At 72.8% G+C, this 55827-nt stretch carries 54 protein-coding genes and 1 tRNA gene (2 of these 55 cut by a window edge); 30 read left to right on the top strand and 25 right to left on the bottom strand.

What is annotated here, in order from left to right; genetic code table 11:
- The 3 genes from HNR12_RS17830 to HNR12_RS17820 form a co-directional block, all read left to right on the top strand.
- A protein-coding gene (locus tag HNR12_RS17830) for a MarR family winged helix-turn-helix transcriptional regulator (protein WP_179768689.1) crosses the window boundary here: on the top strand, positions 1 to 204 show its final stretch. Its footprint begins 258 nt before the window's first position; the window shows 204 of its 462 coding nt (coding positions 259-462); its start codon lies off the left edge, out of view; the stop codon is at positions 202 to 204.
- Positions 205 to 339: 135 nt separating this feature from the next.
- Positions 340 to 1197, top strand: a complete 858-nt coding sequence (locus HNR12_RS17825; protein WP_308118471.1) for a pentapeptide repeat-containing protein — start codon at positions 340 to 342, stop codon at positions 1195 to 1197.
- Positions 1198 to 1262: 65 nt separating this feature from the next.
- A complete protein-coding gene (locus tag HNR12_RS17820) occupies positions 1263 to 1868 on the top strand; it encodes a putative immunity protein (RefSeq protein ID WP_246425115.1) in 606 nt (201 codons plus the stop codon).
- On the opposite strand, the gene HNR12_RS17815 is transcribed toward HNR12_RS17820, so the two are convergent.
- Together HNR12_RS17815 and HNR12_RS17810 are read right to left on the bottom strand one after the other, a co-directional pair.
- Complete coding sequence (locus tag HNR12_RS17815) at positions 1838 to 2437, bottom strand: DUF488 domain-containing protein (RefSeq protein ID WP_218901970.1); 600 nt, start codon at positions 2435 to 2437, stop codon at positions 1838 to 1840. The genes HNR12_RS17820 and HNR12_RS17815 overlap by 31 nt on opposite strands.
- Positions 2438 to 2670: 233 nt before the next feature.
- Entirely contained in the window at positions 2671 to 3090 is a 420-nt protein-coding gene (locus HNR12_RS17810; protein ID WP_179768688.1) for a MerR family transcriptional regulator, read from the bottom strand.
- A 57-nt stretch (positions 3091 to 3147) separates the two neighbouring features.
- Between HNR12_RS17810 and HNR12_RS17805 the strand changes: the two genes are divergently transcribed.
- Positions 3148 to 4122, top strand: a complete 975-nt coding sequence (locus HNR12_RS17805) for an NAD(P)-dependent oxidoreductase (RefSeq protein WP_179768687.1) — start codon at positions 3148 to 3150, stop codon at positions 4120 to 4122.
- Between the two features lie 21 nt (positions 4123 to 4143).
- Here HNR12_RS17805 and HNR12_RS17800 read toward each other — a convergent pair whose 3' ends face one another.
- From HNR12_RS17800 to HNR12_RS17780, 5 genes are all read right to left on the bottom strand, one after another.
- On the bottom strand, positions 4144 to 4533 hold the full coding sequence (locus HNR12_RS17800) for a MerR family transcriptional regulator (RefSeq protein WP_179768686.1): 390 nt from the start codon (positions 4531 to 4533) through the stop codon (positions 4144 to 4146).
- Positions 4534 to 4738: 205 nt separating this feature from the next.
- Positions 4739 to 6253 carry an aldehyde dehydrogenase (NADP(+)) gene (locus tag HNR12_RS17795; RefSeq protein WP_179768685.1) on the bottom strand — a complete coding sequence of 505 codons (1515 nt, stop codon included), beginning with the start codon at positions 6251 to 6253 and terminating at the stop codon, positions 4739 to 4741.
- Positions 6254 to 6297: 44 nt separating this feature from the next.
- Entirely contained in the window at positions 6298 to 7731 is a 1434-nt protein-coding gene (locus tag HNR12_RS17790) for a GntP family permease (RefSeq protein ID WP_179768684.1), read from the bottom strand.
- A gap of 137 nt (positions 7732 to 7868) precedes the next feature.
- Positions 7869 to 9161: a glucarate dehydratase family protein gene (locus HNR12_RS17785; RefSeq protein WP_179768683.1), complete on the bottom strand. Its 1293-nt coding sequence runs from the start codon at positions 9159 to 9161 to the stop codon at positions 7869 to 7871.
- Between the two features lie 99 nt (positions 9162 to 9260).
- Positions 9261 to 10235: a 5-dehydro-4-deoxyglucarate dehydratase gene (locus HNR12_RS17780; protein WP_308118474.1), complete on the bottom strand. Its 975-nt coding sequence runs from the start codon at positions 10233 to 10235 to the stop codon at positions 9261 to 9263.
- Positions 10236 to 10550: 315 nt separating this feature from the next.
- Here HNR12_RS17780 and HNR12_RS17775 point away from each other — a divergent pair, with 315 nt between their 5' ends.
- The 3 genes from HNR12_RS17775 to HNR12_RS17765 all read left to right on the top strand — a co-directional run bounded on the left by HNR12_RS17775 (position 10551) and on the right by HNR12_RS17765 (position 13373).
- Positions 10551 to 11345, top strand: coding sequence for an IclR family transcriptional regulator (locus HNR12_RS17775; RefSeq protein WP_308118473.1), 795 nt, complete (start codon positions 10551 to 10553; stop codon positions 11343 to 11345).
- Between the two features lie 304 nt (positions 11346 to 11649).
- Positions 11650 to 12579 (top strand): alpha/beta hydrolase family protein, encoded by a 930-nt coding sequence (locus HNR12_RS17770; RefSeq protein WP_179768680.1) that lies wholly within the window; start codon positions 11650 to 11652, stop codon positions 12577 to 12579.
- Positions 12580 to 12875: 296 nt separating this feature from the next.
- The gene (locus tag HNR12_RS17765) at positions 12876 to 13373 is read left to right on the top strand and encodes a hypothetical protein (RefSeq protein WP_179768679.1); all 498 of its coding nucleotides are present in this window, start codon (positions 12876 to 12878) and stop codon (positions 13371 to 13373) included.
- A gap of 64 nt (positions 13374 to 13437) precedes the next feature.
- Here the strand turns inward: HNR12_RS17765 and HNR12_RS17760 are convergent, their stop codons facing one another.
- From HNR12_RS17760 to HNR12_RS17750, 3 genes are all read right to left on the bottom strand, one after another.
- Complete coding sequence (locus HNR12_RS17760; RefSeq protein WP_246425609.1) at positions 13438 to 14328, bottom strand: glycine betaine ABC transporter substrate-binding protein; 891 nt, start codon at positions 14326 to 14328, stop codon at positions 13438 to 13440.
- Between the two features lie 130 nt (positions 14329 to 14458).
- Positions 14459 to 15700 carry an ABC transporter permease gene (locus HNR12_RS17755; RefSeq protein WP_179768677.1) on the bottom strand — a complete coding sequence of 414 codons (1242 nt, stop codon included), beginning with the start codon at positions 15698 to 15700 and terminating at the stop codon, positions 14459 to 14461.
- Complete coding sequence (locus HNR12_RS17750; RefSeq protein WP_179770684.1) at positions 15700 to 17040, bottom strand: quaternary amine ABC transporter ATP-binding protein; 1341 nt, start codon at positions 17038 to 17040, stop codon at positions 15700 to 15702. Before HNR12_RS17750 ends, HNR12_RS17755 begins: the two co-directional genes overlap by 1 nt.
- Positions 17041 to 18065: 1025 nt before the next feature.
- On the opposite strand from HNR12_RS17750, the gene HNR12_RS17745 reads away from it, so the two are divergent.
- Positions 18066 to 18629 carry a rhomboid family intramembrane serine protease gene (locus HNR12_RS17745; protein WP_218902840.1) on the top strand — a complete coding sequence of 188 codons (564 nt, stop codon included), beginning with the start codon at positions 18066 to 18068 and terminating at the stop codon, positions 18627 to 18629.
- A gap of 3 nt (positions 18630 to 18632) precedes the next feature.
- On the opposite strand, the gene dcd is transcribed toward HNR12_RS17745, so the two are convergent.
- Positions 18633 to 19232 carry a dCTP deaminase gene (gene dcd / locus HNR12_RS17740; protein WP_179768675.1) on the bottom strand — a complete coding sequence of 200 codons (600 nt, stop codon included), beginning with the start codon at positions 19230 to 19232 and terminating at the stop codon, positions 18633 to 18635.
- 101 nt (positions 19233 to 19333) lie between these two features.
- On the opposite strand from dcd, the gene HNR12_RS17735 reads away from it, so the two are divergent.
- Together HNR12_RS17735 and HNR12_RS17730 are read left to right on the top strand one after the other, a co-directional pair.
- Positions 19334 to 19407 (top strand) — tRNA-Gly (locus HNR12_RS17735).
- A 352-nt stretch (positions 19408 to 19759) separates the two neighbouring features.
- A complete protein-coding gene (locus HNR12_RS17730; protein ID WP_179768674.1) occupies positions 19760 to 20236 on the top strand; it encodes an NUDIX hydrolase in 477 nt (158 codons plus the stop codon).
- Positions 20237 to 20291: 55 nt separating this feature from the next.
- On the opposite strand, the gene HNR12_RS17725 is transcribed toward HNR12_RS17730, so the two are convergent.
- On the bottom strand, positions 20292 to 20645 hold the full coding sequence (locus tag HNR12_RS17725; RefSeq protein ID WP_179770683.1) for a RidA family protein: 354 nt from the start codon (positions 20643 to 20645) through the stop codon (positions 20292 to 20294).
- A gap of 179 nt (positions 20646 to 20824) precedes the next feature.
- Here HNR12_RS17725 and HNR12_RS17720 point away from each other — a divergent pair, with 179 nt between their 5' ends.
- Positions 20825 to 21799, top strand: coding sequence for a helix-turn-helix transcriptional regulator (locus HNR12_RS17720; protein ID WP_179768673.1), 975 nt, complete (start codon positions 20825 to 20827; stop codon positions 21797 to 21799).
- Between the two features lie 87 nt (positions 21800 to 21886).
- On the opposite strand, the gene HNR12_RS17715 is transcribed toward HNR12_RS17720, so the two are convergent.
- From HNR12_RS17715 to HNR12_RS17700, 4 genes are read right to left on the bottom strand one after another with little or no spacing between them, the layout of a single operon-like run.
- Entirely contained in the window at positions 21887 to 22234 is a 348-nt protein-coding gene (locus HNR12_RS17715) for a TfoX/Sxy family protein (protein WP_179768672.1), read from the bottom strand.
- Positions 22235 to 22246: 12 nt separating this feature from the next.
- Positions 22247 to 22615 (bottom strand): nuclear transport factor 2 family protein, encoded by a 369-nt coding sequence (locus HNR12_RS17710; protein WP_179768671.1) that lies wholly within the window; start codon positions 22613 to 22615, stop codon positions 22247 to 22249.
- 42 nt (positions 22616 to 22657) lie between these two features.
- Positions 22658 to 23092: an SRPBCC domain-containing protein gene (locus HNR12_RS17705; RefSeq protein WP_179768670.1), complete on the bottom strand. Its 435-nt coding sequence runs from the start codon at positions 23090 to 23092 to the stop codon at positions 22658 to 22660.
- On the bottom strand, positions 23085 to 23420 hold the full coding sequence (locus tag HNR12_RS17700; RefSeq protein ID WP_179768669.1) for an ArsR/SmtB family transcription factor: 336 nt from the start codon (positions 23418 to 23420) through the stop codon (positions 23085 to 23087). The genes HNR12_RS17705 and HNR12_RS17700 overlap by 8 nt, the downstream gene beginning before the upstream one ends.
- A 158-nt stretch (positions 23421 to 23578) precedes the next feature.
- On the opposite strand from HNR12_RS17700, the gene HNR12_RS17695 reads away from it, so the two are divergent.
- Together HNR12_RS17695 and HNR12_RS17690 are read left to right on the top strand one after the other, a co-directional pair.
- On the top strand, positions 23579 to 24835 hold the full coding sequence (locus HNR12_RS17695; RefSeq protein WP_179768668.1) for an SMI1/KNR4 family protein: 1257 nt from the start codon (positions 23579 to 23581) through the stop codon (positions 24833 to 24835).
- A gap of 80 nt (positions 24836 to 24915) precedes the next feature.
- The gene (locus tag HNR12_RS17690) at positions 24916 to 25935 is read left to right on the top strand and encodes an LLM class flavin-dependent oxidoreductase (RefSeq protein WP_179768667.1); all 1020 of its coding nucleotides are present in this window, start codon (positions 24916 to 24918) and stop codon (positions 25933 to 25935) included.
- Positions 25936 to 26567: 632 nt separating this feature from the next.
- Here HNR12_RS17690 and HNR12_RS17685 read toward each other — a convergent pair.
- Together HNR12_RS17685 and HNR12_RS17680 are read right to left on the bottom strand one after the other, a co-directional pair.
- Entirely contained in the window at positions 26568 to 27116 is a 549-nt protein-coding gene (locus tag HNR12_RS17685; RefSeq protein WP_179768666.1) for a hypothetical protein, read from the bottom strand.
- Between the two features lie 140 nt (positions 27117 to 27256).
- The gene (locus HNR12_RS17680) at positions 27257 to 27874 is read right to left on the bottom strand and encodes a TetR/AcrR family transcriptional regulator (protein WP_179768665.1); all 618 of its coding nucleotides are present in this window, start codon (positions 27872 to 27874) and stop codon (positions 27257 to 27259) included.
- A 107-nt stretch (positions 27875 to 27981) separates the two neighbouring features.
- Between HNR12_RS17680 and HNR12_RS17675 the strand changes: the two genes are divergently transcribed.
- Together HNR12_RS17675 and HNR12_RS17670 are read left to right on the top strand one after the other, a co-directional pair.
- On the top strand, positions 27982 to 28569 hold the full coding sequence (locus HNR12_RS17675; RefSeq protein ID WP_179768664.1) for a TetR-like C-terminal domain-containing protein: 588 nt from the start codon (positions 27982 to 27984) through the stop codon (positions 28567 to 28569).
- Entirely contained in the window at positions 28566 to 29495 is a 930-nt protein-coding gene (locus tag HNR12_RS17670; RefSeq protein ID WP_179768663.1) for an alpha/beta fold hydrolase, read from the top strand. The genes HNR12_RS17675 and HNR12_RS17670 overlap by 4 nt, the downstream gene beginning before the upstream one ends.
- Before the next feature lie 85 nt (positions 29496 to 29580).
- On the opposite strand, the gene HNR12_RS17665 is transcribed toward HNR12_RS17670, so the two are convergent.
- Positions 29581 to 29901 carry a hypothetical protein gene (locus tag HNR12_RS17665; RefSeq protein ID WP_179768662.1) on the bottom strand — a complete coding sequence of 107 codons (321 nt, stop codon included), beginning with the start codon at positions 29899 to 29901 and terminating at the stop codon, positions 29581 to 29583.
- 850 nt (positions 29902 to 30751) lie between these two features.
- Between HNR12_RS17665 and HNR12_RS17660 the strand changes: the two genes are divergently transcribed.
- Positions 30752 to 33808 (top strand): glycosyl hydrolase, encoded by a 3057-nt coding sequence (locus HNR12_RS17660; protein ID WP_179768661.1) that lies wholly within the window; start codon positions 30752 to 30754, stop codon positions 33806 to 33808.
- A gap of 194 nt (positions 33809 to 34002) precedes the next feature.
- Here HNR12_RS17660 and HNR12_RS17655 read toward each other — a convergent pair whose 3' ends face one another.
- Positions 34003 to 34464 carry a nuclear transport factor 2 family protein gene (locus tag HNR12_RS17655; protein ID WP_179768660.1) on the bottom strand — a complete coding sequence of 154 codons (462 nt, stop codon included), beginning with the start codon at positions 34462 to 34464 and terminating at the stop codon, positions 34003 to 34005.
- 121 nt (positions 34465 to 34585) lie between these two features.
- On the opposite strand from HNR12_RS17655, the gene HNR12_RS17650 reads away from it, so the two are divergent.
- The 11 genes from HNR12_RS17650 to HNR12_RS17600 all read left to right on the top strand — a co-directional run bounded on the left by HNR12_RS17650 (position 34586) and on the right by HNR12_RS17600 (position 48614).
- Positions 34586 to 35203 (top strand): TetR/AcrR family transcriptional regulator, encoded by a 618-nt coding sequence (locus HNR12_RS17650; protein WP_179768659.1) that lies wholly within the window; start codon positions 34586 to 34588, stop codon positions 35201 to 35203.
- Positions 35204 to 35397: 194 nt separating this feature from the next.
- Positions 35398 to 35823 (top strand): nuclear transport factor 2 family protein, encoded by a 426-nt coding sequence (locus HNR12_RS17645; protein ID WP_179768658.1) that lies wholly within the window; start codon positions 35398 to 35400, stop codon positions 35821 to 35823.
- Between the two features lie 61 nt (positions 35824 to 35884).
- Entirely contained in the window at positions 35885 to 36838 is a 954-nt protein-coding gene (locus HNR12_RS17640; RefSeq protein ID WP_179768657.1) for a GlxA family transcriptional regulator, read from the top strand.
- A gap of 336 nt (positions 36839 to 37174) precedes the next feature.
- On the top strand, positions 37175 to 37507 hold the full coding sequence (locus HNR12_RS17635; protein ID WP_179768656.1) for a DUF6507 family protein: 333 nt from the start codon (positions 37175 to 37177) through the stop codon (positions 37505 to 37507).
- Positions 37508 to 37577: 70 nt separating this feature from the next.
- Positions 37578 to 39374: a hypothetical protein gene (locus tag HNR12_RS17630; RefSeq protein ID WP_179768655.1), complete on the top strand. Its 1797-nt coding sequence runs from the start codon at positions 37578 to 37580 to the stop codon at positions 39372 to 39374.
- A complete protein-coding gene (locus tag HNR12_RS17625; RefSeq protein ID WP_179768654.1) occupies positions 39365 to 40207 on the top strand; it encodes a hypothetical protein in 843 nt (280 codons plus the stop codon). The genes HNR12_RS17630 and HNR12_RS17625 overlap by 10 nt, the downstream gene beginning before the upstream one ends.
- Positions 40208 to 40223: 16 nt before the next feature.
- On the top strand, positions 40224 to 40865 hold the full coding sequence (locus tag HNR12_RS17620; RefSeq protein WP_179768653.1) for a hypothetical protein: 642 nt from the start codon (positions 40224 to 40226) through the stop codon (positions 40863 to 40865).
- Between the two features lie 353 nt (positions 40866 to 41218).
- Complete coding sequence (locus HNR12_RS17615; RefSeq protein WP_179768652.1) at positions 41219 to 41497, top strand: hypothetical protein; 279 nt, start codon at positions 41219 to 41221, stop codon at positions 41495 to 41497.
- 32 nt (positions 41498 to 41529) lie between these two features.
- Complete coding sequence (locus HNR12_RS17610) at positions 41530 to 43014, top strand: DUF6177 family protein (RefSeq protein ID WP_179768651.1); 1485 nt, start codon at positions 41530 to 41532, stop codon at positions 43012 to 43014.
- 804 nt (positions 43015 to 43818) lie between these two features.
- The gene (locus HNR12_RS17605; RefSeq protein ID WP_394353917.1) at positions 43819 to 46653 is read left to right on the top strand and encodes a glycoside hydrolase family 48 protein; all 2835 of its coding nucleotides are present in this window, start codon (positions 43819 to 43821) and stop codon (positions 46651 to 46653) included.
- A gap of 194 nt (positions 46654 to 46847) precedes the next feature.
- Positions 46848 to 48614, top strand: coding sequence for a glycoside hydrolase family 6 protein (locus tag HNR12_RS17600; RefSeq protein ID WP_179768649.1), 1767 nt, complete (start codon positions 46848 to 46850; stop codon positions 48612 to 48614).
- A gap of 142 nt (positions 48615 to 48756) precedes the next feature.
- Here the strand turns inward: HNR12_RS17600 and HNR12_RS17595 are convergent, their stop codons facing one another.
- From HNR12_RS17595 to HNR12_RS17585, 3 genes are all read right to left on the bottom strand, one after another.
- Positions 48757 to 49632 carry a DivIVA domain-containing protein gene (locus tag HNR12_RS17595; protein ID WP_179768648.1) on the bottom strand — a complete coding sequence of 292 codons (876 nt, stop codon included), beginning with the start codon at positions 49630 to 49632 and terminating at the stop codon, positions 48757 to 48759.
- Positions 49629 to 50768 carry a globin domain-containing protein gene (locus HNR12_RS17590; RefSeq protein WP_179768647.1) on the bottom strand — a complete coding sequence of 380 codons (1140 nt, stop codon included), beginning with the start codon at positions 50766 to 50768 and terminating at the stop codon, positions 49629 to 49631. The genes HNR12_RS17595 and HNR12_RS17590 overlap by 4 nt, the downstream gene beginning before the upstream one ends.
- 204 nt (positions 50769 to 50972) lie before the next feature.
- Positions 50973 to 51350, bottom strand: a complete 378-nt coding sequence (locus tag HNR12_RS17585) for a group I truncated hemoglobin (protein ID WP_308118893.1) — start codon at positions 51348 to 51350, stop codon at positions 50973 to 50975.
- 463 nt (positions 51351 to 51813) lie between these two features.
- On the opposite strand from HNR12_RS17585, the gene HNR12_RS17580 reads away from it, so the two are divergent.
- The gene (locus HNR12_RS17580) at positions 51814 to 52539 is read left to right on the top strand and encodes a gamma-glutamyl-gamma-aminobutyrate hydrolase family protein (RefSeq protein ID WP_179768645.1); all 726 of its coding nucleotides are present in this window, start codon (positions 51814 to 51816) and stop codon (positions 52537 to 52539) included.
- Between the two features lie 255 nt (positions 52540 to 52794).
- Here the strand turns inward: HNR12_RS17580 and HNR12_RS17575 are convergent, their stop codons facing one another.
- Entirely contained in the window at positions 52795 to 53358 is a 564-nt protein-coding gene (locus tag HNR12_RS17575; RefSeq protein WP_179768643.1) for an ATP-binding protein, read from the bottom strand.
- Positions 53359 to 53853: 495 nt separating this feature from the next.
- Here HNR12_RS17575 and HNR12_RS17570 point away from each other — a divergent pair, with 495 nt between their 5' ends.
- Positions 53854 to 54837 (top strand): nucleoside hydrolase, encoded by a 984-nt coding sequence (locus tag HNR12_RS17570; protein WP_179768641.1) that lies wholly within the window; start codon positions 53854 to 53856, stop codon positions 54835 to 54837.
- A 75-nt stretch (positions 54838 to 54912) separates the two neighbouring features.
- Here the strand turns inward: HNR12_RS17570 and HNR12_RS17565 are convergent, their stop codons facing one another.
- A complete protein-coding gene (locus HNR12_RS17565; RefSeq protein ID WP_179768639.1) occupies positions 54913 to 55485 on the bottom strand; it encodes a putative glycolipid-binding domain-containing protein in 573 nt (190 codons plus the stop codon).
- A gap of 205 nt (positions 55486 to 55690) precedes the next feature.
- On the opposite strand from HNR12_RS17565, the gene HNR12_RS17560 reads away from it, so the two are divergent.
- Positions 55691 to 55827, top strand: partial view of an HAD family hydrolase gene (locus tag HNR12_RS17560; RefSeq protein WP_179768637.1) — the beginning only. Its footprint extends 559 nt past the window's final position; only the first 137 of its 696 coding nucleotides appear in the window; the start codon lies at positions 55691 to 55693; its stop codon lies beyond the right edge, outside the window.

The following is a 55827-nucleotide window of genomic DNA, read 5'->3' as shown; positions in this document are numbered from 1 at the left end:
GCGGGGCTGATCACACGTCCGCCCACCACCGACCACGGCCGTGCCCTGCCCGCCCACCTCACCCCCGCCGGAAAGGACCGGCTCGACGGCGCCCGCCGTGCCGTCTACGCGGTTGAGCGGCGGATGATCCAGGCGGTCCCCGAAAACCGCCTGGCCGACCTCCTCGACGACCTCGACCGCATGGCCGCCGCCCTCGGCGGATAGCCGCTGAGGTGCGGTGCGGTGCGCGGGCGCCACCGGCGCACGGCCGCGCCCGCCCGCACCCGCGCCTAGACTCGGAGGGGCCGGCCGCCGGTGTCCGCGGCCTCATCAACTCCGCCTGCTCAGGAGCGTCCGACCGTGCCGTCCTCGCCTCGACCGCTGCCCGTCGTCCCCCTGGACGACGGCGCGCCGCAACTGCGCGGGGACTGCGCGAACTGCTTCGGGCTGTGCTGCGTGGCCCTGCCCTTCGCCGCATCGGCGGACTTCGCGGCCGACAAGGCCGCCGGCCAGCCCTGCGGCAACCTCCAGGCCGACTTCCGCTGCGGGATCCACGCCCGGCTGCGCGATCGCGGCTACTCCGGATGCACCGTCTTCGACTGCTTCGGCGCCGGGCAGCGGGTGTCGCAGGAGACGTTCGGCGGCCGGTCCTGGCGCGAGGACCCCGGCTCGGCGGGGCGGATGTTCGCCGTCTTCCCGGTGGTCCAGCGGCTGCACGAACTGCTGTGGTACCTCACCGAGGCCCTGTCCCTCCCGGCGGCCGAGCCGCTGCACGCGGACCTGCGCGGCGAACTGAAGCGCGTCGACGGCCTGGCGCGGGGCGGCCCCGAGGAGCTGGAGCGGCTGGACCTCGCGGCCCTGCGCGCCGAGGTGAACCCGCTCCTGCTGCGCGCCAGCGAACTCGCCCGCGCCGAGGTCCCCGGCCGCCCCAAGAGCCCCAAGAAGCGCAACCGGCGCAACGCCGACCTGCTCGGCGCCAACCTCAAGGGGGCCGACCTGCGCGGGGTGGACCTGCGCGGCGCCCTACTCATCGCGGCGGACCTGCGCGGGGCCGACCTCCGCCGGGCCGACCTGATCGGCGCCGACCTCCGCGACGCCAAGGTGGCGGGCGCCGACCTCACCGGCGCCCTGTTCCTCACCCAGCCCCAGGTCAACGCCGCCAAGGGCGACGCGGCGACCCGGCTCTCGCCGGGCCTGGAGCGCCCGAGCCACTGGTAGGCCGAGCGGCCCCGGCCGCCTCGCCGCCTCCGCCCTCGGCGGCCGGCCGGTGGGAGGATCGGTCCATGACCACGGTGTCCGGTGACTTCGAACTGACCATGGACGAACTGCGCGTCGTGGCGCGCTTCGTGGCGGAGACCGCTCAGGAGGTCCTCCCGCTGTTCGAGGAGGAGGTCCCGGGCGATCCCCGTCCGCGCGCGGCCGTCGACGCGGCATGGGAGTTCGTCAACGGCGCGAACCGGACCAGGCTGCAGCGCACGACGTCCTTGGACGCCCATCGGGCCGCGAAGGAGGCGGGGACCGAGGCCGCACGCCTGGCCGCCCGCTCGGCCGGGGACGCCGCATCGGCCGCCTACCTGCACCCGATCGCGAAGGCCACCCAGGTGGGCCACATCCTGCGCGCCGCCGCGAGCGCCGCCCGGATCGCCGAGTTGCACGCGGGCGGCGATCCCGCCGTGGGGGACATGATGATCGAGAAGGCCCGCGACCGCGCCACGCCGACGCTGGTCTCCGTCCTCCGCCGGTACCCGCTCGCACCGACCGCCAAAAACCGCGTCGCGCAACTCATGAGCGCGTTGGACGCATCCCTGCGCGCAACACCCTGGGGCCGGAGGAAGACCGATGGACCAGGGGCGGACGGTCACCGCTGCTCGTCGGGCTCGGTTCTTTGAGCGGTGTTGCCGGTGCTTCGCAGGGCGGCGGCGGTGTCGTCGTAGACGAGCAGGCCGTCGGCGCGCAGGCGCACGCCCGGTGTCGGCGGGTGCGGGACCAGCCGGGCGTCGTGCATCAGGTGGCGTACCTGGGCGCCACGAGCGACGGAGGCGAAGTCGGCGATCAGCCGGCGGTGGCAGCGCCACCAGACCGCCTCACTGCACATGACGGCGGTACGCGCCGAGGCGGCTTCCCGGAGCAGCCGGTCCATGGCGGCCACGAACTCCGGGGAACGCGTGTGGGCCGCGTACCCCCGAAAGGAGGCGTTCCGCCAGACGACATCGGGAGAGTCCGGCGGCACCTTGCGGAAGCCGCCGAGGTCCTGTTCCCAGCGGTAGGCGATGCCGACCTGCGGCAGCCACTCGGCGAGGCGGTCGCGGATGAGGTCGGGATCCCGGCGGCTGCCCGGCCCGATGCGCACGTCCACCACGGCTTCCACCCCGGCGCCGCGCAGCAGGGTGGCCAACCGCTCCCGCCCTGCGGTGCTGTGCCCGAAGGTAAGCAGTTCACGGCCGGCCACAGCACTCACCGCATCCGACTCCTCCCCCTGTGGCCCCCCACCTCATCCCGCCTGCCCGCCACCATCCCCGCATGTGCGGGGAGCACGCCCTGGCCGACGTGCCCGACCTCGCCGCCGAGGGACCATCCCCGCATGTGCGGGGAGCACCCTTCATCACCTGGGGCGATGGCGGGCGTTATCAAAAGTTGATACAGGTCCCGCCGCCGAGCTTAACGCCGACCCCACGGACCACCCCTTCAGCCCTACCCCGCCATCGCTCGTTCCGGCTCCTGGGTGTAGTCGTCCGCGCAGGCCTCCGCGACAGCCGACTCCGGTACGGGGGCCGAGATGATGCCGTCCAAGGCCGTCCTCGCCCTCTCCAACTCGGCGATCGCCGTGGTGATCCGCAGGCGCTCCGCCTCCAGCGCGTCGGTGATCTCCGGGCAGACCGGGGCCAGGTAACGGCCCTCCACCACCATGCACGGCAGGATCTCCGCGATCAGGGCCGTGCCCAGGCCCGCCGCCAGCAGGGTGCGGATGTTGCCGACCCGCGCCACGTCGTCCTCGCCGTACTCCCGGTAGCCGCTGGGGCTCCGGCGCGGGTGGAGCAGCCCCTGCTCCTCGTAGTAGCGCAGCGCCGGGCCGCTGACCCCCGTGCGCCGTGACAGCTCACCGATCCGCATGTGACCTCCCGCACAGGGCTTGACCTTCAGGCCGACCTGAAGCTTTAGCGTACCGGCATGGCTTCCGACATCCCTTCCGCTACCGCTTCCGCGACCGCCACCACCCCGTCCACCTCCACCGACTCCACCGGCCCTGCCTCCCCCGCCGCCTCGCCCGTCACCGTCATCGGGCTCGGGCCGATGGGCAGCGCCCTCGCCCGCGCCTTCCTGCGGGCCGGGCACCCCACCACCGTGTGGAACCGCACCGCCGCCAAGGCCGAGCCCCTGGTGGCCGAAGGCGCCGTCCGCGCCGACACCGTCGCCGAGGCCGCCGCCGCCAGCCCGCTCGTGGTCGTCTGCGTCATCGACTACGCCGCCGCCGAGCAGGTCCTTGCCCCCGCCGCCGACTCCCTCAAGGGCCGCACGGTGGTCCACCTGACCGCCGACACCCCCACCCGCGCCCGCGCGATGGCCGACTGGGCGCGCCAGAACGGCGTCGACTACATCGACGGCGCCATCATGACGCACACCGAGACCATCGGCGGCCCTTCGGCCGTCTTCCTCTACAGCGGCCCGGCCGACCTCTACGCGGAGCACCGGCCCACCCTCGACGCCCTGGGCGGCACCGCCACCCACCTGGGCGAGGACCCCGGGCGCGCCGCGTCTTTCGACGTCGCCCTGCTCGACGCCTTCTGGACCGCCATGAGCGGCTTCGCGCACGCCTTCGCCCTGGCCCGTGCCGAAGGCGTCGCGGCGGGCGAACTGGCGCCCTTCGCCGCGGGGATCTCCGAGCTGCTGGGGAGCAGCATCACCGAGATCGCGGCCCATCTCGACGCCGGGACCTCCTCGGGCGCCGAGGCGGCCATCGTCTCGGCCGCGGCGGGCATGGAGCACGTCGTGGAGGCGTCCGAGGCGCGCGGCCTGGACTCCGGGATCATGCGCGCGGCCCTGGCGGCGGCCCGCCGCGTCGTTGACAGCGGGCGCGGCGACGCCGGGTTCGAGACGATGGTGGACGCCATGGCCCTCCAGGGCGGGCAGGCCGCCGCGCGCTAGCGCGCGACCGCCGCTCAGCCGCTACCGGGACGCGGAGGCCGCCTCCGCCGCCTCCTCGGGCGCCGGGCGGGCCTCGGCGATGTAGCGCAGGACGGCCTCGCGGCTGCGGGACAGGGCCTCGATGCGGCGCTGCATGCCCTCCGCCTCGGCGCGCAGGGCGCCGATCACGCTCGGGCACGCCTCCAGCTTGGGCGCGGTGCCCTCCGCGCACGGCAGCAGCTCGCGGATGACCTCGGTGGACAGCCCGGCCGAGAGCAGCCCGCGGATCCGCGCGACGGTCTCGGGGGCGTCCTCGGGGAAGTCGCGGTAGCCGTTGGGCAGCCGCCGCGACGTGATGAGCCCCTGCTTCTCGTAGTAGCGCAGCAGCCGGGTACTCACCGACGTGCGCCGCGAAAGTTCACCGATCAGCATGCCGACCTCCACCGACGAGTCTATGCCGCCGCGCCCGCGGCGGGCCGAGGCCCCGGTCACGCTCGCAGCCCGCCCGCGCGGCGCCGCCCCGGCACGCCGCCGCCCCTCCGCCGCCGAGCCCGGCGGCGGAGGGGCGGACGAAGGGCGGACGAGAGGCGGACGAAGCGGTGCGGCCCGGCACGGCGCCCGCCCGGGCCGCCCGGCCTCACACCCGCAGCGTGCCGTCCACCCGGCGCGGCAGCGGGTGCTCGGGGGTGTCGCGCAGCTCGTCGGGCAGCAGCTCCTGCGGCGCGTTCTGCCAGGTCATCGGCCGCAGGAAGCGGCGGATCGAGGTGATGCCCACCGACGTGTGCAGCGCGCTGGTGGTCGCCGGCCACGGCCCGCCGTGGTGCTGGCCCCACGCCACCGCCACCCCCGTCGGGTAGCCGTTGTAGACGATGCGCCCGGCCCGGTCCCGCAGCACCGGCTCCAGCGCGGCGGTGAACTCCGCGTCGGCGTCGTCGGCGATCAGCGTCGCCGTCAGCGACCCCGGCACCCGCTCCAGGGCCTCCGCCAGCTCGTCCCGGTCGCGGTAGGTGACCACGAGCGTCGCCGGCCCGAAGCACTCCTCGGCGGTCTCGGCCGTGAGGTCGGCCGCCGACGTCGCCAGCAGCCGCACCGCCGCGCCCCACCCCGTGCCCTCGGGCGCGGTGCCCTCGGCCAGGCTGCGCACCGCCGCCGACCCGGCCAGCCGCCGCGTGCCCTCCTCGTAGCCGCCGCGCACCTGCTCGCTGAGCAGCACGCCCGGCGCCAGCCCGCCCACGGCCTGGGCCATGGCGTCGGCCACCGAGGTCCCGGCCTCGTCCTCGGGCAGGAACACCAGGCCCGGCTTGGTGCAGAACTGCCCCGCGCCCAGCGTGAACGACCCGGTGATGCCCTGCGCGATCTCCTCCCCGCGCGCCGAGGCCGCCGCCGGGGCCACCACCAGCGGGTTCACGCTGCCCAGCTCGCCGTAGAAGGGGATGGGGTCGGGCCGCGACGACGCGATGTCGAACAGCGCCCGCCCGCCGCGCAGCGACCCGGTGAACCCGACCGCGCGGATCGCCGGGTGCGCCACCAGGTCGGCGCCCGCGCGCACCCCGTGCACCAGGGCGAGCACGCCCTTGGGCGCGCCCTCGGCCGCCGCCGCCCGCTCCAGCGCCGCGAAGGTGCGCAGCGAGGTCGCCGGGTGCGCGGGGTGCGCCTTGATGACGACCGGGCAGCCCGCCGCCAGCGCGGCGGCGGTGTCGCCGCCGGGCACGGAGAACGCCAGCGGGAAGTTGCTCGCCCCGAACACCGCCACCGGCCCCAGCGGAAGCAGCATGCGGCGCAGGTCCGGGCGCGGGCCCATCGGGGTGTCGCCGGCGTGGTCGATCACCGCCTCGGTGTAGGAGCCCTCCTCCACCGCCTGGGCGAACAGCTCGAACTGGTAGCAGGTGCGGGTCAGCTCGCCGTTGAGGCGGGTGGGGCCCAGCGCGGTCTCGCGGTCGGCCAGCTCCACGATCGCCTCGCGGTCGGCCTCCAGTTCGGCGGCGATGCGCCGCAGCAGCCCGGCGCGCCATTGGCGCCCCGCCGCGGCGAACGGCGCGGCCGCCTCGCCGGCGGCGCGGCACAGCGCGTCCAGCTCCTGCGCACCGGTCTCCTCGGCGACCACCTCCACCGGCGTGCCGGTGCGCGGGTCGATACTGGCGATCTCGGTCATGCCATTCCCCTCGTCGGGTTCGTCTCGTGGTCGGCGGCCGGCGCTCAACCGGCCAGCGCGATCCCGGCGCTGATGGCGCAGGCGATCGCGAACATGCACACGCCCATGAGCGTCTCCATCATCGTCCAACTCTTGAGCGTGGTCTTGATGTCCAGGTCCAGGTAGCGGTTCATCAGCCAGAACCCGGAGTCGTTGACGTGGGACAGCACGGTCCCGCCGGCGGCGACGGCCACCACCACCAGCGCCACCTCGGGCTGGGACAGCCCCGCCTGATCGGCCAGCGGCGCCACGATCGGCGCCGTGGTGACGATCGCGACGGTCTTGGAGCCCAGCGCCACCCGCAGCGCCGTGGCGATGAGGAACGCCAGGGCGATGACCGGCAGCGCGGTGCGCCCGAGCAGGTCGGCCACGGCCTCGCCGGCCCGGGTGGCCTCCAGCACCTCGCCGAACACCCCGCCGGCGCCGGTCACCAGCAGCACCAGCGCGACCGGGCCCAGCGACGCGCTCGCCGCCTTCTCGATCCGCTCGCGGGTGAACCCGCCGCGCAGCCCCAGCAGCCAGAACGACAGCAGGGTCGCCACCGTCAGCGCGCTGATGGGGTGGCCGACGAACGTCATGGCCTCGCGCACCGGCCCGGCGGGGAAGAGCACCCCGGCGAAGGTGTTGAGCAGGATCAGCACCACCGGCAGCACGACGATCGTCAGCGTGAGCCCCAGCGAGGGCGCGCGGCCCTCGCCCTCGGCCGCCTCGGCGCGCGCCTCGTCGTAGAGGGCGGCGGGCACCGGCACGAACCGGCGCCGGCCCAGCCAGGTGCCGAACACGTAGGCGCCCAGGTACCAGGCGGGCAGGCCGCAGACCAGGCCCATCACCGCGATCCAGCCGAGGTCGGCGTCGAGCAGCTCGGCGGCGGCCACGGGCCCGGGGTGCGGCGGCAGCACGGCGTGCATCATCGCCAGGCCGCCGGCCACCGGCAGGGCCACGGCCAGCAGGGAGTGCCGCGAGCGCTGCGCCACGGCGTAGATCAGCGGCACCAGGATGATGAAGCCGACGTCGAAGAACACCGGGATGCCGAAGACCAGCGCGGTGACCCCCATGGCCAGGGGCGCCCGCCGCTCGCCGAACAGCGCCAGCAGCCGCTGCGACAGCAGCCGGGCGGCGCCGGTCTCCTCCATCATCCGGCCGAGCATGGCGCCCAGCGCCACGATGATCGCGATCCCGCCGAGGGTGGCGCCCATGCCGTCCTCCAGGACGGCGGGGATCTCCGAGAGGGGCAGCCCGGCGGCGAACCCCACCGCCGCGCTGACCAGCAGCAGCGCCACGAAGGCGTGCAGCTTGGCGCGGATGATGAGCAGCAGGAGCAGGCCCACGCCCAGGGCCACGGCACAGATCAGCGCCCAGGAGGGCAGGGTCCAGGCGAGTTCGGGGGAGTCGGCGGCCAGCAGCCGCGCCGCCGGGTCGGCGGTGGTGAGGGGTCGCATGCGGGGAGCCTTCGAGGGTGGTGGGCGGGCGGTCCCGGCGTGGTGGGCCGCCGGGCCGCGCGGCGCGCGGGTGCGGGGAGGCGGGGCGGGCCGGCCGCTCCCGGGCCGGGGGGCGTGCGCCCGGGAGCGGCGGCGCGCTACCAGCGCGGCAGGCGGGGTGCGGTCCAGTCGGGGTTGACGGCGCGCATGGCGGCGACGTCGTCGCGGTCGCGCACGTCGCTGTCCTTCCAGCGGCGGTGCAGGTCGGCGAGCGCGTCGGTGTCGAGCTCGACGCCCAGGCCGGGGGCGTCGGAGACCTCCACCGCGCCGCCGGTGAAGGTGTGCGGGCGGGTGATCACGTCCTCGTCCTGCCAGGGGCGGTGGGTGTCGCAGGCGTGCTCCAGGTTGGGCACGGCGGCGGCCACGTGCGTCATCGCGGCGAGGCTGATGCCCAGGTGGGTGTTGGAGTGCATGGACACCGACACCCCGTAGGTGCGGCACAGCGCGGCGAGGTCGAGGGTGGCGCGCAGGCCGCCCCAGTAGTGGTGGTCGGACAGCACGACCTGCACGGCGTTCCTGGCGAACGCGTCGGGCACCTCGTCGAACCCGGTGACGCACATGTTGGTGGCCAGCGGCATGTGTGTTTCGGCGTGGATGCGGGACATGGCGTCCACCCCGGCCGAGGGGTCCTCCAGGTACTCCAGGACCCCGGTCAGCTCGCGGGCCACGCGCAGGCCGGTCTCGACCGACCACGCGCCGTTGGGGTCCAGGCGCAGCGGCATGTCGGGGAAGGCGGCGCGCAGCGCGTGCATGGCCGCGATCTCCTGGTCGGGCTCGAACGCGCCGCCCTTGAGCTTGATGGAGCCGAACCCGTAGCGCTCGACGAACAGCCGGGCCTGCTCCACCACGCCCTGGGGGTCCAGCGCGGCGCCCCAGGAGTCGGGCTCGGCGCCGGGGTGGCCGGCCCACTTGTAGAACAGGTAGGCGCTGTAGTCGACCCGGTCGCGGACCCTGCCGCCGAGCAGGGCGTGCACGGGGACGCCGAGGTGGCGGCCCCAGGCGTCGAGGTAGGCGACCTCGAACACCGAGAACACGCTGGCCTTGAGCTTGGCGAGGTCGCGCTTGCCGCGCAGGCCCGAGGCGGGGACGTCGGCGGCGGTGGCGGCGGCGTCGTCGTGGCCCAGCACGTCGTCGATGAGGGCGCGCAGCGCGGTCGGCCGGGAGACGTCGGTGCCGGCCAGGCGCGGGGCGACCCGCTGGATCGCGGTGAGGTACTCGGTGTCGCCGTAGGTCTCGCCGAGGCCGACGTGGCCGCCCTCGGTCTCGACCTCCACGACGGTGCGCGGGGTCAGCGGCTGGTGCACGCCCGACAGGTTCAGCAGGGGCGGGTCGGTGATCAGGATCGGGGTGACGCGGACCTCGCGGACGAAGCGGTCGGTGGTGTAGGCCATGTGGGAGTCCTTAGCGGCTGCGGTGTGGGTCCTTCGCGGTGCCCGGCGCGGCGGCGGGCGGTCGTGGGCGCGGTGCCGTGGGTGCGGGGGCGGCGCGGGTCAGCGCGCGGCGAGGTCGAGGCCGGCGGCCAGCAGGCGCTCGGCCTCGGCGAGGTGGTCGGGCGCGGGCTCGGCCAGGGGCGCCCGGACCGGGCCGACGTCGGCGCCGATCACGTCGGCGCGCATGCGGGCGGCGGCCTTGACCAGCGCGACCGCGTACCCGGTGCCCTGGTCGCGCAGCCGCACCCAGGGGATGTAGAAGCCGTCGAGGAGGCGGTCGACGGCGGCGGTGTCGCCGGAGGCGTGGGCGCGGAAGAACGCGGTGGCGATCTCGGGGGCGAACGCGTGCACCGCCGAGGAGTAGGCGGGGATCCCGGTGGCGGAGTAGGCGCGGGCCTGGAGTTCGGCGGTGGGCACGCCGTTGAAGAAGAGGAAGTCCTCGGGCACGGCCCGCACCAGGCGCTGCATGCGGTCGAGGTCGCCGTGGCCGTCCTTGAGGCCGATGACGTTGGGCACGGCGGCCAGCGCGCGCAGGCTCTCGGGGGTGAAGGCGACCTGGTCGCGCTGGTAGGCGATGACCGGCAGCCGGGTGGCGGCGGCGACGGCGCGGGTGTGGGCGACCAGGCCGTCCTGGGGGCCGCGCACCAGGTAGGGCGGCAGCAGCAGCACGGCGTCGGCGCCGGCGCGCTCGGCGGTGCGGGCGTATTCGGCGGCCAGGCGGCTGCCGTAGCCGGCGCCGGCGACGACCGGCGCGCGGCCGGCCACGTGCTCGACGGTGGTGCGGACCACGGCCTCGTAGTCGGCCGGGGCCAGGCTGAAGAACTCGCCGGTGCCGCAGGCGGCGAACACCGCGCCCGGCTCGGCGGCGAGCTGGTGGTCGAGGTAGGCGCGGAGGGCGCCGAGGTCGAGGTCGCCGTCGGCGTCGAAGGGGGTCAGCGGGAACGCCAGCACGGCGCGGTCCATCCCCTTGGCGAGGCTTTCGGCGGTCCGCCGGACGTCGTCGGGGCGGTCCGCCAAGGTGCGGGGCTCTCCCACTGCGCTCACATTGTCTCCATATGTAGACAGCGTTTTCGTATGCAGAAGGAGGTTAATCTGGGAGACACACGGCGTCAATACACGCCCGTACCGTGACCGAGCGCCATAGCGCCAGGTAGCCCCCGCCGCGGGCGCCGCCAAGGCAGGCGCCCGGCGGGGTTCGCCCGGCCCCGCGCCGCCGCCGCGCACCCGCCCCTTCCTGGGCGTTCCCCGTTCACGGTTATGGATAGAATCCGCCCACATGGACGGCGGCGCGCGCCGCCGCCCGACCCCGACCAGTCCCGCTCCGCCCCGCCCGCGCACAGGAGGTCCCCGGTGGCCGACGACGACGCCGCCAACGGCGTGCGGGAGGTGAAGTCCGCCGCCCGCACGGTCGAACTGCTGGAGGTGCTCAGCCAACTCGACTCCCCCGCCACGCTGCGCACGCTGGCCGAGCGCATGGGCGTGCCGCGCAGCAGCCTCTACGCGCTGCTGCAGACCCTGGTCGGGCGCGGCTGGGTGCGCACCGACCCCACCGGCTCGCTGTACGCCATCGGCATCCGCGCGCTGCTGGCCGGCACCGGCTACATCGACGCCGACCCCCGCACCGCCATGGTCGGGCCCCACCTCGACGCCCTCAGCGAGCGCCTGGGCGAGACCGTCCACTTCGCCCGCCTCGACGGCCCCGACGTCGTCTACCTCGCCACCCGGGAGTCCCGGCACTACCTGCGCCCCTTCAGCCGGGTCGGCCGCCGACTGCCCGCCCACAGCACCTCGCTGGGCAAGGCGCTGCTGGCCGAGCGCACCGACGCCGAGGTCGACGCCCTGCTGCCCGACCCGCTGCCCGCCGTCACCGCCGGGACGCTGACCGACCGGCCCGCGCTCTTCGCCGAACTCGCCCGCATCCGCGAACGCGGCTACTCCACCGACGACGGCGAGAACGTGGTGGGCCTGCGCTGCATCGGCGTGGCCCTGCGCTACGACCGCCCCGCCGTCGACGCCCTGAGCTGCTCGCTGCCGGCCGCCCGCTACACCCCCGAGGTCGCCGACACCGCCATCGGCGCGCTGCTGGAGGTCCGCGCCACCCTGGAGCGCGGCGCCTCGACCTCCTTCGGGGCGTTCCGCGGGTAACCGTCTTGTCACCGCATGGACCTGCGATGACACCACACTGGTGATTCAACGGATACCCAGTGCTGTGACGATCTCGGATAGTTACGACGTGCCCGCGCACCGCATCGGCGCCCCGGGCACGGCCCTCGCGTAGACCGCGAGCCGCCCCGCGCGGGCCCCATCATCCCCCGCCCCCGACCCCCGCGCGGCCGGCCGGCTCCCGATCCCCCGATCCCCCTGTGGTATCCGGCGGACCCCCTTTCGCCGGCGGACCCCTCCCCCGGGGCCCCCGCGCGCTCCGCCACGACGCAAAGGACGTACCCCCGTGTTCGCTCGCACCACCACGCCCGACCACGCGGCGCCGGAGTCGGCGCCCCGGACCACCGCCGCCCAGGCCGCCGGCCGGGTCGCCGCCGTCCTGGCCCTCGCGCTCGGCGGCATCAGCGCGGTCGCCGCCCCCGCCCAGGCCCAGGAGAACCCCTACGAGCGCGGCCCCGACCCCACGGAGCGCAGCATCGAGGCGCTGCGCGGCCCGTTCCCCACCGCCGAGGAGGACGTGTCGTCGCTGGTGCCGGGCTTCGGCGGCGGCACGATCTACTACCCCACCGACGACAGCGAGGGCGACTTCGGCGCCGTGGTGGTGGCCCCCGGCTACACCGCCAGCTCCACCTCGATGGCGTGGATCGGCCCGCGCCTGGCCTCGCAGGGCTTCGTGGTGTTCACCATCGACACCAACACCCGCTACGACCAGCCCGCCGACCGCGGCGAGCAGATCGGCGCGGCACTGGACTACCTGGTCGAGGACAGCGATGTCGCCGACATCATCGACCCCGACCGGCTGGGCGCCATGGGCCACTCCATGGGCGGCGGCGGCACCCTGGAGATCGCCGCGGACCGGCCCGAGCTCCAGGCGGCCATCCCGCTCACGCCGTGGAACCTGGACAAGAGCTGGGGCGAGGTGCAGGTGCCGACCATGATCATCGGCGCCGAGAACGACACCATCGCCTCGGTGACCACGCACTCCATCCCGTTCTACAACAGCCTGTCCGGGTCGCTGGACAAGGCGTACCTGGAGCTCAACGGCGCCTCGCACTTCGCGCCGAACACCAACAACACCACCATCGCCAAGTACAGCATCGCGTGGCTGAAGCGCTTCATCGACAACGACATGCGCTACGAGCAGTTCCTCTGCCCGGCTCCCGGCCCCGACCTGGACATCTCGGAGTACCGGGACACCTGCCCGCACTCCTCCTGACCCGGTCCGAAGGCGCCCGCCGCCGACGGACCGGCGGGCGCCCCGGCGGGCACCGGAGCAGGGAGCGGGAGACCGATGGCGGTCGCGGCCGGCGGCCGCCATCGGCGTGTGCGCGGCCCCTTGCGGTGAGCGCGGGGAAACGGTGCGCGCGTCAAACCCAAAACGCCATAACAACTTCATAACGCCGCGAACGGGACGGGCGAAAGGTGCCGAACGCCCATCCGCGCGGCCCCGGAACCGATATGGTGCGGACGGCGATACCGCCATCTCCCCGTTTCGTGCGCAGCGAAAGAGGCATGTCCGTGTCCGATACGGTTCGGTTGATCTGCCCCCGGGGCCGCAAACGGGGCGAACTCTGGGGAGGAGCGGCACTGGCGGTGCTGGGGGTCGCCGGAACCGTCCTGTCGGTGGTCTGGCAGCACTGGGCCGGGATCCTCATCGGGCCGCTCGTGGCGGTGGCGGGCTGCTGGCTGGTCTGGGACGGCTACCGCATCCAGGTGCCCGTGCTGGAGGTCGAGGACGGCGAGTTCCGCTACATCCGGGGCCGCTACATCGTGCGCATCCCCTTCTCCGACATCGGGTCCTACTACGTGCTGCCGGGCGCCACGCGCTCGCTGGGGCTGTGCGACCCCGCCGGCCGGCCCCGCCAGTTCCCCTCGGTCGAGGGGCGCCGCGCCAGTCGGCCCTACCTGCCGCTGACCGGGCTGACCTCCTCGGCCCGGGTCGACGCGTTCATGAGCGCGGTCGGGATCCCGCCGCGCGACCGCTCCCTGGCCCCGGGCCGGCGCCGCTGAAAAGGCGGCGCGGGCCGCGCCGGCGTGGCACGGCCCGCGTCGACGGGTCCAGCGGGGCGGAGTCCTAGGAGCTGAAGTCCAGGCCCTCGGCGTCGGCGCCCAGGGTCTCCTCCACGAACTCGGGGTTGTCGGCCAGCCAGGCGCGCGCGCCCTCGTCCTCGGCACCCTCGTGGTCGAGGATGATCGAGGTCTCCAGGGAGTTGATCTGCTCGTCGTCCAGCTTGAAGTCGCCGAGCCACTCCGCGACCTCGGGGAAGTCCTCGCCGAAGCCTTCGCGGCCCACGGAGTGCAGCGACTCCGGCTCGCCCATCGCGCCCTCGGGGTCCTCCAGGTCCTTGAGGTCCTGCTGGGCGTAGACGATGTGCGGGCGCCACAGGGTGACGACGATCGGCTCCTCGTCCTCGATGGCGGTGTTGAGGGCCTCCAGCATCGCCGGGGTGGAGGACTTCACCAGCTCGTACTCGCCGTCGAGGCCGTAGGCGGGCATCGCCTCCTCCTCGGTGGTCTGCACCAGACCGGAGCCGGACTCGATGCCGATGATCTCGCCGTTGAAGGTGTCGCCCTCGCCCTTGAGGTCCTCGATGGAGTTGATGTCCTCCATGTAGGAGGGGACGGTGAGCTCCAGGCTGGCGCCCTCATTCCAGGCGCCGAGGTCCTCCAGGCTGTCGCCGTACTGGTCCCAGTAGTCGCCGTGGGTGTTGGGCAGCCAGGTGTCGAGGAAGAGGTCGATGTCGCCGTTGGCGGTGCCCTCGAAGACGGGCGCCACGTCGACGTTCTCGATCGTGACGTTGTAGCCCTTCTCCTCCAGGATGACCTTCCACAGGTGGGTGACGGCGATGCCCTCCTCCCACGGGATCAGGCCGATGGTGATGTCCTGGCCGCCGCCCTCGCCCTCCTCGGGGCCGGTGGAGACGCCCTCACCGCCCCCGCCGCAGGCGCTCGCCAGGAGCACCATCGACGCAGCGGCGGCGCCGACGCCGATCAACCTTCGCTTGCGGTCGCTCACGATTCCTCCAGTGTGTGTGCGGGTCATATCAGGGAGCCCTGTCCCGGCGCGGGTCCCGGCAGGGCGGGGGATGGAGCCGTCAGGCCGCGGCGCGCTGCGCGCGGGCGGCGGGGGAGAAGCGGGTGACGGCGCCGGTCAGCCGGTCCAGGAAGATCGCCAGGACCACGACGGCGATACCGCCCTCGAAGCCGACGGGCACGTTGCCCTGGGCGATACCGGTGTAGACGTCGTTGCCCAGGCCGCCGGCGCCGACCATGCCGGCGATGACGACCATCGAGAGGCTGAGCATGATGATCTGGTTGACGCCCGCCATGATCGTGGCCAGCGCCAGCGGCAGCTGGATGCGCCGCAGGATCTGGGAGTCGGGCGCGCCGAACGCCTCGCCGGCCTCGACCAGCTCCTTGTCGACCTGGCGGATGCCCAGCTCGGTGAGCCGCACGCCGGGGGGCATGGCGAAGATGACGGTGGCGATGACACCGGGGACGGTGCCGATGCTGAAGAAAGCGATCGCGGGCAGCAGGTAGACGAACGCCGGCAGGGTCTGCATGAAGTCCAGGACCGGCTTGACCACGGCGCTGACGCGGTCGTTCTGGGCGGCCAGGATGCCGATGGGCAGGGACACCACGACCGCCACCACGGTGGCGACCAGGATCAGCGCGAGGCTGCTCATGGCGTTGTCCCACTTCTCCATGCTGATGATCAGCAGGAACCCCAGGGCGCTGAAGAGGGCGACCTTCCAGCCGGCCACGAACAGGGCGAGCAGCACCAGCAGCGGCGCGACCAGCAGCGACAGCTGTACGCCGACGACGAAGTGCAGCACCAGGACCAGCAGCAGCACGGCGGTGGCCGCCACCGCGGTCAGCCACATCCGCCGGTCGCGGCTGACCGCGAAGGAGACGGCCACGAGCGCGGCGAGCAGCAGCAGCGCCAGCACCAGCGGCGGGTAGACGTACTCGGAGCCGAACAGGTCCATGGCCCACAGGAACAGCGGCGCGGGCAGCGAGCTGATGACGGTGGCCACCAGCCCGCCCGCCAGCTCGGCGACGTAGAACCCGGCCCACACGGCGACGGCGATGAGCGTGGGCACGCGGTGCCGGCGCACCAGCAGGGCGCCGCCCACGACGGCCGCGGCGACCAGGGTGAACTGGGTCGCCGAGGTCATGGCGAACAGGTGGAACAGGGTCTCGACGCAGACGTCGATGACCATGCCGACGAAGTCGAAGACCGGCTCGAAGTTGGCGCGCAGCCAGTTGATGGCGGCGTCGAAGGTGTCGCCGACGGGCACGCGCGGCACGCTCACGGTCAGGGTTGGCGCGGTCATCAGCGGCTCCCCTCCGCGGCGGTGTCGGTGTCAGTGGCGGTGTCGGCGGCGCTGTGGGTCGCGGCGTCGGCGGCGGCCTCGGGCGCGTCGGCGGTGCCGGGGGCGCCCTCGGCGGCGGGCGGGCCGTCGGGCGGCGGCGCGGCGGGCGGCGCGCCCTCGGGGGCGGCGGACTCCGCGGCGCCGCCGTCGTCGGAGCCGGTAGTGGGGGCGAGCGCCGCCAGCAGGGTCACCCGCGGGATCACGCCGACGAAGCGGTCGGAGTCGTCGACCACGGCCAGCGGGTAGGGGCTCTCGGCGGCCTGGGCGAACAGGTCGGCCACGGGGGTGTCGGGGTGCACGCGCGCGAGGCCGGTGTCGATGAGGGAGTCCAACTCCTTGACGTTGTCGCGGACCGCCGCGCCGATGACGTCCTCGCGCACCGCGCCGACGAGCTGGCGGTTGCGGCGCACGACGAACGCCGACACGGTCTGGTTGTCGCGCATGGTCCGCAGGGCGGCGCGCGGGCCCTTGTCGGGGTCGATCACCGGGATCGGGGCCTCCATCACCGACGAGGCGGTGAGGACGCGGGTGCGGTCGACGTCCTCGACGAACTGGGCCACGTAGTCGTTGGCCGGGTCGTTGAGGATCTCCTCGGCGGTGCCGATCTGGGCGACGCGGCCGTCGCGCAGCACGCAGATGCGGTCGCCCAGGCGCATGGCCTCGTTGAGGTCGTGGGTGATGAAGATGATCGTCTTGCCCAGGCGCGCCTGGAGTTCCAGCAGCTGGGACTGCATGTCGCGGCGGATCAGGGGGTCCAGCGCGCTGAACGCCTCGTCCATGAGGATGATGTCGGTGTCGGCGGCCAGCGCGCGGGCGAGGCCGACGCGCTGCTGCATGCCGCCGGAGAGCTGGCCGGGGACCTTGGCCTCCCAGCCCTCCAGGCCGACCAGGGCCAGGGCCTCGCGGGCCTTGGCGTGGCGCTCCTCCTTGGCGACGCCGCGGACCTCCAGGCCGTAGGCGGCGTTGTCCAGCACGGTGCGGTGCGGGAACAGCGCGAAGTGCTGGAAGACCATGCTGATCTTCTCGCTGCGCAGCTTGCGCAGGCCCGACTTGGGCATGGCGGTGATGTCGGTGCCGTCGATCTGGACGGTGCCGGCGGTGGGGGGCAGCAGGCCGTTGAGCATCCGGATCAGCGTGGACTTGCCCGAGCCCGAGAGGCCCATGACCACGAAGATCTCCCCGGGTTCGACCTCGAAGGAGACGTCGATGACCGCGGCGGTGACGTTGAGGTGCCTGATCTCGTCGCGGTGCCGCCCGTCCGCCAGCAGTTCGACCGCCTTGGCCGGGCGTCTGCCGAAGATCTTGTAGAGCTTGTCTGCGCGTACTGCTGGCACGGTCTCCTCTTTTGTGGCTGTGCGGCCGCCGCGCGGCCGACCGGGGGCGGCCGGGGGCGCGGCGGGCGGGGGGCGGTCTCGTCTTCCTCGGGGGGCGCACCGCGCGACAGCCGCGTCAACGGTTACACAAGGTGACCGTTTCCACCGTTGGCGGCGTACGCGCTACGCCGTCGTCGCCGGCTCCAGGGGCTCTCGATCCGGGGCGGCGGTCCCCGCACCGGGTCGAGAAGTCCTGCGCACCGGCCGTGTCCTCACCATTCCTTAAGTCCTGTTTATGGCCGTACGAACCATACAGACCAAACCTGACGCCGTCCCGTCCCATCGTCACGGAGAGATAACACGTTTACGTTTGCCGAGGAAGCCGAAAGCGGACGTGCGCACCGCACTTGGGGTAGGACGGACAGCGTGATTGTGATTTGCGCCACATGCGGCAAAGTCGTGAAGACCGTCACTTCCTTCACTTTGCCGCAGCTCAAAACGGTTACGCACGGATCAGGCGCGTGCGAGTAGGGTGATCCCGCCTTATCCGGGCGGTACGCCGCCGGAGCGGCCGACCTGGCGGCCCGGTCGCCCCCCGCAGCCGCCCGCGCGGGCGCGGGAGGGGGCGCGCACAGGAGCGCGGGGGGTGCGGGGGCGCCCGCCGAGCGCGGCGCCGCCCATCACCCACCGTGAACAGGGACGGTTCTCCCGGAAACGCGGACGCCGCCGGGGAGGGGGGTCACGGGAGGCCGGGCAGGGCCCGCCGCGGCCCCGGTCTCGGGGGGCGGTTCAGGGTGCGGTTCGAGGGTGGCTCGGGGTCGGTTCGGGGTCGGTTCGAGGGCGGGGACGCCGAGGCGCGGCGGAACCCGTCAGCAGGCCGCGCCGGCGAACGGGCCGCGGACTCCCACCGCCCGCGAACGCCCTACCCGCCGGGGATCGCGTCGCATACAGTCGTAGAGGTGACGCACTCCCGGATAGTCGGCTTCCTCACCGTCGCGGCGATGCTGGTCGCCATGTGGGTCCTTGAGATCGTGGACACCGTCCTCGGCGGCGCCCTCGACGCCGCCTTCGGCCTGCGCTCGTGGGTCATGGCCAACGCCTGGAGCGTGCTGACGTACCCCTTCATGCACGCCGACTTCAACCACCTGATCGGCAACTCCGTGCCGTTCCTGGTGCTGGGGTCGCTGGTGGCGTTCAGCGGCTTGGGCCGGTTCGTCTGGACCACGCTGATCGTGATGGTGGTGAGCGGTATCGGGGTCTGGCTGTTCACCCCCGAGGGCGCCCTCACAGTGGGGGCCAGCGGGCTGGTGTTCGGGTACTTCGGCTACACCGTGCTCCGCGGGATCGTCGAGCGGCGCACCGTCGACATCGTGATCATGATCTGCGTGGTCGTCTTCTACGGCTCCCTGATCTGGGGCGTGCTGCCGCAGCAGGAGGGAATCTCCTGGCAGGGCCACCTGTTCGGCTTCATCGGCGGCCTGTTCGCGGCCTACATCCTCCCGCGCCGCCGCCGGCGCCCGGCCGCGGCTGAGGGCTACGGATCCTACGGCACCCCGGGCCTGCCCGGCCCGCGCTAGCACCTACCCGCCCGACGACTCCCCTGTGCCGTTCATCCCCCACCGGAAGTTCAGGTAGGACCGCGAGGGCGTGGGCCCGCGCTGGTCCTGGTACCGCGATCCGTACTGCGCGGAGCCGTAGGGGAACTCCGCCGGCGAGGTCAGCCGGAACATGCACAGCTGCCCGATGCGCATACCGGGGTAGAGCTTCATCGGCAGCGTGGCGACGTTCGACAGCTCCAACGTGACGTGCCCGGAGAAACCGGGGTCGATGAACCCGGCGGTGGAGTGCGTCAGCAGCCCGAGCCGCCCCAGCGAACTCTTGCCTTCGAGCCGGCTGGCGATGTCGTCGGGCAGCCCCACGACCTCGTAGGTGGAGGCCAGCACGAACTCCCCGGGGTGCAGGATGAACGGCTCATCCCCGTCGGGCTCGACCAGCCGCGTCAGCTGCGGCTGCTCCACAGCGGGGTCGATGTGCGGGTACTTGTGGTTCTCGAACACCCGGAAGTACCGGTCCAGCCGCACGTCAATGCTGGAAGGCTGGACCAGCCCGGGTTCATAGGGGTCGATCTTGACCCGCCCGGACTCGATTTCAGACCTGATGTCACGATCGGAGAGCAGCACGCTCCAGAACCTACCTGGTCGCCACCCGCCCAACATCCGGTTACCCGCGGACGCCCGACGTCCGGTAAGCTATCGCCGTAGCCCAGCACCCTCGGGCTCACGCGGATGTAGTTCAATGGTAGAACTTCAGCTTCCCAAGCTGATAACGCGGGTTCGATTCCCGTCATCCGCTCCAGACAGCGAAGAGCCAGGTCAAACCGGGTTTCCGGTGACCTGGCTCTCGCTTTTCCAGGCGGGGTCAGCCGAGTCGTGCCGCATACGTGCCACACCGGATGCCAGCGCCGCGCACCGGCCATCGGCACGTCCTCTCCCTTGTCATCGCCGCGCCTCCGCTGGAGCCCCTCGGCCGCACGTTGCCGAGCGCATCGGCGAGGTCCCGTGCGCGTTGTCTTGCGATGCGCCGTCGTCCAGCGCGCCGGCCTTCCACCCCCGCAGGATCGCCGACGGTGGGATGGTGAGCACGTACCTGGAGGGCTTCGAGCGCGTCTGGGACGAGGCGGCGCCGCTTGGGTGAGGGAGGAAGGCCGATGGCACGGCGGATCGACTACTTCGACGACCCCCAGGCCCCGCCCGCCAACAGCCTCGTCCCCTCGGTCAACGTCATCGTCGTCAACGACCGCGATGAGGTACTGATGATCCGGCGCACCGACAACGGCAACTGGGCACTGCCCGGCGGCGCCATCGACCTGGGCGAGTCCGTGCCCGAGGCGGCGGTGCGCGAGACCCGCGAGGAAACCGGGATCACCTGCGAGATCACCGGGATATCGGGGATCTACTCCGACCCCCGGCACATCATCCTCTACACCAGCGACGGCGAGGCGCGCCAGGAGTTCTCCATCGTCCTCACCGCCCGGCAGCTCTCCGGCGAGCCCACCCCCAGCAGCGAGTCCCGCGAAGTCCACTGGGTGCCCAAGGCCCAACTGCCCGGCTACCGGATGGACCGCTCCATGCGCCTACGAATCGACCACTTCCTCCAGGCACCGGCCGCGCCCCACATCGGGTGACCGGCCGGTCCCGGATCGGCGTGCTCGCGGGGCCAGCCGAGGCGGCTGGGCCGTATCAGGCGACTGCGGTGCCCTCCAGTTCGACCATCAGGGTCGGGATGGCCAGCCGGGTCACGCCCAGCATCGTGGTTGCCGGGGCCACTTCGGCCGCGGCCAGTCTCAACGCCAGTACTCCGTAGTGCTGGAAGAGCAGGTCGACGTCGGTGGTGTAGACGTTGAGGCGGATCAGGTTCGCGAGGGTCATGTCGGCCTGGGCGAGGACCGCTTCAAGGTTGTCCACGCTCAGCGCCAGTTGCGCCGCCATGTCCTCGGGGTGCTGCGGCGCGCCGTCCGCGCTCATCGCGGTCTGCCCGGCGCAGTACAGGGTGCGGGTGTGCCCCGTGACGACCTCGCCCTGGTGGTACCCCATCTCCACGGACCACGTCCACGGGTTGACCGCCGTTCGCTGCGCTGCCACATCGGCTCCATTCGGTTCGTCGGGAGTTGCGTACGTCCGCCGGTTCGGTCGCCGGCGTCTTCCACGTCGCGGGAAGAGCCTCCCGGCAAATCACGACACCCTCTGTCGTGTATTCCGGGTAGCGTTTCCGCGTGCGCGCCGACCGACTGGTATCGCTGGTGCTGCTGCTGCGGCAGCACGGCCGGCTGTCCGCGGCCGCGCTGGCGCGCGAGCTGGAGGTGTCCACCCGGACCGTGCTGCGCGACATCGAGGCGCTGTCCGCGGCCGGCGTCCCGGTCTACGCCGAGCGCGGGCGGCACGGCGGCTTCGCGCTGCTGCCCGGATTCCGGACCGAGCTCACCGGCCTGAGCCACGACGAGGCGCTCGCCCTGCTGGTCGCCGGGTCGCGGCGCGGCGCGCAGGCGTTCGGGCTCGGGGCGGCGCTCGCCTCGGCCATGCGCAAGGTGGTCGACGCGCTGCCCGAGAGCTACCGGGCCGTCGCGGCCGGCGGGGCCCGGCGACTGCTCATCGACCCGGAGACCGACCTCCTCTCGCGCCGGCTGGTCGAGGAGGACGTGCCGGACGCCGTCGTGGCCGCGATCCGGCGCGCGGTGTTCGCCGGACACCGGCTGCGCATCCACTACGCGGCCGTGGACCAGCCCCCGAAGTGGCGCACGGTGGACCCGATCGGGCTGGTCACCGTGCGCGGACAGGGCTACCTGCTGGCCACGAGGTCCGGCGCGGACCGCACCTACCGGCTGTCTAGGGTCATGGCCGCCGAGGAACTCGACGAACCCGCCCAGCGGCCCGACCGGGTCGATCTCGATCGGGCGTGGCGGGAACGCGGCGCACGGTTTCGGACCGGCGGCGACCAGGTCAGGGCGGTGGTGCGCCTGGACCCGGCGCGGCGGGCGGAGCTGGTGGCGACCGCGCTGGCCGTGAGCGCCGAGGAGGCCGACGCGGACGGCCGGCTGCGGCTGGAGGTCTCCTTCCAGGACGCGCGGCACGCCGAGTGGGCGCTGTGGCAACTCGCCGCGGACGCCGAAACCCTGTCCCCGGAGTGGCTGCGCGCCTCCCTGCGCGACCGCGCCGCCGCGATGGCCGCCCGCTACGGGGCGCCCGCCTGAGAGCCGGTGCCCGGCGCGCCCGCTGTTGTCACCGCGGGACTCGGCACAGCAGACGCAGGCGCCGAGGAGACCGCCCGTGGGCGGTGCTCACGGGCGGCCGCCGGTCACCGCGCGGTTGTGCTCCAGCGCGACGCCGACCCAGAAGGACAGGTGCTCGTCGTCGTTGACGGCGTGCGCCGCGACCTCAATCCATCCCGGCCCCATGTCACGCTGCGGCCCCATCGACGCCTGAGCCGCCCCAGGGCGGTCCAGAAGCTCCTCATACCGGTCGGCGTCGACCCGCACCAGCAGGTCTCCGCCTTTCCGTGCCGCGAGGACCATCCGCTCGTTGACCATGAAGGACCGGCCGCCGAACATCGCGACTTCCCGGGGCATCGGCCCGTGTGCGAGAAGAGCGCGGACGCGTTCGACGAGAACGGTCTGCTCGGGAGTCATGGCGCGGTCGTCTCAGTCCTGTTCGGGCGGGCCGTAGGAGAGCCGGTCGAAGATCAGCACGCTCTCGCTGATCCTCCCGCCTTCGACGGTGAAGAGTTCGGCGGCGGGAGTCGTGGAGGTCGCCGCTGTCTGCGGGTAGTAGAACAGCGCGACGCGGTCCCCGTCGGTGAACTCGGCGATGTCGCCGATACCGGTGAGCGCGGGCGCGAATCCGGTGATGAACTTCCGGTAGGCGTCCTTGCCGTCGATGTCCATGCCCGGTGCGCGGCACGTGACGTCGTCGGCGACGTAGCCCATGGCGGTCTTGACATCGCCCCCCGTCCAGGCGTGGTGGTACTTCTTGACGACGTCGTAGGCGGTGCTCTGCGCGCTGTGTGTCATGGGATCGTCCTTTGCTCGTGCCGCGAACCGGCGGCGTTTCGGTCAGGCGGAATGCGGGACCCAGTTGTCAGGCCCCGGGTCGCCTCCCGCGCCGGCGACCGCGAGGCGGGGCAGGAAGTTCGCCCATCCATTGGCGTGGCCGGGGACCTCGGCGGAGGGCAGGTTGGAATGGCGGAGATCGAGCCTGGTTCCGGTGGTGGTGGCGGTCAGCCGGAACTCCACCGTCGAGGCTCCGGCGGGCAGGTCCTCACTTCCCGCGAACCCCCACGAGACCACGACCCGGCTCGGCCGCTCCACGTGGAGGTACTCGCCCCGAACCGGGTGGCCGGCGATGTCGACCGCGAACCTGCCTCCGGGGGTCGGGTCGAGGTCGGCGTAGCGGCCCATCCACGCCTCCATTCCCGCGTTCGTCGTCAGGTACTCGAACACGGTCTCGGGCGGCGCCGCGATGTCGACGGAGTCGCGGAACTCAGCCACGCGCCTCGCCCTGCCCGGCCTCGATGACCGCCTTGAGCGCCGCCAGCCTGGCCGGCCAGAACTCGTCCAGGTACGAGCGCACCGCCGCGATCCCGTCGGTGTTCACCACGAACAGGTGCCTCGTGCCTTCGCGGGTGCCGACCACGAGCCCCGCCTTTCGGAGCACCCCGAGATGGTGGGACGTCGTCTGCTGCGACAGCCCCACCTTCTCGGCGATGGAGCCCACCGGCTGCGGCTCCGACCGGATCGCCCGCAGAATCGCGCGCCGATTCCCGTCCGCGAGCCCGCGCAGTGCCAGGTCGAGGTCCACCGCGTCCGCGACGCCCATCTCCACCTCCTCCGTCTCATGCGGCGCAAGCTTAGCACAAGGATTCATTTGTACTTATGCTTGTGAGTACAAAGATTGGTTGTTGGACGTCCGGCGCGGGCGCGGAGTCAGCGTCGCGGGCTCCGGCCTGTCGCAAGCGGCTGCTACGTTCCCGGGCCATGGCGACCCCCTCCCGGCAGCAGCCGACCCTCTATGTGATCGATGACGAGTTCGTCCCGCCCGACCGGGGCGACGAGCAGGACGGGCCGCGGGGCGCGGCGCCCGCCGGCGACCCCGACGAGGCGGTGCGGCTGCTCCACCGCTACCGGCGGCTGATGGCCGACATCCTGGGGTACGAGGAGCCGCTGCAGCCGCCCGCGAGCGAGGCGGACATCGCCGCGGCCGAGGACGACCTCGGCCTCGCGCTGCCGCCCGACCTCCGCGCGCTGTACGGTGTCGCCGACGGCGACGGCGACCTCGTCAACCCCCTGTTCGACCGCAACGAGTGGTTCTCCCTCGCCGAGATCGCCGACCACGACGACGAGTGGCTCGACATCGCGCAGGAGTGGCAGTACGAACCCTGGCGCCGCACGGTGTTCGACTCCCGGCCGCCCGGCGCCGTCCGGCGGTCGCCGCTGCGCCCGGGCTGGATCCGGTTCGCGACCGACACCGGCGGCAACTGGCTGGCCGTGGACATGGACCCCGGACCGCGGGGCCGCCCCGGGCAGGTCATCGCGGTCGGGGTCGACTACGGCGAGGGCCCGACCTACGTCGCCGACTCGGTGACCGCCTTTTTGCGCCGCCTGGTGGAGGCCCTGGAACGCGGCGCCTACGTCCGGCACGACACGAGCCTGTGGATCGAGTCGGACCTGCCGGACCTGCCCGTCGAACCCGCCGAGTACAGCGGCGGACCGCCCTCGCCCGAGGACGCGAGGCAGGCCGGTCCGCGCGTGCAGAAGGTCCGGGTGACCGGCGCCGCGGACTGCGCGTTCCTCGCCGAGACGCCCGACGTCCTCTCCCTGGCCCTGGCGAGCGACGGCGCACCCGACCTCTCCGCCCTCGGCGGCCTTCCCGTGGAGTACCTGGAGCTGGACGTGGCGGCCGCCGACCTCGCGGCGCCGGCGCGCAACCCGGAGCTGCGCGCGCTGTCGGTCGCCAGTGCGCGGCCCGTCGAGCTGGCCCCGCTCCGCTCGGCGCCCCGCCTGTGGGCGCTGGACATCGCGGCGGCCCCGGTAGCCGACCTCGCCGCGGTGGCCGGGTTGGCGGGCCTGCGGTACCTGGAGGTCACCGCGGAGCAGTGGCGCGGACTGTCGGCCCTCGGCGGCCCGCCGCACCTGGCCGTCGTCGGCGTCCACCCCCGCCGGCCGCGACGCGAATGGCCGCTCGGGGCGGACTGGACCACCGAGTACGGCACCCCGCCCGCGACCACGGGCTGACCGCCGCCGGCGCGCGGGAGCGAGGGCGGCGGCGGCCGGGCGCACCGGAATACGAGGCTGACGGCGGTGTTGACGAGGATGTGAAGAAGATTGGATTCCTGTCCTTCGGGCACTGGACGCCCTCGCCGCACTCCCAGGTGCGGTCGGCCTCCGACGCGCTGCTGCAGTCGATCGAGTTGGCCGTCGCCGCCGAGGAGGTCGGGGCCGACGGCGCGTACTTCCGGGTGCACCACTTCGCTCGGCAGCTGGCGTCGCCGTTCCCGCTGCTCGCGGCCATCGGCGCGCGGACCAGCCGGATCGAGATCGGCACCGGCGTCATCGACATGCGCTATGAGAACCCGCTCTACATGGCCGAGGACGCCGGCGCCGCCGACCTGATCGCCGGCGGTCGGCTGCAGCTCGGCATCAGCCGGGGGTCGCCCGAGCAGGTCATCAAGGGCTACGAGTACTTCGGGCACCGCCCCGACGAGGGCTCCACCGACGCCGACATGGCGCGGGAGCACACCGCGCGGCTGCTGGAGGTCCTCAAGGGCGAGGGTTTCGCCGAGCCGAACCCGCGGCCGATGTTCCCCAACCCGCCCGGCCTGCTGCGGATCGAGCCGCACTCGCCCGGCCTGCGCGAGCGGATCTGGTGGGGCGCCGGCACGCGGGCCACGGCGGAGTGGGCCGCGCGGCAGGGGATGAACCTGATGAGTTCGACGCTGCTGACCGAGGACACCGGCGTACCGTTCCACCAGCTCCAGGCCGAGCAGATCGAGGTCTTCCGGAAGGCGTGGCAGGGCGCCGGGCACGAGCGTGAGCCCCGTGTTTCGGTCAGCCGCAGCATCTTTCCTCTGGTGACCGATTTCGACCGCCGGCTGTTCGGCCGCGAGGCCGCCAGCACCGACCAGGTGGGCCACCTCGACAACGGCCTGGCCCGGTTCGGCAAGACCTACGCCGGTGAGCCCGACAAGCTGGTCGAGGAACTGGCGCGGGACGAGGCGGTCGCGGCCGCCGACACCCTGCTGCTCACCGTGCCCAACCAGCTGGGCGTGGACTACAACGCCCACATCCTGGACAGCCTGCTGCGCTACGTCGCCCCGGAGCTCGGCTGGCGCTGACCCACCGGCGCCGCCCGCGCCCGCCCGGGGACCGCCAGGGTCCGCCGGGTGTCCGCGGACGGCGCCGTCTGCCGTTGACTTCCCCGTTCTCGGCCTCAACCCCACGGAGCGACGCGTAAATCCATTGACACCACTCCGTTCGAAGTACTATGTTCAAACTACTTCAAACAGAGTGCAATGGTCGCAGTCCAGGAGGCCCGTATGCGTGTCACCCTTCCGTCGAACCTCGTCGCCGGCACCCCCATGACCCCGGCGGCGCAGAGCCCCAGCCCTCACCGCACGGGCAGGGGGCGCCAGGCTCCCGTTCCGGCCGGCAGGCCGCGCCCGGTACCCCGGCCCCGGCCCGTGTTCAAGCCCCGCGGCACCCGCTGAGCCCCGGCGATGGCCGCCCTCCGCACCCGAACCCCCGATCAGCACGGCTGACGGGGGTTCGGGCGTTTCGGCCCCGGGCAGCGCGGGCGAACTCCAACCCGAATCCGGCAGGTGGTCCCGGTCGGTCTCGCCGACGTTCCGGGAGGTCGCCTCGCCGCGGAGCCGTCTGCCGTCGGCCGCCTCCAGCAGAATGTCGAACATCGTCGTCATGGCGGACGACCCTAGTCACCGGACCGCTGCCCCGATCGGCTGCCGCGCCATCAGAAATAGGGCAGGCCACCGGTGAAAGCGGTCTCGAAGTACTCGGCCGAGGTGATGTGGGCGAGATAGCGGGCGTCGCTCACCTCGATCTCGAAGCTGGCGTCCGGCCAGTACTCGTCGCCGGTGATCTCGAACGACACGACGATGTCGGCCGCGCGCCGGGCGAACTCCTCGGGCTCGGACTCCAGCGTGACGTAGCGGACGCCGTTCGACATCCCCCCGCCCAGGACGCGGCGCCCGTAGAACTCACTGGGCTTGACCCGGGGCTCGCGCGCCTTGCCGGTGCCCTCGTCCAGCACGTAGCCCTCGGAGTCGACGGGCACCGTCCGGCCGAAGAACAGCCCCCACAGCTCGGTGAACTCGGCCTCCGTCTCCGCCGAGAGCGGCCCCGTCGCCACCCATTTGTCCCGCCACGCGTCGAGGAGGAGTTGGAGCCCGAACTCCCGGAGGTACCCGCGGTGGATCTCGCCGTCGCTCCGCGACGTCACCGAACCGTTGATCCGCTTTCCCACCGGCTTGGCGAGAAGGACATCGAACATCATCGTCATGGCGGACGACCTTAGCGGCCATGTCGGACATCGGAAGCCGGACCACCGGCTGGGCCGCATCGGGCCCCCGGCGCCGGAATCGGAAACGGAAACGGCCGGAGGGCCGCCGCTCGTGCGGGCCGCTTGCCGCTCACTACCTCTCAGGCCGGGAACTCGTCTTGCCAGCCCCGCTCGACGGACCGGCGGCACCGCACGGGCTCGTCGCCCGCGCTGACCAGCAGCGCGGTCAGCATCGGCACGCAGTGGTCGAGCGTCTCGCGCGGCAGCGGGCCGTTGGCGACCAGGGAGACCAGGCCGTGGCCCATCGCCCAGCCCTGGGTGGCCAGGTCCAGGGGGACGACGTCGGCGCGGAGGCGGCCGGTGTCGACGGCCCGCGCGGCGGCGCGGACCAGGTGTTCGAGGGTGTCGTCGGCGGCCTGGAGGTCGTCGAGTTCGAAGTCCGCGTCGAACATGACCCGGTACAGGTCGGGGTGGTCCAGGGCGTTGTCGAGGTAGGCGGCGGCCAGCGCGGCGAGGTCGCGCACCGGGTCTGCGGACGTGTCGACCCTCGCGAACCTGGCGGCCAGGCGGGTGAACCCCTCCTGCCGCAGCGCCCGCCACACGCCGTCCATGCCGCCGAAGTAGGTGTAGACGGCCATCGTCGAGACGGAGGTGCCGGCCACGAGCGAGCGCAGGGTGATCGGCTCGCGGGTGCGGAGCATGTGCGCGGCCCGCTCCAGCAGGAGGGTGCGCACGGCCGGGTCCTTGGTCCTCGCCATGGGCCCCAGAATACATAGCATTGCATTGCTATTCCTAGGGTCGGCCGTCTGCATAAAACTAGGGATGCTAGGTTTGTTCCTAGGAACACTAGGACAGGAGGAGCCGCATGGCCCGCGTCGGCCTCACCGCCGCCAAACTGACCGCCGCCGCGGCGGAGATGGCCGACGAGATCGGCCTGGAGCAGGTGACCGTCTCCGCGCTCGCGCGGCGCTTCGGCGTGAAGGACGCCAGCGTCTACTCCCATGTGCGCAACCTGCGGGAACTGCGGGTGCGGGTCGCGGTGCTGGGCGGTGCGGAGATGACCGACCGCATCGCCGCGGCCGTGGCCGGGCGGGCGGGCCGGGACGCGCTCGTCGCCTTCGCCGACGCCTACCGGCGCTACGCGCTCGACCACCCCGGCCGCTACGCGGCCACCCAGATGCGCATCGCGCCGGAGGAGATGGTCGACACCACCGGCCTGCGGCGCAGCGTCGAACTGACCCACGGCATGCTCCGCGCCTACGGCCTGGCCGAGCCGGACCTCACCGACGCCGGCCGCCTGCTGCGCGCCACCTTCCACGGCTATGTCCACCTGGAGCTGAACGGGGGGTTCAACCACCCACGGGCGGTCGAGGAGTCGTGGGCGCGCTCGCTCGACGCGCTCCACGTGCTCCTGGAGAACTGGCCCCGCCACGACGACGGGAGCAGCCGATGACCACGCCCCGGACCGGCACCCTGCGAGTGCCGGGCGCCACCCTCCACTACGAGGTGCGCGGCAGCGGCCCGGTCCTGCTGCTCATCCCCGGCGGCGCCGCCGACGCCGGGCTGTACGCGGGCATGGCCGCGGACCTGGCGGCGCGCCACACCGTGGTCTCCTACGACCCGCGCGGCCTGTCGCGCAGCCCGCTCGACGGCCCGCTCACCGACCAGCGGGTCGAGGTGTGGAGCGACGACGCGCGCAGGCTGCTCAACCTCCTGGCGCCCGACGGCGGGGCGTCCGTGCTCGGATGCAGTTCCGGCGCGATCGTCGCGGTCGACCTGCTGGCCCGATATCCCGACGGCCTGCGCCGGGTGGTCGCGCACGAGCCGCCGCTGCTGGAACTCCTGCCGGACCCCGCGCCGCACCGGCGGCTGTTCGCCGAGGTGCGCGACGCCTTCCGCGCCGAAGGTGTCGGCGCGGCGGTGGCCCGGCTCAGCGAGGGGCTGGGGGCGCACGCGGCGGAGGAGGCGGACCGGGCGCCGGAGGGGACGGCGGACCGGTTGGACGAGCGGCCGGCCGAGCGGGCGGGTGAGCGGGCGGCCGGTCAGGAGGTGGAGCGGAAGTCCGGCCAGGAGGCGGAGCCGCCGCCCGAGGCCCGGGAGTCGGCGGCCCGGATGCACGCCAACATGCCCGTGTTCCTGGGGCACATGCTGGTGCCGTTCTCGTCGTTCCGGCCGGACCTCACCGCGCTCGGCGCCGTCGCCGACCGGCTGGTGCCGGCGGCGGGTCGGGAGTCGCGCGGCCAGGTGCCGTTCTCCGGCCCGGCTGCCCGGATGGCGGACCTGCTGGGGACCGGCCTCGCCGAGTTCCCCGGCGGGCACCTCGGCGCGGTCGAGCACCCGAAGGAGTTCGCCGAGCGGCTGCTGGCGGTCCTCGCCTGATCCACCGGGCGAGGACCCGGCGGGGACGGACGGGGGCGGCCGAGGGCGGTGGGGTGGTCGGGGGCAACGGGGGCGGGGACACCGTTCAGGCCCCGGGCTGGGGTTCGGGGAACTGGAATCCGGACTGGCCGCAGCCGATGCCGGTGACGTCGTGGAGCCCGTACCGCCCCTTGCTCCCCGGCTGGACGTCCACGCAGACGAACTGCGCACTGCGGGAGGGGAGGTCCACCCATCCTGTACCCCAGCCCTCCCCGCGGCATCCGTAGCCGCTGAGCACGCGGGTGTGGGAGTCGTACTCCGCGGCGGCGCAGCGATAGGAACTCTCGGCGTAGACGGGCACAGCCATGACCGTGCCGACGGCGAGGCCGGCGGCGGTCAGAGTGACGGTGGTGAGGATACGACGCACGGTGACCCTCCGGAGTGATCAGTTGCTCCGCGTGGCTTCTGTCCTCCCGTGGCACGCGAGAAACCCGGGCCTGCCGAGCTGGAATGCCAGCCGTGGGCACTCCACGCCCGTCCGGAAGCCCGTGCCGGATCCCGCTCCTTCCGCTCCCGCACCGCCCGAGCCACGCCCGTTCGCCGTTGCACACCGACGAGCCAAACGGCCTTCCCATTCACCGGATTGACGACCACGACGGGCCGCCAATCGGGCTTCGTGGCGCCCGATACCGAAGCAACGGCCCTGCCCTCAACGAAAACCCCGAAACGGAAGGCACAACCAACGCGTTGCGAGCAGGCCGATACCCGGCATTCACCGCAAGGTCGATGGTCCGGAATCCAGCAGCGGAATGACCATCCCCGCGTGCGCGGGGAGCACCCGTGCTGAACTGGAGTGTTTCATCGGCGAGGCCCCGTTTCAGCCACTTTCCGCGAGTCGCCCGCGCCGGGCCATCGGCTGCGGCCGTCCTTCGTCGCGCAGCGGCTCTTGGACAACCGGTTTCCACCCCCAGCCTTGGTGCACGCGCGGTAGTAAAACGTTCACATGGTGAGCCGTCACCCCTTGCCGGGCCTACCAGCGCGACAAGCGCGGGTTTCTGCGCGCCTGTGGCCGGATCCGGCCACGTTGTTGATCTCCGGGCGAGATGATCAGTAACTTCACTGAAACGTTTTAAGTGACACGCGTCACGTGATGTGCACCGCGGTGACACGCTCCGTGCGTGTCCACCCCCGTTCCCCCCTCCCGTCCCCCCTCTCCTCCCTTTCGCACCTCGCCCTTGTGATCACCGCGCCGCCGTGGCGGCGTGGGAAGGAGATCCATGCCCCCCAGCGACACCCCCGCCGACTCCTCTTCCGCTGCGCCCGGTGCGGAGGACGGACGTCGGCGGTTTCCCTTCTCCCGCCGGTCCTTCATCGCGGCCGGTGCGGCCGTCGGGGCCACCGCCGCCCTGCAGCCCGCCGTCGGGGCGCCGCCCGCCGCCGCGGCCTCCGCCGAAGGGCGGCTCGCCGCCGGGCTGCCCGACCCCGCCGGCGGCGTGCGCGCGAAGTTCCGCTGGTGGTGGCCGCACGGCATGGTCGACCTCGCCGAGATCCGCCGCGAGATCGACCAGATCGCCGACGCCGGGTTCGGCGGCGTGGAGATCGCCGACGTGCACCACAGCGTCAGCGAGCCGCTCGACCCCGAGAACACCGGCTGGGGAACCAAGCCCTGGCGCGACGCGGTGGAGGCAGCGCTCTCGCGGGCCGAGCGGCGCGGCATCAAGGTGGACCTGACCATCGGCCCCGCCTGGCCCGCCGCCGTCCCCTCCATCACGCCCCAGGACCCCGCCGCCATGCACGAACTCGCGCACGGCGTGCGGTTCCTCCAGGCGGGAGAGGAGTTCAGCGGCCCGCTGCCCGAGCCCGCCGTGGAGGCCGCCGAAGGCGTCACCGAGCGCACCCTCTTCGCAATCCAGGCCCTCCGGCTCGCCGACGGCGCGGCGCCCGAGGACTCACCGATCACGCTCAAGCCCGACACCCTCGCCGACCTGACCTCCTCGGTCGACGGCGAGGAGCTGTCCTGGACCGCGCCCGCCGAGGGCGGCGGCACCTGGGCCCTCATCGCCTACTGGCAGCGCGGCACCGGCCAGCGCCCCGAGCGCGGCCCGCACACCGAGCCCGTGTCCTACGTCGTGGACCATTTCAGCGCGGCCGGAACCCGCGCGGTGACCGACTTCTGGGACGAGCACATCCTCACCGACCGCGTCCGGAAGCTGCTGAAGGGCCCCGCCGGCGGCGCCATCTTCGAGGACTCCATCGAGATGGAGACCGACGCCACCCTCTGGACGCGCGACCTTCCCGCCGCGTTCGAGGCCCACACCGGCTACGACCCGCTCCCCTACCTGCCGGTGCTCGTGCGCGCGCACGAGGACAAGGTGTTCAGCTTCGACTCCACCACCGACCGGCGCGCGCTGGACGACTTCAACGACGTCCTCACCCAGCTCTACGTGGACCACCACATCACCCCGATCAAGAAGTGGGCGCACCGGCTGGGACTGCGGTACCGGATCCAGCCCTACGGCCTGCAGACCGACGCCGTCGCCAAGGCCGCCCTGGTCGACATCCCGGAGGGGGAGTCGCTGGGCTTCAAGAACCTCGACGACTTCCGCTCGCTGGCGGGCGGGCGCGACCTCGGCGGCAACACGGTCCTCTCCAGTGAGGCCGGCGCCGTCTACGGCGGCTCCTACAGCACGACCTGGCGGCAGACGGTCCGCACGATCTCGCGGGAGTACGCGGCGGGCGTCAACCAGGCCGTACTGCACGGCTTCTCCTATGCCGACGCGCCCGGCGCGCAGTGGCCCGGCTTCGCCGCCTTCACCCCCTACAGCGGCGGCGTCGGCTACAGCGAGTCCTGGGGCCCGCGCCACCCGACGTGGCAGCACGTCGCCGACGTCTCCGGCTTCTTCGCGCGGTGCCAGCACGCGCTGCAGTGGGGCACGTCGACGGTCGATGTCGCCTTCCTGCGCCAGAAGGGCTACGCCGGGTCCGGGTTCGGCGCCGCCTACTTCAGCAGCACGGGCGTGCGGGAGGGCTGGTCCCACCAGTTCGTCAGCCCTCGGCTGCTGGAGATCACCGATCCGCAGGTCAAGGACGGTGTGCTGGCGCCCGACGGCCCGGCCTACCGGCTGCTGGTCTTCGAGGGCGACGCGTTCAACGGGCGGGTGGCCACGCTGCCGGTGGAGACGGCGCGCCGGCTCCTCCGCTACGCAAAGAACGGCCTGAAGATCCTCGTCGTAGGCGACTGGAGCGCGCCGCAGCAGCCCGGGGTGGACCAGGGCGAGGCCGGGGAGCTCGCGGAGACGGTACGCGCGCTGCTGGACCAGCCGACCGTGCACCGGGTGGGCACGCGCGAGGAGATCGCCGCCGGAATCGCCGCGCTGGGCGCCGCGCCGTCGGTCCGCTACGCCAAGGCGTCGCCGCTGCTGCACGCCCGGCGCCGCTCGCGGAACCTGGACCTGTACTACCTGACGAACGGCTCGAACGACGCCGCGGTGGACCATGACGTCACTTTCGCGACCGACACGGCGCAGGCGTACCCCTTCTCCGTCAACCTGTGGACGGGTGAGGTCGCGCCGCTGCCCGTGCACAGGGTTGTGGACGGCGGCGTGCGGGTGCGGGTGCGGCTGGCGCCGGGGGCGTCCACGGCGGTGGCCGTCGCGCGCCCGCAGTGGGCGCGCGACGCCGCCGGCCGGAACGCGACCCCGCCGCCGGGTGAGCTGAAGAAGCTCCGGTTCGAGGGGACGGACGCCGACGCCGTCCGCGTGGACGAGCGCGGTGCGCGCGTGCGGGCGGGCGCGGCCGGTACGTACCGGACGGTGTACGCGGGCGGGCGGACGGTCTCGACCGAGATCCGCAGCGTGGGCGAGCCGAGGGAGCTGACCCGCTGGCGGCTGGAGGTGGAGGACTGGCGGCCGGGCTCGTCGGCGACGGAGACGGAGGTCCGCACCCACACCCTCGACCTGGACGGCCTGGCGCCGTGGACGGAGTTGGACGGCCTCGCGGACGTGTCGGGGATCGGCCGCTACACGGCGGAGTTCGACCTGGGGAAGGGGTGGACGGGCGGCTACGGCGCCTACCTGGACCTGGGCGCGGTGACGGACGTCTTCCGCGTGACGGTCAACGGCAAGGATCTGCCGCCGTGCGACCAGTTGAACACGGTCGTCGACCTGGGCGACCGCCTGCGGCGCGGGAAGAACACGATCGAGGTGGAGGTCTCGACCACCCTCATCAACCGCATGCGGGTGTTCCGCCCGGACGTGTACGGCAGCGTCCGCCGCCAGCAGTACGGCTTGATGGGCCCGGTCTGGCTCCGCCCGTACGGCGAAGCCGAACTGTAGGCGGGTGGGGTGCGGCTGGTCCCCGACGGCTCCCGTCGGGGACCAGCCCCCGTGCGTGCGTGGGGAGCACTCTCATTGAACTGGCACGATACGTGGCCGCTGCCGCGTTTTCGACCGCTTGGCGGTTCCCCAATTCCCCCAAGGCCGCGGACGCCCCCGTGTCCGCGGACCTCAAGTCGGCCCACGGCCCCCGGCTAGCCGATCGGGACGCCGAAGTGCTTGGCGAACGTCACCGGGTTGGCGTACTCCTCCACCGCGATCAGCTTGCCGTCCGACCAGTCGGCGCGCAGGACGTAGACGTTGGGGTACGGGCGGTCGTCCGGCGTGGTGAAGTTGCCCTTGGCCTGCACGAACGATGTGGCCGCGTCCGCCGTGACGCTGACTCTGAGGTCGGCGAACTCGATCCGGGCCATGATCTCGGTGATCCCCCGGAAGTACCCGAGCACCTGCTCCTTGCCCTCGAACCGGCCGAACGGCTCGGGGTCGCCCGACGGCGCCAGCGGGATGGTCAGCGTGGCGTCCGGGTGCAGCGTGTTCTCCAGCTGGGCGAGGTCCTTGGACTCAAGGGCGGCGAGGAACGCGCGGGTGCGCTCCTCGGTGGCGCGGACCGGGGGCTTCGGCGGGGCGGACTCGACTACGGAGGCGCTTTCGGTCATCGGATACCTCGCTGAGGGGTGGGTGGGACGGGCGGACCCGCCTGGACGGAAAATGAGACTACGTCTCAAGTGATTGCCAGTATCATAGGAGAGTCGGTCTCGGTTGTCTAACATGGGGCGTATGGCACGCCAGAACAGCTCTTCCGCGGAGACCCTGCGGGAGCGCAAGCAGCGGCGCGCGCGGGACGCGATCGTGGGCGCGGCCTACGCGCTCTTCGCCGAGCGCGGCTTCGACCACGTCACCGTCGCCGACATCGCCGAACGGGCCGAGGTCGGCCGGGCCACGTTCTTCCGCTACTTCGGCGGCAAGCAGGAGGTGGTCTTCGACGGCGACGCCCAGGTCGACGCCGAGGTCGTGGCCGCCGCGCGGCGCATCCCGGCCGACGGCCCCATCGGCGGCTCGCTCCCCGCCGCGCTGGCCTACCTGCGCTCGGCCGTCGCCCTGCTGATCGAGCGGCTGACGGAGAGCCCCGAGGAGTACCGGCTGCACGAGCGCCTTGTCGCCGCCAACCCGGACCTGGGCGCCCGCGCCCTCGCCAAGCAGCGCCGCTATGTCGACACCATGACCGAACTCCTGGACGAGCGAGGGGCCGAGCCCGCCACGGCCTCGCTGGCCGCCGAGGTCGCGCTGGCCTGCTTCTACGCGGGCCGCACGGCGGCCGGCAACGATCCCGACCGGCTGGCGAAGGCGGTGGACGACGCCTTCGAGCGCGTCCTCGGCGACCGCCTCGGCGGCTGAACCGCCCGACCGCGCCCCGGCATCCCCTCGGCCTCCGGACTCCCCCCGATCCCCCGACTCCCCGGCTCCCCGGGCTCCCGGGGCCGCGCGCCGACCTCCCCGCCGCGATTACCTCCCGGGTAATCGACGCGCGGCAGGCTCCCTTGCCAGAGTGGGGGACTGCCAACGGAACGCCGACGGAAAAGGGGCCGGACATGGACACGCGAGCCGCGGTCGAGGAGCTGCTGCGCACGATCGGCGAGGGCGACCCCGAGCGCATCGCCGAGCTGTACGCCGAGGACGTCGAGTGGCGCATCAACTGGCCCGAGGAGGAGCACGGCGGCACCGTCCCCTGGATTCGGCACCGCTCCACCCGTGCGGACGTGGCCGACCACTTCCGCACGCTCGCCGCCGCGCACCGCTCCGACAACCCGAGCGTGGAGGTCGAGCACATCCTGGTGGACGGCCCGCACGCCGTGGTCATCGGCGTCGTCGTCAACACCGTGCGGCACACCGGCGCCACTTACCGCGCGCGGTTCGCGCTGCATGTGACCGTCGAGGACGGCCGCGTCGTGCGCCACAACGTCTACGAGGACAGCCTGGCGGTGGCCCGCGCCTACGGCGCGGCGGCCGGGGCGTAGCGGGCGGCCGCGCGGCGGGCCACCCGTGGCCGGAATCCCGGCGGTGCATAACATTCCGGCCATGCACATCATCGCGGTCGTCGCCCTGGACAACGTCGTGCCGTTCGACCTGTCCACCCCCATCGAGGTGTTCAGCCGCACGCGGCTGCCCGACGGGCGGGCCGCCTACGAGGTGCGGATCTGCGGGGCCGCCCCCAGCGTCGCCGCCGGGGCCTTCTCGCTGCGGCCGCCCTGGGGCCTGGAGGCGCTCGCCGACGCCGGCACGATCATCCTGCCGGGCCGCTCCGACCTGGGCCCGGTGCCCGAGGAGGTCGTCGAGGCGCTGCGCCGCGCCGCCGCCCGCGGCGTCCGCATCGCCTCCATCTGCTCCGGCGCGTTCGTGCTGGCGGCCACCGGCCTGCTGGACGGCCTGCGCGCCACCACGCACTGGGCCGCGGCCGCCCAACTCGCCGCGCGCCACCCGCGCGTGGAGGTGGATCCGGACGTCCTCTACGTCGACAACGGGCAGTTCCTCACGTCGGCGGGAGCCGCCGCCGGGCTCGACCTGTGCCTGCACATGATCCGGCGCGACCACGGCTCGGCGGTCGCCGCCGACGCCGCCCGGCTCTCGGTCATGCCGCTGGAGCGCGAGGGCGGCCAGGCGCAGTTCATCGCGCACGACCACCCGCCGGTGCCGCGCGGCTCGGTGCTGGAGCCCGTGCTGCGGTGGGTCGAGGACAACCTGGCGGCGGACCTCACGCTGGACGACATCGCCCGCACCGCCGGCGTCAGTTTGCGGACGCTCAACCGGCGGTTCCGCGAGCAGACCGGAACCACCCCTCTTCAGTGGCTGCTGCGCGCCCGGATCCGGCGCGCCCAGTATCTGCTGGAGGCCACCGACCACCCGGTCGACCGGATCGCCGGCGAGGTGGGCTTCGGCTCGTCCACCGCCTTCCGCGACCGGTTCAAGCGGGTGGTGGGCACCACCCCGCAGGCCTACCGCAGCGCCTTCACCCGCCCCGCCCCGGTGCCGTGAGCCGCCCTCGGCGCGCCCGGCGGCGACCGCGCGTCCGCGCCGGATGACCGTTTGTGGACAGTGGTCCACATCACATCGTTGACCGGCTGGCCAAGATCCACATCGCCGCCCAGCTGCGCGGGCCGGCCAAACGATCTCCGCCGCCGCGGAAGGGGCGGCTCTCACGCCGCGCACCGCCCGTGTTGCATGCTGCGGGCACGGCGCGAAGCCGGTGCCCGGCGGGGCTCCCGGCGGCCGGAGGCGCCGTCCGCGGACCCCGCAGGTGGCGGGGCCGCGACTGCCGAGACAGCCGATCGCCGCAACCGCGCGGCCCGGCGGAGGGGAGTTGCGGCCGCGATGTCGACGTGGGACCTGAGTACCGGCGACGTCGTCCGGGTGCTGGAGACCGTGGCCGGCCACATCGGCGACGAGGATGGCACCGAGGGCCTGAGCCTGCACGCCAGGTCGCTGGAGACGGCCGTCAACGACGCCAACGACGCCGCCGCCAGCGCGCCGATCGGTACCGCGCTCCAGGAGTTCTCCGGCCACTGCTTCGGGCTGGTCGGGTACATGATCGGCCGCGGCTCCAGCGGCGTCGCGGGCGCGGGCAACGCGACCCGGCACTACATCAACGGAAACCTGGAGATGGCTGCCGAGGCCCAGGCCAACGCCGGCAGTGTCGAGGACTGACCACCGCGCCCCCTGTCCGCCGGCGCCGGAGGCCGGCGGCATCCCCCCATCCCCCGGCGAGGACACCGCAGTGAGTGACGACCTCATCGACCCGGACTCCATATTCATCCCCGACGTCAACCCCGACGCGCTGGAGGACGCCGCCGCCGACCTGCGCACCCAGGGCGGGAACATCGCCGAGTCCGGCGGCGCCGTCAAGAGCTCGTGGTCGGACCTGCGGGACCACTACGTCGCCCCCGAGGCCGAGACGCTGTTCGCGGTGATGGACCCGGTCTCGGAGAAGGACGACGAGGTCGACGTGGACCTGGGGCAGGTCGCCGCGGCCCTGGAGACCTTCGCGGAGACCGCCCGCGACCTCAAGGCCCAGCTCGTGCAGGCCAAAGCGGACGCCCAGGACTTCCTCGCCTCGATCGAGGGCGACGACGACTGGGACGACGGCGGCTTCCTCGGCGGCGAGAGCGACAAGGTCGGCGAGCACAACGACCTGCTCAACCGGGTGAACTCCCTGGCGCACCGCTACTGGGCGGCCGAGCGCGACTGCGCCAACGCCATCACCGCGCTGTTCGGCGGCACCCGGTTCGTCGGCGCCGACGCCGACGGCGGGCAACCCCGCGAGGGCGAGGTCGTCTACGGCACGGCCGAGCCCTTCTCCGACGTCGAGACCCCGTGGGGGTCGCCGCAGAGCACCGACCACTGGGGCCACGTGGACCTGGTGCACGGCGCGGGCGACGTGCTGATGGGCACGCTGGAGGACTTCGGCGGCGCGATCGGCCTCCACGGCGACGAGGGCTGGCTGTGGCAGGGCGGCAGCTGGACGGACAACTTCGGCGGCTACTGGGGCGACTCGATCGCCGGCCTCGGCGCGATGGTCGGCGTCTACAACCCCGAGACCGGGGAGTTCACCACCAGCCTGGGCGAGGCGTGGGACGTGGCCCGGGGCGCCTGGGGCGACGCGATCCACGGGCTCTTCCCCTGGACGGAACTGGGCGAGCGGCCGGGGTACGTCTTCGGCACCCTCCTGACGAACGTCGGCATGATCGCGGGCGGGGCCGCGCTGAGCGCCACGGGCCTGGGCGCGGTCGTCGGTGTGCCCATGATCGCCAATCGCGTCAACCGCATCCTGGGGTCGGTGGGCCGCGGCGGCGACTCGTCCGGGGACGGGTCCGACGGCGGCGACGGCTCCGGGCAGCGCGACGGCCAGATGCCGGGCACCACGCCCAACGGAAACTCGCAGCGGGTGACCCGGCCGGAGAGCATCGAGCCGGGCGAGGGCTTCGACACCTCCGGTATCGGAGACATGAGCGAATCGCTCAGCCAACTCAACGCCACCCGGAACCCGGTGCCCGACCAGCCCTCCACCCCGCCCGCCGCGGACCCCGCGCCCGAGCCCGGGCCCCAGCCGGAGACCGGGGACGGGCCGCCCCAGGACCGGCCTTCGACGGAGCCGCCCCCGGAGCCCGATCCGGAGCAGAGTCCCGAGCGGCGCCGGAGCAGACCGGCGAGGACCCCGACCGCCCGCGCGGCGAGGACCCCGCCGCCCAGGATCCCGCGCGCCGCGACCCCACCGCCGAGGAGGTCGACGACGCCTTCTCCGAGATCGCCCGCCGCAACGAGGACCTCGCCGACGCGATGGACGACATCGACGGCGGCCGGATGGCGGAACTCGACGGCGAGGCCCCCTGGACCATCGACGCCCTGGAGGACTCCGGCGCGGACGGCGGCCGCGGCGGCCCCGACGAGGAGGCCCGGGTTCCGGTCACCCCCGACGGCCTGGAGACGAGCCGCAACGACCCGGAGGGCACCGAGGGCACGGGCGGCAGCGGCACCGACCCACGGCTGGACGGCGACAGCCGGCCCGTGGAGGTGACCGAGGACCCGCGCGCCGAGGACAACCCGCCGACCGGCGGCGGTGGCGGCGACCGCCCACCCGGCGGCGGCCCGCCCGGAGGGGGCCCGCCCGGAGGCGGTGGCGGGGACGGCCCTCCGTCTCCCAATCCCGAACCGGGCTCTCCGACACCGGAATCGCGGGACGGCGGTATGGGGGACTCCCAGGAGGCGAGCGTGCGGGACATACTCCGGGAGCACCGCTTGCAGCCGAACAAGATCGACAAGGTGGTCGAACTCCTGCGGAACCACCCGTCCCGCCTTGGGAGCCAGATCGCCGACATTATCATTGAGGGCCGGATCACCCAGGTCAGAGGCTTCGGACACATCGTCTCCGATTTCGGATCCGAACGGAAATTCCTAGGCATCAGCGCCGAACTGAGATTTGTCGACAACCTGATCAGGCAGGGTTACCCGCCGCAGCGCCTGGAGTTCGGGGACGACGGCCACTGGGGGCGCTCCCATGAAATACCCGTTGACGAATACGACGTCGACGCGCAGATCACAAGCCCCGACGGAGATGTCTGGTCCTATCAGATCAAGCGCACAGGAGGAGAGCCTGGCGTGTTCCCCTCGGACAACGCCTTGGTGAAAAACGCAAAGGGAGCACTCAACCAACTGAGGGAGCTTCAGGAGATTCCCAACCTCAGAACGTTTGCGATAATGGAGGTAAACGCCCCTCAGCGCACTCTGTCGCCTGAAGTGATGAGGAGGCTGGAATCCGCCGTATCGAGAAGTGGGTCTCCATTGCGGATTTACTTCACGGATGGCATGCTGACCATACCACCGAACACTCAGATCTATCCCCCGAAGTAGACCCAGGGGCGTTGAGATGTCTTCACTGATGAGCGTGCGGAGCCCGATCGCAACGTGGACCTGGCTTCTTGATCACGATGTAGACGCAGACGGGCTCGACGTGGGGGCACCGATCGCGCTGACGGTGGCCGACACGCTGGAGAAGGCCGGACTGCTGGTGCTCGACCATGTCGACGTAGAGTGGCACAGCGGCGCAACGGGACCGATCTGGCCGCGGACACGAATCCGAAATCCTTTTCGGGAGACCCCCGAGGCGTTTTCCTCGGATATTCGAAAAAGCCGCCCATCGGGCCATCCCGACGCGATCCCCTCACATCTCCACTTGCGCGGAAGGGGATACTGGGCTACTCCCTCAGACACTCTGAGAGAGGAACCGGACATCTGCTCAGCGACTCTTACCGTGTACGACTCTGCCACCCTGCTTACGGTGGGAGTCCATCACGACATCTGGTCGCTCAGCGACTTCCTCGGACGGCCGCACCCCGATGTTCACGAGCGCAACGCGCCACGGCTCGAAAAGGCCCTGCGCGACCTTGAGACCGCATTGAGCACTCCTCTCGACGCCGATGAACCTGACGAGCCGACGAAATACGCCGAACCCGTCGGCTATGGCGTTTCTCTCACCATCCAAGCCGAAGATGCAGGTGAAAACCCATGAGGCGCCCGGAAGCGCGCGGACCCATTGCCCATTGGAATTGGAGGACCGCGGAAACCGGACCGGACCTCAATAAGGCCCTACTCCTCTCGCGCGAGGTGATCGACCGACTTGCTGAAAACGGCCTGGTCGACCGCTGTGAACTCGCTGTGGACTGGAGCCACGTTAGCGAGGACGTCTCCAGGTTCACTTCCCTCTTCAGGCGGGCGCGCACAGCACCACTCGATGAACTCGCCGACGCAGTCCTCGCGAATACTCCTGCCGTCGCACCGGATGCGGCGCCGCTACGACTCACCTTCTTGGGCTACGGCGGGATATCCGCTCCTGACGGCGGCGGTCAAGGACACGACCGGATCGTGGAGGTGAACACCGCTCCCGGCGCTGACCGCCTGGGAGTCGAAGTATGCGTCTTCCACGACATCTGGGCGGAGCGCGACTTCTTCGGCACCCCGCACCCCGAGGTCCACGAACGGAACGCGCCGCGCCTGGCCGCCGGGCTGCGGGCCGTTGAGCAGGCGCTCGGCTTCCCCGGCACCCCCGGCGGTCCGACGTTCTTCGGCACCCCCTATAACTACGGCGTGAGCGCCCATGTCGGCGAGGACGGCACGGGCGTCGACGTCAGCGACCACCTGTAGGCCCCAGACCCGGCACAGAGGGGACCCCCCACATGACCCACGACGTCGTCGCGCTCCTGGAGAACCGCCCCACCATGCGCGGAATGACCAGGGCCCTGGTCCACGCCGACCCCGGGGCGCGCGTCCGCACGGTGGCCGAGGGCGCCGTGGTGGAGATGCGCGACGACTCCGGCCGGCTGCTCGCCGCCGCGCAGGCCGGGCAGCGGCTGTCCGGCCTGGACGAGGTCCGCCGGCTGCTGGGCGGAGGCGACGCGGTGGTCTGGCGGAGCGGCGCCGGCACGGACCCCGCCCGGACCCCGCTGCCCGAGCGCCCGTGGTGGGTCGAGGCGCGCGGCGGCGAACTCGGCGCCGACGGCACCGGCACCGGCAACGATGCCGACACCGACACCGCCGACATGGCGCGGCGCTTCGCCGCCGCGCTCGTGGCCCAGTTCGGCGGCTACATCTGGGAGGCCAAACCGCGCCTGCGCCGGGACGATCCGCTGCTGCTGGGAACGACCGACCACCCCGCCGTCTCCCTGTCCACCGAGCGGGTGGCGGTCGCGGTGCAGGACCGGCCCGTGGTGCCGCTGTCGCCGTGGATCATCGACGCGGTCGCCGGGCAGGGGCGGGAGCAGCGCGCGTTCCAGCTGGTCACCCCGCCCGAGGCGCGGCTGACCCACGAACTGGCCGCCCTGCTGCAGAACCCGATGGCGCGATGGGTTGTACGCGCATCCGACGGCACCTACTACGACGGCCTCTTCGGCGCCCCGCTGGTGTGGCACCAGGACGCCGGATTCGTGCGCGACCCCGAGCGGGCGTCCGACCGCGCGGTGCATCCGCTGTTCCGCCGGAAGGACGACACCCTGGTCGACCACCTCGTCCTCGACCTGAAGATGCTGCACCCGGCCGACTCCGAACTGCGCGTCGGGGGAGAGGTGGAACTGCTGGCCGGGGCCCTCGCCGGGTCCGCGCCGGCGCTGTGGGGGACGAGCGAGCCCGCGCCGCTGGTGTGGGACCGCGAAAAGCTGACCGAACTCGTCCGGAAGCGCGCGCCGCGCGGCTCGCGGGTGGTGTTCCTGGGACCGCACGGAGGCGCGCGGCCGTTCAGCGGGAGCCTTCGCGTGGAACGGGTGGCGGAGGGCGTGAAGGAGAGCGTCACGCTGGCGGTGGCCTACCCGGCGGGGACCGAGCCGGGCCTGTCGGCGGTGAGGGGACTGGTCGAGGAACTGGGCACGGGCGGCAGCCTCCAGTCCCTCAACGTCCACCGCCGACGCGGCCGCGCCGACCTCACGCGCGCGGCGTCCTACAGCGGGGCGCTGGTTCCGGTCGGGCTGGCGCTGGGAGCGGAGGGGGTCCACAGGGTCGGCGGCCTCGACCACGCGACGGCGGCCCCCGTCCCGCCGGTGCGCATCGGCCCGCGTCTGACGCCGACACTGTGGTACGCGATCGGCGACGGCACCGACCCGGGGGCCCGGCGGCAACTCCGGGGGCTGATCTCGCACCTGCGGCCCAAGAAGACGGAGTCCGCCGACTGATCTTCGCGTGCCCCGTTCATCCCGGGCGCGCGGGGAGCACCCTTATTGAAATGGGACGATAGCGGCCGCTCCCTTCTTGCGGTACCACTTTGCCGCCATTTCCCCGCCCATCCGTTGATCCTTCGCCCCCACTCGAAAGGGCGGTTTGGCCCTTCCTGGGGTGCGCGTCGGGTTGGGATTGGCTCGGGAAAAACGTCATAGACGGTTTACACGCCGAAATGATCTCGTTACTGTGATTGGGAGCGCTCCCAGGAGTGACGCAGATCATCCAGGAGCGCGACAACCGCCAAGGCTCCGGCGCACCGCGGTGGAGCCCGATGCGTTCTGGGAGCGCTCCCAGATCGCCGCCGAACGTCCATCCCCCTCCATCCCCGCAAACGACACCGGCACCCACCCCTCCCCCTGGCGCATCCCCCATTCGCCTCCCGGGCGGCTCCCCCACAACGCCCGCATCCCCCGCACCCCGTATCCCCCACCCCGCATCCCCCGTCTTCCGGTGCGACGCCCCGAGGCGTCCGCCCGTCCCCGCGCACGCCGTCTCCGGCGCCCGGCGTCCGGACCCCGCCTGTCGGCCGGTGCGGTCACCCCGCGTGTCCGCGCGCGACCGTCCGTGTTCTCCCAGTCGACTCCGTGCCCCACCCCCGGCTTCACGCGCCCTCGGGCGTATCCCCCACATCCCGCCGCCGTGGCGGGACCTCACGGAAACTGGAGGTACTCCTCACCATGGGTTCCCGGCTGTTAACCCGATGGCCGCGCGGGCGGCTGTTAGCGGGCGGCGTCGCCGCGGGCCTTGTGGCCGCGCTGATGCCGGCCACACCCGCGTTCGCCGCCACGGCGTGTTCCGTCGACTACCAGATCACCAACGAGTGGGGCAGCGGCTTCACCGCCAACGTCACGGTGACCAACGAGGGCGACCCGGTCAACAACTGGTCGCTGGGCTGGGCGTTCCCCGACGGCCAGCGCGTCACCAACGGCTGGTCCGGCGAGTTCAGCCAGAGCGGCGCCAACGTGACCGTGCGCCACCCCGGCTGGAACCCCGACCTCGGCACCGGCGAGTCCGCCACCGTCGGGTTCCAGGGCAGCATCAGCGGCTCCAACGGCGTGCCCGAGTCGTTCACCCTCAACGGCACCGCCTGCAACGGCGCCGAGGAGAACGCGGCCCCCGAGGTCGAGCTGACCTCACCGGCCGACGGCGCGACCTTCCTCGCCGGCGAGGACATCGAACTGGCCGCCGAGGCCAGCGACAGCGACGGCGAGATCGACCACGTGGTCTTCGAGGCCGACGGCACCGAGATCGCCACCGACGACTCCGCCCCCTACACCGCCACCTGGTCCGGCGCCGAGGTCGGCCCCTACTCGGTCACGGCCACCGCGGTCGACGACCAGGGCGCCAGCACCACCTCCGACGCCGCGGCCGTCGAGGTCATCGACGAGCCCCAACTCCAGGCCACCCCCGCCAACCTCAGCGTGCGCCAGGGCGGCACCGCCACCTTCGACGTCTCGCTGTCCAACGCCCCCGACGCCCCCGTGGACGTCACCGTCGAGCGCACCGAGGGCAGCTCCGACATCACCGTCTCCGAGGGCGCCGAGCTGACCTTCACGCCCGACAACTGGGACACCGAACAGGAGGTCACGGTCTCCTCGGCGGACAACGGCGGCGCGCTCGGCTCGGCGGTCATCACCGCCTCCGGCCAGGGCTACGGGTCCGACACCGTCGAGGTCACCGAGATCGACCCCAACACCTCGGACTACGAGGCGGCGTTCCTTGAGCAGTACGAGAAGATCAAGGACCCCGCCAGCGGCTACTTCCGCGAGTTCGACGGCCTGCTGGTGCCCTACCACTCGGTCGAGACGCTGATCGTGGAGGCGCCCGACCACGGCCACGCCACCACCTCCGAGGCGTTCAGCTACTACCTGTGGCTGGAGGCCGACTACGGCCGCATCACCGGCGACTGGGGCCCCTTCAACGACGCGTGGGCGTCGCTGGAGGAGTTCATCATCCCCGAGACCGAGGACCAGCCGACCAACGGCTCCTACGACCCCTCGGCGCCGGCGACCTACATCCCCGAGCACGACACCCCGCAGGGCTACCCCGCGGCGCTCGACCAGGGCGTGCCCGTCGGCGACGACCCGCTGGCCCAGGAGCTGAGCAGCACCTACGGGACCGACGAGGTCTACGGCATGCACTGGCTGCTGGACGTCGACAACACCTACGGCTACGGCTTCTGCGGTGACGGCACCGACGACGCCCCGGCCTTCATCAACACCTTCCAGCGCGGCTCGCAGGAGTCGGTGTGGGAGACGGTGCCGCACCCCTCGTGCGAGACGTTCGAGCACGGCGGCGACAACGGGTTCCTCGACCTGTTCACCGACGACTCCGCCTACTCCCAGCAGTGGCGCTACACCAACGCCCCCGACGCCGACGCCCGCGCGGTGCAGGTGGCGTACTGGGCCCACCAGTGGGCCGAGGAGCAGGGCAACGCCGACGAGGTCGCCGACGTGGTCAGCGACGCCTCCAAGATGGGCGACTACCTGCGCTACGCCATGTTCGACAAGTACTTCAAGGAGATCGGCGACTGCGTCGGTCCGCAGCAGTGCGCGGCCGGCCAGGGCAAGAACAGCGCCCACTACCTGATGTCCTGGTACTACGCCTGGGGCGGCGCCATGGAGTCGGCGCAGTACCCGTGGGCCTGGCGCATCGGCGGCAGCTCCTCCCACCAGGGCTACCAGAACCCCATGGCGGCCTACGCGCTGTCGGAGGTGCCCGAGCTGATCCCTGAGTCGCCCACGGCGGCCGAGGACTGGGCCACCAGCCTGGACCGGCAGCTGGAGTTCATGGAGTGGCTCCAGTCGTCCGAGGGCGGCATCGCCGGCGGCGCGACCAACAGCTGGGCGGGCAGGTACGCCCAGCCGCCGGCCGGGTCCCCCACCTTCTACGGCCTCTACTACGACTGGCAGCCGGTCTGGCACGACCCGCCGTCCAACCGCTGGTTCGGCTTCCAGGTGTGGGGCATGGAGCGCGTCGCCCAGCTCTACTACGAGACCGGCGACGAGCGCGCCGGCGGCATCCTGGAGGACTGGGTGCCCTGGGCCATCGCCAACACCGAGGTCGGAACGGGCGGCGACTTCGCGGTCCCGGCCGACATGGAGTGGTCGGGCGAGCCCGACACCTGGGACGGGGAGTCCACCGGCAACCCCGACCTGCACGTCGAGGTCGTCTCGCACGGCCAGGACGTCGGTGTCGCGGCCTCCCTGGCCAAGACGCTGCTCTACTACGCCGCCGCCTCCGGCGACGCCGAGGCCCGCACCACGGGCGAGGGCCTGCTGGACGCGCTGATCGCCAACGAGGACGACATCGGCATCGCCGTCGAGGAGACCCGCGCCGACTACGCGCGCTTCGACGACGAGGTGTACGTCCCCAGCGGCTGGTCGGGCCAGATGGCCAACGGCGACCCGGTCGAGCCCGGCTCGACGTTCCTGTCCATCCGCTCCTTCTACGAGGACGACCCGCAGTGGTCCAAGGTCGAGGACTACCTCGCCAACCCCGACGGGCCGGCCCCCACCTTCACCTACCACCGCTTCTGGTCGCAGGCGGAGATCGCCACGGCCTTCGCGACGCACGACAACCTGTTCGGCTAGCCGGCCGGACACCGACGACCTCCGGTCCGGCGGGCCTCGCGTTCCGCCGCCGCCGCACGGCGGCGGGGCGCTGAACGCCGGACCGGAAGAACCGGCCGCCGGACATCCCAGCCCGGCGGCCGCCCTCCCCATCCCCTAACCGGCCCGCCGCACCCGGTCCCCGGACCGGCGGGCCACGCGTCCAAGGAGGATCTATGAGATCACAGCCCCATCGCGGGCGCGGCCGATGGTGGCCGGGCCGGGCCGTGGCGGGCGCCTCGGCGCTCGCGCTCGGCGCGGCCACGCTCGCCGTGGCCGCACCCGCGCAGGCGGCCGAGGGGTGCGAGGTCGAGTACACGGTGGTGAACCAGTGGTCCACCGGCTTCACGGCCAGTGTGACCATCACCAATCTCGGCGACGCGCTCAACTCCTGGGAGCTGGAGTGGGAGTTCTCCGGCAACCAGCGCATCGGCAACGGCTGGAACGGCTCCTTCAGCCAGTCCGGCCAGGCCGTGACCGTCACCAACGCCAACTACAACGGCACGCTGGCCACCAACGGCAGCGCGCAGATCGGCTTCAACGGCACCTACAGCGGTGAGAACGAGGTGCCGGAGTCGTTCACCCTCAACGGCGTGGTCTGCGACGGCGGCACGGGCCCCGGCAACCCCGACCCGACCGACCCGCCGGACCCCGACCCCACGGACCCCCCGGAGCCGAGTGAGAAGGTCGACAACCCGTTCGCGGGCGCCGACATGTACGTCAACCCGATCTGGTCGCAGAACGCGGCCGGCGAGCCGGGCGGCGACGCGATCGCCGACGAGTCCACCGCGGTGTGGATGGACCGGCGCGGCGCCATCGAGGGCAACGACAGCCCCACCACCGGCAGCATGGGGCTGCGCGACCACCTTGAGGAGGCCGTGGCCCAGTCCGACGGCGACCCCATGGTGATCCAGGTCGTCATCTACAACCTCCCCGGCCGCGACTGCGCGGCGCTGGCCTCCAACGGCGAGCTGGACGCCGACGAGATCGACGTCTACAAGAACGAGTACATCGACCCGATCGCCGACATCATGAGCGACCCGGCGTTCGCCGACCTGCGCATCGTGACCACGATCGAGCCGGACTCGCTGCCCAACCTCGTCACCAACGTGGGCAGCCGGCCCACCGCGACCGAGAACTGCAACGAGATGCTGGCCAACGGCAACTACGTCGAGGGCGTGGCCTACGCCCTGGACCAGCTCGGCGCCATCCCCAACGTCTACAACTACATCGACGCCGGCCACCACGGCTGGCTGGGCTGGGACGACAACCTGGGCCCGTCGGTGGAGCTGTTCCACGACGCCGCCACCACCGGGGGCGCCTCGGTGGACGACGTGCACGGGTTCATCGTCAACACCGCCAACTACTCGGCGCTGGAGGAGCCCTACATCGACGTCAACGGCACCGTCAACGGCCAGCAGATCCGCCAGTCGCGCTGGGTCGACTGGAACCGGTACGTCGACGAGCTGTCCTTCGCCCAGGCGCTGCGCACCCGCGCCGTGTCCGCCGGCTTCAACAGCGACATCGGCATGCTGATCGACACCTCCCGCAACGGGTGGGGCGGTTCGGAGCGGCCGAGCGGCCCCAGCTCCTCCACCGACCTCAACTCCTTCGTCGAGGCCAGCCGCATCGACCGGCGCATCCACGTCGGCAACTGGTGCAACCAGTCCGGAGCGGGCCTGGGCGAGCGCCCGCAGGCCAACCCCGAGCCGGGCATCGACGCCTACGTGTGGGTGAAGCCTCCGGGCGAGTCCGACGGCTCCAGCGAGTTCATCGACAACGACGAGGGCAAGGGCTTCGACCGGATGTGCGACCCCACCTACGAGGGCAACGCGCGCAACAACTACAACATGTCCGGCGCGCTGGCCAACGCCCCGCTGTCCGGCCACTGGTTCCCGGCGCAGTTCCAGGAGCTGCTGGCCAACGCTTACCCGCCGGTGTAGAGAGGATGATTCCGCTGGACATCTGAACCGACCGCTGTCCGCACCCAGCGGGCCGCGCCCCGGCCGGTGCCGGCCGGGGCGCGGCCCTCGCGTGTGCCCGCCGCCGGCCGGGCCGGGCGCATCCGGCCGAGGGCGGGCGGGCTCAGCCCCGGGGCAGCCAGGCGGCGCCGCTGTCGTCGTGGGCGCGGCGGTCGGAGTCGTGGCCGCCGGCGTAGCGGCTCTGCGGCACGGCATCCACGTCGGGCCCGATCCCGTGCCCCGGGCCGACCGGGCCGGCGGGCACCGGCGGGCCGGGCGGCGCGGCCGGGCCGGCCGCGCCGAGAGGGCCCGCGGCCGAGGCGGGTGCCGCGTGCTGGGGCGCCCGCTGGGGGCCGCCGAGGCCGTCGGGGGAGTCGGGCCGGCGGCCGTCGCGCTCGGCCGACAACGTGCTAAAGTCGCTCAGCCGGGCGATCTCCTGGGAGAACGCGTCGCTGGCGGCCTGCATCTGGATCTGCACCGCCCGGCAGAACGTCTGGATCCAGGCGACCCGGCGCTCCATCTCCTCCACCTCGCGGGTGTAGGAGGAGCCGGCGCCGGCGCGGTAGCCGCGCGCGGCCTCGTCGGCGGCCGCGCCGGCCTGGTCGCGCGCCTCCACCAGGATGTCCTCGGCCTGCCGGCGGGCCTGCACGGTGAGCTGGCGGCAGTACTCCTGGGCCTGGGCGACGTAGGCGTCGGCCTGCTGCTGGGCGGCCGAGAGCAGGTTGACCGCCTCGGCGGGCGGGCCCTCGACGGAGGCGGCCGAGTGGTTCTGCTCGCGGTAGCGGCGGCGCAGCCGGTCGATCTCGGCGCGCAGGCTGGCCTTCTCGGCGTCGCTGGCGGCGAGGTCCTCGGCGACGCGGCCGATGAACAGCCGCACCTCCTCCTCGTTGTACCCGCGCCGGCCCAGCGAGGCCCGGGAGAACTCCTGGGCACGGACGCGCTCGGGACTCAGCCGCTGAGAAGACCGGCTCCTGGCACCCATGTCCTCGCGTGCGGTCACGGATTCCCTCCGCTCGTGCTGGTGGTGTCGAAGTCCTCGTATCGGACGCGGTCCTCGGTGACGCCCGCCTGGGCGAGGCGGCGCAGCGTGCCGGTGACCATCTCCGGCGAGCCGCAGACGTAGACGTCCTCGTCGGGCCAGGTGCCGTAGCGCAGCGCGACGTCCACGGCGTCCCCGGACTCGACACCGGGCCGGGGGGCCTCGCGCGAGACGCACGGGACCACGCGCAGCCACGGACACGCCCCGGCCAGCTCGTGCAGGGCCGGGTAATCGTAGTGGTCGCGCGCGTAGGGCGCTCCGACGAACAGGCTGACGCGGCGGACGTCGCCGCCCGCCTGCTCGGCGCGGAGCTGCTCGATCATCGCCTTGAACGGGGCCAGCCCGGTGCCGCCCGCCACCATCAGCAGGTCCCGCTTGCCGCCGAGGAGCAGCCGGTCGCCCACGGGCGCGCCCAGGCGCAGCGAGTCGCCGGGCTGCACGCCCTGGACGAGGGTGGTGCTGACGGGGCCGCCTCCCACGAGCCGGACGTGGAACTCGATGGTGCCGTTGCGGCGGGGCGCGTTGGCGGGGGTGTAGAACCGCCACACGTTGGGCCGCAGCCGGGTCTCGACCGCCACGCTCTGGCCGGGCCGGTACTCCAGCTCGTACTCGGGCTGGACGGTGATGACCGCGACGTCGGCGCTGCGCCGCTCATGGCTGATCACCCGGGCGTCCCACCACGGCGGGGTGGTGCGCGCCGACTCGTCGGCGGCCTCGGTCATGACCTTGGCGACCAGGCCGTAGGCCTCGCTCCAGTCCTCGGCGAGTTCGGGTTTCCACTCCGGGCCGAGGAAGTGGGCGAGCGTGTGCAGGAGGGCCTGGCCGACGGCGGGGTAGTGCTCGGCGACGACCGCGAACTTGCGGTGGTCGCGGCCCAGGCCCTGGAGGAAGGGCACCAGTTCGTCGACGCGGTCGACGTCGGAGACGATCCGGCCGAGCGCGCCGACGAGCCGGTCGCGCTGGCCGGCCATGCTGACCGGGAACAGCGACCGGGTCTCGGGGTGGGTGATGAACAGTGTGGAGTAGAAGAACAGTGGGACTTCGTCTCCGTAGGCCGCGACCTTCTTCCAACTGTCCTTCAGCCGCGTGACATCCACGTGATCAGATTCCTTAGCAGGGATCCCGCGCCCGGGCGGCGGGCCGCGGCGGCGGCCGCGGGCGGGGCGGTGGGCGGGAGCGGCCGGGGGCGGGCCGCGCGACAGGCGGCACACCGCAGGGCGCCCGGTCGTCTCCCGCTTCCGGCGCGCGGCCGTGTCCGCCGCCGGCACGCCCGGGCACGGGCGTCCGGGGGACGGGCGGGGTCAGCCCTCGGTCTTGCCGACGATGGCGCCGGAGAGGGGGGCGACGGCGCCGATGATCTCGTCGATGGTGTCGCCGGGCACGCCGGCGGCCTTGAGGGAGTCGACGAGGTGGGCGGCGACCAGGTCGAAGTGGCGCTGCTCGATGCCGCGGCCGCGGTGGACCTCGTCCATCGCGCCGCCGCTGTAGAGGTCGGGGCCGCCCAGGGCGGCGCTGAAGAACTCGACCTGGCGCCCTTTGAGCTTGGGCAGGCTGGTGCCGGTGAAGAAGCCGGCCAGTTCGGGGTCGGCCATGATGCGCACGTAGAGGTCGTCGACCACGGTGGTGAGGGCGTCGTGGCCGCCGATGCGCTCGTAAATGGTTGCGGTTTCGTTCGTCACGAGGGGCACCTCAGCATGGAATGGAAGAAGGGAAGGGAGATGCGCGAGAGAACTCGGGGCTGAACCCTACAGACGCCGTTACCAAAACGTCAAAAGTCAGCCCGAATCTGTCCGAAACCCCGCATTTGCCCAGATAGCAGGGCATGCGACAGGCCGCGCGAGCACGTACCGAACAGGCGTCCTCACTGAATACCCGGGTATTTCGTCCGGGTTCGGGACCTTTGGCATTCATTGTGAAACGGGGTGCGCGCCCACCCGCGCCGAGAGCCGCGCGGCCCTACGCCGCCGGGCGTCGCGCCGCCGGGGCCGCGGCCCCGGCGGCGGAGCGGCGCCCCAGATCATGTGTCATGTGTCACGTGTCGTCCGCTTCCTGTGCCCGCGGCGGCGCAGCGCGCTCCGGCGCCGTGGCACCGTTTAGGGACGCGCCGGGGCGGCGCGGACGTCGCGGGCACGGGAGGCGGACATGGCGGCACCGGTGATCGGTATCTCGGCCTACGCGGAGGAGGCCCGCTGGGGGCGCGAGTGGGCCATGCCCGCCGTCCTGCTCCCGGACGCCTACGCCCGGGCCGTGGCCGCCGCCGGTGCGGTGCCGGTGGTCCTGCCGCCGGTGGCCGGGGTGCACGCGGCGCTGGACCGGCTCGACGGGCTGGTCCTGGCCGGGGGCGGCGACGTCGACCCCGCGCGCTACGGCGCCGCGCCCCACGAGCGCACCGGCGGCGTCCTGGCCGCGCGCGACGACGCCGAGCTCGCACTGCTGGAGGCGGCCCTGGCCGCGGGCACGCCGGTGCTGGGCATCTGCCGGGGCATGCAGCTCCTCAACGTCGCCCGGGGCGGTACGCTGCACCAGCACCTGCCCGACGTCCTCGGCGACACCGCCGCGGCCGCGCACCTTGAGCGGCCCGGCGTCTTCGGCGACCACCCCGTGCGCCTGGACCCGGCGAGCCGGCTGGCGGCGCTGCACGGCGCCACCCGCGTCACCGTGGCCGCCTACCACCACCAGGCGGTGGCGGACCTGGGGCACGGCCTGGTGCCCGCGGCCTGGGCCGACGACGGCACCGTCGAGGCGCTGGAGGCGCCCGAGGAGCCCGGCGTGCTGGCCGTGCAGTGGCACCCGGAGATGCGCGCGGACCCCGTGCTGTTCCGCTGGCTGGCCGAGGCCGCCGCCAAGCGGGCCGCCGAGCGCGGATAGCCGCGCCGCACGGCGGAAATTCCGCTGCGCCCGGGGCAATGGCGGCGGAGGAAAACTCCGCCGCGCGACGGTCGTCGAAAATTTTCGGCGAATATGCAATTGCACGGGAGCCGAATGGCTCCGGCGGGCTTTCGCGGATTCGCGGCCAATGCGCGCCCGGTTTTGCCCGCGCGGAAATCGCGCGCGGCACAGCCGCGCGGCGCGGTGCGCGGAAAAAGGGCGAGGGGCGCCCCGGCGGGCGCCACCCCCGCGGGATCAGCCCGCGTGGTGGGCGGCGGCCGACGCGGGAGCGGCGCGGAAGGACGTGCTGAACTCCGCCCAGGTGATCATGGGGCCGACGTAGTCGCTGGTCTCGTGGTCGAGATCGGGGTCGAAGATGCTGGTGTAGCCGCGTTCGGCGTAGCCGGGGCCGCCGTGCAGGGGCAGCCGCCCCCACTCCTTGGTCAGCGCCGCCGCCAGGAAGAGTCCGCGGCCGTCGGGGCGTTCGAGGTCGGGGGCCAGCACCCGCGCGGTGGTGCGGGGTGCGCCCCGGCGCGGGCCTTCGTCGTGGACCTCCAGGTGGAGGGCGCCCGAGACCAGGCCGACCAGGCTCACGAACACGGTGCCGCCGGGCTGGCCGGACGCGGTGTGGCGCACGGCGTTGCCGAAGAACTCGCTGACCACGAGTTCGACGGCGTCGGCGACATCGGGGAACGGCCGCATGTGGCGGCGCGCCCAGAGCCGGGCCTCGCGGCACTCGCGGGCGGCGCCGGCGAACGTGCGGCACGCCCGCAGCGTGTAGATGCCGACGTCGTCGTCCACTCCGTCGCACTGGGCCATCCGGGCCACCGCCTTACGGTGCTTGTCGATCCTCCGGAGTGAGCACCGCGGAAGGCGGCCCGGGCGCCGGACGAGCGCGGTGCCGGGCCCGCGCCCCGCGGCGCGGTGTCGGAGTCCAAGGGCGGCGACCGGGTCGCACCCGCCCCAGAGGAACCACCATCCATCGCCGAATTCTGCCGCAACCACGGCCCTCCGACAACCATCTTCACTGATTGTATACAGAATTGGCCGGCGAATCGCACCATCGCGAAGGGTGCCGGACAACCGATGGGGCTAACCCCAAGAGTACGCGGGAGCGCTCCTGAACGGGAGACAAAACGCAAACCGCCCTTATAGACCTTTGTCCTGAAACACGCCATTCACCGGCCCCCCGTGCGCACCCCGACACGCGCCCCGGCACCGGCGCGCGGCCGGGCCGCGCACGGCCGCCTAGGCTCGGCCGCACACGCCGTGCGGTGCGCCGCGCCGCACCCGTCCGGACAAGGAGTCCCGCCCATGCCGCCGACGCCCGTTCCCCTGGTCATCGACACCGACACCGCCCAGGACGACTGCGTCGCGCTGCTGGTGGGCCTGCTCGACCCGGCCGCCGACCTCCGGGCCATCACCATGGTGGCGGGCAACGTGGGGTTCGAGCGCCAGGTGCACAACGCCTTTCTCACCCTCAACGCCGCCGGGCGCCTCGGCGAGGTCCCCGTCCACCTGGGCTGCCGCCGCCCGCTGATGCGGCCCTGGGTCAGCGCCGAGAACGTGCACGGCGACGGCGTGGGCGGGCTGAGCATGGACGCCGGCGACCAGGCCCCCGAGAGCGAGCACGCGGTGGACGCGCTGGTGCGCCTGGCCGCCGAGCGCCCCGGCGAACTGTCGGTCGTGGCGATCGGGCCGCTCACCAACATCGCCGCCGCCGCGCTGAAGGACCCCGGCTTCGCGCGCAACGTCCGGGCCCTCTACGTCATGGGCGGTTCCAACAACGGGCGCGGCAACATCACCGCCGCCGCGGAGTTCAACTTCTACGTCGACCCCGAGGCCGCCAAGGCGGTCTTCGCGGCGGGCTTCGCGATCACCGTCGTGCCGTGGGACCCGCTCACCCTGCGGCGCGCGGTGTTCGGCCGCGAGACCCTGGCCCACATCGCCGCCCTGCGCACCCCGCTGGCCGACTTCTTCACCCGGGTCTGCGCCGCCACGCTGGAGTTCGACCGCGGCGTCGGCATCGACGGCACCACCCACCCCGACTCCCTGACCGCGGCCCTGCTGCTGCACCCCGAACTCGTCCGCGCCGCCGGCCGCTACCACGTCGACGTGGAGACCAGCGGCGAACTGACCCGCGGCTACTCGGCGATGTCGTGGGGCGTGCACGGGCTGGCGGCCAACGCCACGGTCGTGGAGGACGTCGACGCCGACGGGTTCCGCCGCTACCTCGCCGCCCTGCTGTCGAACCCGGTGGCGCCCTCGCGGCCCATCACCGGCCTGCCGCCGCGCTGAGCCCCGGAACCGCCGGAGCAGGGCGGGCGCGGCGGGCGGGACGGATGGACCGGCGGGCCGGGGCCCTCCGGTGCCTCAGCGCAGCCGGCGGGCCAGCCCCTCGTGGTCGACCACCAGCCCGTCGCGGTCGACCGTCAGCACGAACGAGCCGTTGAGGGGGTCGCTGTACTCGTAGCGCTCCTGGCCGTCGGCGGCGTAGAGCCGGGTGTAGCGCCGGGTCAGCCGCTGGATCCCCAGGCTGGGGACGTCGATCCGCACCACCGAGATGTCGCGGTACTCCCCCGGGCGCAGCCCGAGCCGGCGGATCGGCAGCGTGTTGGTGAGCGGGGTCGCGGCCACGTCCACGTCCAGGCAGCCGTCCAGCTCGGCCCGGCGGCGGCCGTTCACCGTCCACCCGGCGGCCTCGCGCCGCAGCTCCACACTCGCCGGTCCGGCGCCGGAGAGCACCTCCACCCGCGCCGCGCGGCTGACCCAGGCCAGGTCGGCGTGCACGGTGAAGCGGCTCGCGTAGCGCTCCTCGGTGCCGGCGACGGTCTCGCTGGCCTCCAGCCGGAAGCCGTGGGGCTGCGGCAGGAGGGTGCCGAGCCCCAGCCCGGACGCGACGTCGACCCGGGACCACGCGACGGGTTCTCCGCTGGAGGCTGGCATGGCACCGTTCTACCGGTACGTCCCGTTACACGGAAGAGCCCGGGTGTAACACCAGGCCACCGGGGCCGTGCCGGACACCGCCCGCGGGGTGCGCGGAACCCGGCGGCTCCCCGGCCTCCGCGCGGCTCTCGGCGCGCGGATCTGATCCCGCGTTGGCCGACAAAACGGGGCGACGCATCCCACACCGGGATGGTAGGACGGCGCAATGAGCCATCTGCACGTGTTCGACATGGACGGCACCCTCATCCACGGCACCAGCGCGGCGACGCAGATCGCCCGCACCTGCGGCACCGAGGCCGAACTGCTGGACCTGGAGCGCCGCTTCAGCGCCGGGGAGATCGA

The sequence above is a fragment of the Streptomonospora nanhaiensis genome, from assembly GCF_013410565.1.
In the GTDB taxonomy this organism is placed as follows: Bacteria; Actinomycetota; Actinomycetes; order Streptosporangiales; family Streptosporangiaceae; genus Streptomonospora; species Streptomonospora nanhaiensis.
This window is presented reverse-complemented; position numbering and strand designations above follow the sequence as displayed.

Bases quoted from the DNA above. Each gene is read 5' to 3' on its own strand.
- HNR12_RS17645 (WP_179768658.1), top strand. From the start codon at position 35,398: ATGGACACGCGAGCCGCGGTCGAGGAGCTGCTGCGCACGATCGGCGAG.
- HNR12_RS17620 (WP_179768653.1), top strand. From the start codon at position 40,224: ATGTCTTCACTGATGAGCGTGCGGAGCCCGATCGCAACGTGGACCTGG.
- HNR12_RS17655 (WP_179768660.1), bottom strand. From the start codon at position 34,464: ATGACCGAAAGCGCCTCCGTAGTCGAGTCCGCCCCGCCGAAGCCCCCG.
- HNR12_RS17805 (WP_179768687.1), top strand. From the start codon at position 3,148: ATGGCTTCCGACATCCCTTCCGCTACCGCTTCCGCGACCGCCACCACC.
- HNR12_RS17650 (WP_179768659.1), top strand. From the start codon at position 34,586: ATGGCACGCCAGAACAGCTCTTCCGCGGAGACCCTGCGGGAGCGCAAG.
- HNR12_RS17710 (WP_179768671.1), bottom strand. From the start codon at position 22,615: ATGACACACAGCGCGCAGAGCACCGCCTACGACGTCGTCAAGAAGTAC.
- HNR12_RS17755 (WP_179768677.1), bottom strand. From the start codon at position 15,700: ATGACCGCGCCAACCCTGACCGTGAGCGTGCCGCGCGTGCCCGTCGGC.
- HNR12_RS17760 (WP_246425609.1), bottom strand. From the start codon at position 14,328: ATGGTGCTCCTGGCGAGCGCCTGCGGCGGGGGCGGTGAGGGCGTCTCC.
- HNR12_RS17800 (WP_179768686.1), bottom strand. From the start codon at position 4,533: ATGCTGATCGGTGAACTTTCGCGGCGCACGTCGGTGAGTACCCGGCTG.
- HNR12_RS17660 (WP_179768661.1), top strand. From the start codon at position 30,752: ATGCCCCCCAGCGACACCCCCGCCGACTCCTCTTCCGCTGCGCCCGGT.
- HNR12_RS17600 (WP_179768649.1), top strand. From the start codon at position 46,848: ATGAGATCACAGCCCCATCGCGGGCGCGGCCGATGGTGGCCGGGCCGG.
- HNR12_RS17810 (WP_179768688.1), bottom strand. From the start codon at position 3,090: ATGCGGATCGGTGAGCTGTCACGGCGCACGGGGGTCAGCGGCCCGGCG.
- HNR12_RS17765 (WP_179768679.1), top strand. From the start codon at position 12,876: ATGTCCGTGTCCGATACGGTTCGGTTGATCTGCCCCCGGGGCCGCAAA.
- HNR12_RS17695 (WP_179768668.1), top strand. From the start codon at position 23,579: ATGGCGACCCCCTCCCGGCAGCAGCCGACCCTCTATGTGATCGATGAC.
- HNR12_RS17635 (WP_179768656.1), top strand. From the start codon at position 37,175: ATGTCGACGTGGGACCTGAGTACCGGCGACGTCGTCCGGGTGCTGGAG.
- HNR12_RS17610 (WP_179768651.1), top strand. From the start codon at position 41,530: ATGACCCACGACGTCGTCGCGCTCCTGGAGAACCGCCCCACCATGCGC.
- HNR12_RS17700 (WP_179768669.1), bottom strand. From the start codon at position 23,420: ATGGGCGTCGCGGACGCGGTGGACCTCGACCTGGCACTGCGCGGGCTC.
- HNR12_RS17790 (WP_179768684.1), bottom strand. From the start codon at position 7,731: ATGCGACCCCTCACCACCGCCGACCCGGCGGCGCGGCTGCTGGCCGCC.
- HNR12_RS17670 (WP_179768663.1), top strand. From the start codon at position 28,566: ATGACCACGCCCCGGACCGGCACCCTGCGAGTGCCGGGCGCCACCCTC.
- HNR12_RS17575 (WP_179768643.1), bottom strand. From the start codon at position 53,358: ATGGCCCAGTGCGACGGAGTGGACGACGACGTCGGCATCTACACGCTG.
- HNR12_RS17640 (WP_179768657.1), top strand. From the start codon at position 35,885: ATGCACATCATCGCGGTCGTCGCCCTGGACAACGTCGTGCCGTTCGAC.
- HNR12_RS17715 (WP_179768672.1), bottom strand. From the start codon at position 22,234: ATGACTCCCGAGCAGACCGTTCTCGTCGAACGCGTCCGCGCTCTTCTC.
- HNR12_RS17795 (WP_179768685.1), bottom strand. From the start codon at position 6,253: ATGACCGAGATCGCCAGTATCGACCCGCGCACCGGCACGCCGGTGGAG.
- HNR12_RS17675 (WP_179768664.1), top strand. From the start codon at position 27,982: ATGGCCCGCGTCGGCCTCACCGCCGCCAAACTGACCGCCGCCGCGGCG.
- HNR12_RS17685 (WP_179768666.1), bottom strand. From the start codon at position 27,116: ATGACGATGATGTTCGATGTCCTTCTCGCCAAGCCGGTGGGAAAGCGG.
- HNR12_RS17565 (WP_179768639.1), bottom strand. From the start codon at position 55,485: ATGCCAGCCTCCAGCGGAGAACCCGTCGCGTGGTCCCGGGTCGACGTC.
- HNR12_RS17725 (WP_179770683.1), bottom strand. From the start codon at position 20,645: ATGGGGTACCACCAGGGCGAGGTCGTCACGGGGCACACCCGCACCCTG.
- HNR12_RS17570 (WP_179768641.1), top strand. From the start codon at position 53,854: ATGCCGCCGACGCCCGTTCCCCTGGTCATCGACACCGACACCGCCCAG.
- HNR12_RS17680 (WP_179768665.1), bottom strand. From the start codon at position 27,874: ATGGCGAGGACCAAGGACCCGGCCGTGCGCACCCTCCTGCTGGAGCGG.
- HNR12_RS17820 (WP_246425115.1), top strand. From the start codon at position 1,263: ATGACCACGGTGTCCGGTGACTTCGAACTGACCATGGACGAACTGCGC.
- HNR12_RS17605 (WP_394353917.1), top strand. From the start codon at position 43,819: ATGCCGGCCACACCCGCGTTCGCCGCCACGGCGTGTTCCGTCGACTAC.
- HNR12_RS17785 (WP_179768683.1), bottom strand. From the start codon at position 9,161: ATGGCCTACACCACCGACCGCTTCGTCCGCGAGGTCCGCGTCACCCCG.
- HNR12_RS17580 (WP_179768645.1), top strand. From the start codon at position 51,814: ATGGCGGCACCGGTGATCGGTATCTCGGCCTACGCGGAGGAGGCCCGC.
- HNR12_RS17730 (WP_179768674.1), top strand. From the start codon at position 19,760: ATGGCACGGCGGATCGACTACTTCGACGACCCCCAGGCCCCGCCCGCC.
- HNR12_RS17745 (WP_218902840.1), top strand. From the start codon at position 18,066: ATGTGGGTCCTTGAGATCGTGGACACCGTCCTCGGCGGCGCCCTCGAC.